We start from the raw sequence: 57,671 nt of genomic DNA on the forward strand, positions 1-57,671 counted from the left end.
ATGCTGCAGGATATCCGATCCGCGGCATCCCGGTCCGATCGATGCATGGACGCGGTATGTCCGCGTCGAGCTAACTCGATATGGTCCACCGTCCCGATTTTCATGCTGGCAATGATAACAGTGGCAGGGCCGACGATCGCTGACCCGGCCTGACCGTTAAATTGTTCTGGGCAATGCCGGTGTGACTGTATGGCCGTCACTGTTATCGGTCAGCGCCGATGCTGCGGCACTGCATGTGATCGGGCTTGCGCGAGCGAACGCCCTCGATGTCACGATCCACTACGATTGCAACGGCCTGCCGCAAACACCGGCCATTCCGATTTGAAAGGTTGCTCGACCTCCCGGGACGGTTAATCCATAGTTTGTCCAGTTCGAGCAGCGGCTCGCTCTCAGCCCCGAGAGGACAAGACAGGTCGTGAGACTTCTGGTGACTGGTGGTGCCGGCTATGTCGGTAGCCATATCGTTTGGGCGCTGAGCGACCGGGGCGACGAGGTCGTCGTCTATGACAATCTGCGCCAGGGTCATCGCGAGGCGCTGCCGCCGACCGTGCGTCTTGTCGAGGCCGAGCTCGCCGACGAGGCAGCGCTCGACGCCGTCCTGGGCGACGGGCATTGGGACGGGGTGCTTCATTTCGCCGCCCTGTCTCTGGTCGGCGAGAGCATGCAGCGGCCGTTCCACTACATGACGGAGAATGCCGGGCTGGGTATCCGCCTGATCGACGCCTGCGTCCGGCACGGCGTCGGGCGGTTCATCCTCTCCTCGACCGCGGCACTGTTCGGCAATCCCGAGACGATGCCGATCACCGAGACGACCCGGATCGATCCGGGCTCGCCCTACGGCGAGAGCAAGCTGATGATCGAGCGTGCCCTCTACTGGGCCGACCGTATCCATGGATTGCGCTACGCCTGCCTGCGGTACTTCAACGCGGCCGGTGCCGATCCGGCTGGACGGTCGGGCGAGGACCACCGGCCCGAGACCCACCTGATCCCGTTGATCATCGAGGCAGCGCTCGGCCTGCGGCCCGAAATCCTGGTGTTCGGGGACGACTACCCCACGCCGGACGGCACCTGCGTCCGCGATTACGTGCATGTGTCCGACCTGGCCCAGGCGCACCTGGCGGCGCTGGCCAGGATCGAGACCGGGAGTGCCACCTACAATCTCGGCAGCGGCACGGGGCATTCGGTCCTCGACGTCATCCGGAGCGTCGAGCGGGTGAGTGGCCGTCCGGTTCCGTTCCGCATGATGCCGCGGCGTCCGGGCGATCCGGCCGTGCTCGTTGCCGGATCGGACCTGATCCGGTCCGAAACCGGGTGGACGCCACAGTACACGGTCCTGGATGATATCGTTGCCACCGCACTCGCCTGGCGTCAGGCACACCCCAACGGCTACGGCAACGCCGCCTGAAGGATACTTGAGCGCAACCTTTTTTGAGACTTGCTGTCGGTATCCAATTATCTATATATTAACGCTACAAACCCGGCGTAGTATGCTGAGTGGATATTCCCCGGAGGGCATGATGGATGTCGGTGAGAGACTGATTGTAGCCGGCTGTCACGACATCCATGAGTATTCCGATATGATAAATGGCTGGCTTGCCTATAGCTTGGCAGAACTCAGGTCTGATTTAAGCCTATTAGGCAGACTGTCCGACCAGCACCCGTTGATCTTTTATTTTGGGAAAGGCCTACCGCAGGGCTTAAGGTTAATCTCCGGAACCAGTTGGCACGATCTAGGCGATTGCGATTGCGATTGCGATTGCGATGCGGCTTCGCTGCCTGGTTCGCGGCTAACGCTCGGCAAGCTACCTTCGATCAAGTTCGATTATCTGAACGATCAGATCGTGACGCATTCGACATGCAATGTCGCGCACGCGCAGGATGAGTATTTGACCGATGTTGTGAGCAAGCCGCCGCCGAAGTGGACAGATGAGCTACCCGACCATCTCAACGTCGCGCCGAAAAGAACAGCCTCTAGCGGTCACAATATATTCAGTCGGTTAAGCGGCTAGCTTGCCGCGGGTTGGATGACTCGACCAGTCAGATAGAGGGTCTTGGGTAAACTATACCCGGATAAGCACTGCGTCTTCCGAGACAGCTCTATTGGCCTTACGAGTCTGTACATGAAAACGCCAAAAGAATACTGAAGACAGACCTACTGTGGATTTAAGTGATGAGTCAAGTAGCCGACTACTGGCAAGATGTTGCGGTCAGTGCGTTCGAGGCGATGTCGTCCGGTTATAAGACAGCATCTCAGACTATTAATTCTCAGGCAGTGAGTGGAACTTCAGTGAGTGAAATTATTCGTCCGAGAAACGCCTTATCACTAGCTTCGGATCGACTCAGATATCAAGTAAGCGGACGTTACGTGAGTAGGGGAGCCAGAAAACTTTCGTCGTATATTTCCTATAAAAGAAAATCAACACGATAAGGTTAATATCCTTCTTAGATTGGGAACGGCTGTTTACCCGACTCTTCAATGTCGGTCTGTAAACCGTCGCTGACAGATCGGCTTATTGCAAATGACTATGACCCAAAGCCTATTGGTTCTGTTCGTAAAAAACGAGGAGGAAAATATCCTTGAATGGTTGTGCCACCATGCAGAAATAGGCTTTGACCAAATTCTGGTTCTTGATAATCAATCGGTGGATAAAACCGCTATGGTTGTCGAGAAAGCGGCTTATTTCCTTCCAGTGAGTTATATGTTGTGGAAGGACGATATGCATCTGAGCGCCGGCTTGAACAAGCAGGGCGCCGCCTATGACTACTGTATGCATAAATACCGTTCCACTATCGAGTGGTTATGCTTTCTTGATGCCGATGAATTTCTTATTCCACCACCAGGCGGTCATTTACATGAACTACTTGACCAAATGTCCTTCAGTTGGTGTTTCTCAATAAACTGGATGACCTTTGGTTCGTCAAACCTCGAAGCCGCTGGCGGACGGTTGGTAATGGAAGCCTTTACGCAACGCGGCGATCAAAACGACCCTGTCAACGGACATGTCAAAACTTTCTTCCGGCCTAGCCGAGCTCTACAAATTATAAATCCACATTATGTCGATGTCGGCGGCCCGGTGTTTAACTTAAACGGAGAGCCCATCCGGTGGACAATTGAAGGGGTTACCCATCCGGAAGACATCCTCCATACCGGATGGCGTATTCATCACTATATAATCCGCAGCCGTGAGCACTGGGTCCGGCGGATGTCTAGAAAGCAGCCCGACGGTCATGCACGGGGATGGCACACTTTTTCTGAATACGATCAGAACGATATCATAGATCTCTACGCTTACTCTTCCGCTCGAACTGTCTGGGATCGACTGACTACCCAGGGGTATACTTATTTTCCGGTCTCGCAAAATTCTGAGGACGTCATCGCAAGCATAAATCATGTGGCCAAACTCTCATCTATCATCTGTTTCATTGATGAAGTGTCAGCGAGCAGCTTACGGGGTTGGGCCCATGAACCGGGTGGGGACAAGCCAGTAACGCTGCAACTGCTCATTGACGATGTGCTGGTTACCAGTTTCACCTCAGACTTGACCCGGCGCGACGTGAAAGCTTCTGATATCAATAAGGAATTTGTCGGCTTCATATGCCGCATACCTTCGAAATATCTCGACAACGTGGAGCACCTACTGTCGTTAAGGGACGAGGACGGCAACGTCATCACATTCAAAGCGGAAGGCCATCAGAGGGAGAGTTTGGCATTTCGCCATATGTTCACGCCTCAATTAATAGGTCAGCTCGACGAGACGGAGCAGGCATCTATCCGGGGGTGGGCGGCAATCGCCCGAGACACTGAACTGCAAAACTTTGAGACCCGCTGCCATCTGCTTGTTCAGTCTGGCCATCGACCAGTCGCCAGCATTGTTGCTGACCTTCCTCGCCCCGATGTCGCGGCCGCTCATAGCATTGAAGGAAGATGCGGCTTCTCGTTCTTGATCCCACACGACTTGCGCGACGGGACTAAGCAGATTTTTCGGGTCTTCGTGATGCCAGAAATGATTGAGCTTCTCGGAAGTCCGGTAACTATCGACACTAGCTTGAATGACGATGCCGAACGAATCGTGCGTCTGGCCAAACTCGTCGACCAGATGACACGCTACATAAGCAAGACGATGGCGGACGATACCTTCCTCAAGAGCCGGATGCAGGAGGCGGCGGCTCTAGCAGAGGCGATTATCCCGAGTCGCGCGCTAAGTATCATCAACTATATTCCCTGGTTCTATCGGCACCATCAAGCGATGTCCCAAAAGGTTCGAGCTACGCGACACGGACCGCTCATCTCTGTAGTCTGTCCAGTTTACCAACCAGCCTTGCACCATTTCCGTGCTGCTATTCAGTCGGTCTTGGATCAAACTTATAAAAACTTCGAGTTGATTCTTCATGATGACGGCGGTCAAAGCCAGGAGGCGATTGATATGATGATGGCCATGGCCGCCCTGGATAATCGTATACGAGTTACCTTGACCGCCGAAAACAAGGGAATATCGGATGCTACAAATCGTTGCATAAATATAGCGCGCGGAGATTGGATTGCGTTCTTCGATCATGATGACCTTCTAGTCGATTGTGCACTTGATAGAATGATTTCTAGCATTAAACCTGACGTCTCGATCTTGTATTCGGATGAGGACAAGATTGACGATGACGGCTGTTTGTTCGATCCCGCTCTTAAGCCGGACTGGAACTACCGCTACCTATTAGGCGTCAACTATATCAATCACTTAACTATCATTCGCACGGATCTCGTTCGAAAGGTCGGCGGACTGCGCTCGGAGTTCGATGGCGCTCAAGATCACGATTTACTACTTCGCTGTGTGGAGCAGATTGAGGCGAACCGTATTGTCCATGTCCCCGAGGTCCTGTATCATTGGCGTGCCACGTCAACGTCGACTGCGGCTTCGGTGTCAACCAAGCCATACGTTGTCGCGGCTGGTGTGAAAGCTGTTTCGTCGCATCTCGGCCGGCGGAACGTCCCCGTAAGCGTGGAAAGTCACCCAGGGCACAGCCTTTACAGAGTCACGGTGACCCCGATATTCAAAGCCTCGGTCGCCGTTATTATACCTTTCCGAGATCAGATCGGGTCCACAGAGCGCTGCGTTACGCAAGTAATAAAACATACCACGAACCACAACCTTACTATTGTTCTTATCAACAACAATTCTAGTAGCGCCGAGGCCACCATATTTATTAAACAGATGCGAAGCCATAAGAATGTTATAATAATAGATTACGAACAAGAATTTAATTACTCTAAGATTAACAACCTTGCTGTAGAAACTACAGAATCAGACTATATTGTTTTCATGAATAACGATTTATTCGTGAATGATGACGATTGGTTGGACACCATGCTGCAGGAGATCCTTATCGACGATACAGTGGGCGCGGTTGGGGGCAAGTTCCTTTACCAAAACCGAACTGTGCAACACTGTGGGGTCATCATCGGTTTTGGCGGCGTCGCCGGACACGCATTTACCCATGAATCCGAGTTCTTTCCGGGCTATGGAGCAAGAGCATGGCTTGCGCATCAAGTCTCGGCCGTTACCGCAGCTTGTATGCTCGTCCGTCGCAAGGTGTTCGTGGAGACGGGGGGATTTGACGAGAAGTCCTTAGTGATCGCCTTCAACGACATAGACCTATGTCTCAAGATCACCAAGCTAGGATATAAGATTATCGTCACCCCGGATTTCGTGGCTGAGCACCACGAGTCATTAAGTCGCGGTCTGGAAGATACCCCTGAGAAGGTCTTAAGGTTCAATCGGGAAGCCTCGCTCATGAAGCGGCGCTGGGGTAATCGCCTACGGCGAGATCCGTTTTATCACCCAGCGTTTGCCCTGACGGGCAGACCTTTCTTCGATCTCGTGGCCCCGACAACAGAAGTATCGCTGCCGAACTCTCATCAGCGGAAGGAGAAGGTCCCCACCGCCATCGTTTTGCAAGAGACCCGGGCGCTCAAGCGGCCCAAGAAGGCTCTCATGACCGCAGCAGGTCCCGTTCGCTAGAAGGGATAGGTGCCGTCGCTGTTGGCTGCATTAGAAACAACGACAACAGGGGTGATACTGCCGGATGGTGCACAAGCTCTCAGCGTCCCCATTGCTCAGCCGCCGACGAATGATCCAACTCGGGTTTGTGGCGGCGGCGCACGTAACGGTGCCTATTTCTGCAGCCGTCGCCAGTAACAGCCCCCTCATCGCTTTGGGGGGCGTTCCGGGCTTCGCCGCCTTTGCCTACCCCGCGAGCACGGAAAACTTTCGCTCGGATGCAAGAGCCAAGCTCTACATTCATAATAGCGCCTGGGAGGGCCTTGATCCAAGGATACGCGTTCGCGTTCTCCGCACGTTTGCCAACAACGGCCGCGTTGATGTCGAGCTTGGCCAGTGGCCACACCCGGATGGGTGGTTCCGTGATGGTTGGTCAAAACTTTACGGACTATATGGCATCAGGCCAGGCCGAGCGCACATCAACGTGAGATCTTGGCCAGAATGGGCTGCTTTTGCTAAGGCCGCGAGGTCAGTGGGCTTCGAATCCGTATCACCGATATTCTCGCCTAATCATGGTCAATACGAATTGGGGGAATTCAGGACGTCGAACTGGGACCTAGTTAGGACGGCCGCAGCGGCCGGTGGTGGAATCACAACTGACAGCCCCGTCGATTTCTACCTTTCACAACCCGAAGCCTATAGACAGTTTCTCGCCGACGAATTGCATTGGGCTCGTGACCAAGGTCTCTGGACCGCCTTCATCGTTTCACCTGGCCACTCAGATGCCCTTTTTCTTGAAAAGCTAAAGCTTCAAATGGAAGACCTGAGATTCAGAGGAACGCACCCGCATGAGTACATTATAGAGAATTACAACTTACATCCTACGGTGTACGAGGCCGTTCTTGTGCAAACCGGTCATTTACAGGGCTCCCTTAACGAAGCAGCCACGTGGCTTATGGCTCACTCGTGACGGAACTCCTGCCGTTACCCGGCAGGCTTCCTTACTAAGCCGGCGTTGCGCTATAACGAATTGCCCAACCACTCGAGAGAAATGGGCAAAATTTGGATCACGGGACCTTTCGGCAACTATTCGCGTAAACGGATCAAACTCCGCTAAAATGCAGCCAGCCGCTGCGCTGTCTTGCGGAGCGACCTGATGATGGATTGTTGATTAGACTGTTCCCCCCCGGAACCAGACTTGCAACTTTTTGTGAAGAGGCGCGTCTCGGCCAATGGCCGGCTTGACGGGCTCGAAGCTTGGAACCAGCGCTACCGGGCGTTTTACAGGTGTTGATGCTGCATAAATTGCCACCTGATCGAAATGCATGTGGTTCCGCTTCAGCAGCGAGATCTTCACAAAACGAGCCGCAATTGGAATCTCGGGTAGAATCTGCAAAGGACCGCCTTCCAAGCCACCGAACGGCTCGTCGTCCTCGCGTCGGTAAATTTCGTGATAGAGGACGTCATCGTTGGATGCACTTACAATCAGGTGTGACGCACGCTCCTGGAGGCGATCGGAGCGATTGAAGATCCTGATCTCCTGGATATCGGTTACCTTCTCCAGATCCACCTTCCACCATGGGTCGGCGTCAAAGGAAGTGTGGAATGCAAAGCCTCCTGTGCAAAGTCCGCTGACGGCTTTGCCTGCTGTTTCGGCATTGGTCATCCTGAATGAGTGCGGGCTGGTGGAACTGGCCGAGGCAGGCTTGCCGAGGGCCACGTTAACCGTATCCGGCAAGCTTGGCGTCAATGCTTCGTCATATCCCAGCTTCAGTGGAGTGCTGGACGATCTGGAGGCTGCTACATCCATGGCGCGGAGGAGATCTTCGGCGACCTGTTCTGGGCGCTCCATATGGTAGACAGTCGCGAACTCGTTAGTCTTATGCTCGGTAACGCCAAAACGTGGGTAAAGATAGTCTGTTTGGTGGTCGCCAGCCTTGTCTACTAGGAGTTGGTTGCTTAAGACCTGACTGCGATAGGCCAGGATGAGCATCCTACGTTTTCGAGTGAAACTCGCAGTATGAAATGCGGAACCTGTCAGTCCGGCTATGCAATCCCGTTCTGAAAACAACCGGATCTGCTGTCCGAGTGTCATCTGCTCTGGGAACACCACGTCTACGCCGTGGTGGGTCATGATGTTAGCGATCACCTCCTCGTTCTCCAACAAGGCGACGCCGCCATTCAAGGCGAACTTTGCAATATATGCGGGCGTGCTGCGACCAGTAGGAAGTATCGACGCGGTGAGATTGATTCCTGTTTCAACACAAAGCTTTGAATAGGCTGCATGAACAAAATTTGTCTCCTCGAAGCTTGGGCCAGGAATGATCAAATCCTTTATCCATGTGGGTCTAGGGAAAGTAATGCAGTCAGCAGTCGAATACCCGGCTGCCTCGAGAAGTGTATTGATGTACGGGTGTTTGTCGAGGTCGGGCAGAGCGTAAGTGACAAGGCGAAACTTCTTTGATTTGAAGTGTCGTAATGCCCACAGTCGCGAGAAGGTCGCGAGGAGGAAATGGCCGTAGTGGGCATGGACCGGGCCGATATAGTAATAGTCCCCTTCCGGGGCGACATCCGCTTTCTCAGGCCAGTCTTCACCGAGTGACAGTTGCGCATTGATGACAGCAGGCGCGGGTCCTCGGAAGTAGCCGGAATTGACAATCATCTTCCTACTTTTATCGTAGACGGCCCAAATCTTTGGATAGAAAAGCGCTGTACACTTTTGGATGACGGGATCATCGAGAAAATACTCGGCATTCCCGTTTAAAAATTCGCAACGCTGGATCGAGCTTTCACGAAGTAGAACTTTTGATAGGGTCATGATTTCATTTCCGTCGGCAAGATGTGGTCTTTAGCACAGGAGGTATATCACTGGCCATAAACCCATGGAACTTTTGATCAGATGTCAATGTTTCCCCGTTGATTAGAGGAGAAATCAGATATGTCTGCTGGAGGAATGGACGAACGGCTTCAGATCGAAAAATGGAACTCCATTGAGTGCGAAATTCGGGTTGTAGAAAGGATCTGTCGTGATCTTGCCCCCCCACCGGTTGATCATGACGTTACCTTCCGTCCTGAATCGTTCGACCTTTTCGGGGGTGTCCTCGAAGCCCCGGCTTATGGACTCACGGTGCTCAGCCACAAAGTCTGGGCTCATCAGGATACGATAGCCGACGGCCGATGCGCGCATACAGAGATCGACATCATTGAAAGCGACAGCAAGGTGCTTCTCGTCGAAGCCCCCTATTTCGTGGAAGACTTTGGATCGAACCAGCATGCATGCGGCTGTTACTGCCGAGACCTCATGGGTGACGATACCTCGGGCTCCGTAACCTGATGATGTTGAAAGGGTGTGGCTGAAGGCGTGACCGGCGACGCCCCCGACGCCTAGTATGATGCCCCCATGCTGGATCGTCCGGTCTGGATAGACAAACTTCCCACCAACGATAGCAACTGTGTCATCGGCATCGGCTTCCCCAATCAAAATATCGAGCCAGTCATCTTGTTCAATAAACAGGTCGTTGTTCATGAAGACAAAAAAATCGCTACAACAGGTTTTCGCTGCAAGATTGTTGAGACGTGAGTAGTTAAACTCCTCATCGACCGACATTACTCGAACGTGTGGGTTTTTAGACACTATCGAAAGGTATTGTTGTGTATCACACGTGACGGAACGGTTGTCGACCAGAACGATCTCCAAGCCGGACAACTTCGTATGCTGAAGAATGCGTTCAACGCAAAGCTTGGTTAGATCGGCTTGGTCTTTAAACGGAATGATAATGGAAGTCCGATACTTTGGTATCACGTCCCACTGCACCCTGTATCGTGTTGTCCCGTCGATCGCGGTGACTCTCCCGTCTCGTTGGGTCCGTCTTAGATGTGCGGCGATGGCTGCAACGCCAGCTTCTGCTGCATAGGATTTTGTTGAACCGAGCAGAGCCGTCGAATTTTCAGCTTTACGCCAGTGGTAAAGCACTTCAGGGACATGAACAATTTGATCTGCTGTAAAGACTTCCGCAGCACGTAGCAGAAAATCGTGGTCTTGCGCTCCGTTGTAGTGAGTTGACAGTAATCCAATTCTGGAAAGAGCGGATCTCTTGACCATGGTTAGATGGTTAATGTAATTTACCGAAAGCAGATAACGGTAGTTCCATTGCGGCTTGAACATGGGTTCAGAGAAGAATCCATACTGGTCCACCTTATCTTCGTCGGAGTATATAATGCTTACGCGGCGCGTAGTTTCATGCGCTAACATTCTTTCTAGTGCGATGTCGACTAGGATGTCGTCATGGTCGAAGAATGCGATCCAGACGCCCTTTGCCTTCCTAAGACCAGCGTTGGTTGCTTCGGATATACCTAAGTTAGTGCCATTTTTAATCACCCTAACTCGTCGGTCTGATTGGAGATAACCGTTGATGACTTCAGTTAGGGCGAGCTGATTGCTGCCGTCATCAATGAGGATAAGTTCGAGATTCTCGTGAGTCTGTGTTAGCACGGAGTCGACCGCGATCCGAAAGTCCTCGATGGTAGGTTGGAAAACCGGGCAAATTACAGATACAAGAGGTCCGGTCTTGTGTTTTCCTTTCGAAGCCGTTTGCCTGAGATGCCGAAGGTGCTGTCTAAACCATGGATCGTATCGGTCAGTGGTGAATCCTTCTCTCGGCATTAGCTTTTCAAGAATGCTTCGAACGATGCGTAGTTCGCTTTTTACGATCTCGTAGTCCATGTTCTGGATCGTGTCGGCCAATCTCTCTACCCGTTCGATCAGGGAGATGACTTGACCAGCTTTGTCATCTCGATGCTCTATGGTTGCGATGAGTGGACTTCCAATTAACTCGATGCGCTCGGGCATCAGGAAAAATCGGAATTCTTTCGGAGCTGTACTACAGTAATCCAACGGAAGTGGCAGGTTGAAGCCACATCGGCTGTTGCACATCAGGCTCGCCGCTACGTCCGGTCGTGGGCGGTCGGCTCGGACCACGGCGATTTCCTGGTTATCAGCGACGACCATTACGTCGCAGCTTGTGATAAGATCGCCATCTAGGGATCGACGACACGTCACCCATCCCCGTAGCATGCTTTGCTGCGGAGCATCTACACAGCTATGGACTTCGGTTGTGAATCTGAACTTAAAATCTAGGTGGGTGTGGCGCGTGTCGTTGGCCAAGATGGTCACTGGAAGCCCGTTGGCATCCCGGAACGACAGCACATGATCATCATCGTCTATGTATTCGTTCGGTATCGTTATTGAAAATCCAACCTCCAGACTTTTGACAGAAGCGTTCTGAATGTCTGGTCGCGGAGTATTGCATGTAACAAAACGGCAGTGCTGATTGTCCACGAACATGTCTAACACTGTAGGGGCAACCTGATTCGGAACCATTGCCCATCCCCGTAGCTCATTGATACTGAAAGTATTGATGACGCATAGGACGGGTGATGTTAATGAAGTGCGTTCTATTGAGGTTGTCTGGTCGGGTTCTGTTAGCTGTTCGCTTGACGGGACCGAAAGATAGACTTTTCCGAGAGCAGCTAATCGCCCATGCGCCAGTCTCGCGGAGGAGAGGGCGCTCAAGTCGACGATGTCATTTCTGTCGTAGTCCTTGAACTTGTTCCACTCTCGAGCCTCTCCACCCGGCTGCCGGCGTCGAACACGTTGTTCCCAGTGAGTCTGGCTTCGAATTATGTAGTGGTGCAGGCGCCAATCACCCTGAATAACTTGGTCCGGGCGGGTTACCCCCGGTAATGACCAATCAATGACCTTTCCCCAAATATCGAGAGCAGGGCGTGTGGTTTCAACGAAATGTGGGTTGACGACCGCTTTTGCGTCGGTTGTTCGGAAGAACATTTTAACGTGCCGGTTGATATCGAAGTCATTGGGCGCACGGTGGGTAAAGGCCTCCATCACCAGTCTCGAGGCGCTTGATTTTAATCCGGAGGATCCGAAGACCTGCCAGTTGAGCGCAAAGGCCGAAGCTTCTTCAAATCGCTGCAGCAGATTTAGAATTGTATCGCCCGGTGGCGGGATTAGAAACTCATCGGCGTCGAGAAAGCACATCCAGTCGAACTCTGATCTGAAATCCGAGATACAGGCTGCATAGGCTGCTCCTTGCTTTGTCAATCCCTCAACCGAACGCTCGTGGTCGCCCCACCTGATGTGGTCGATTGGTAGATGACGCGCCAACTCGGTAACGACCACCGCAGTCTCATCTGTTGACTGGTTATCGAATACGACAATGCGATCAAACCCTAGGCCAGCGTGGTGAACAAGCCACTCGGCGATGTCCTGTTGCTCGTTTTTAACAATAAGTCCGAGCAAACTCTTGCTGCGCATGAAGTATCCGTCCCAAAACAGTTCGTTTTATATGACTTTCCGCGGTCGAAAATCATTAATTTATTTCAAGCGTAACCCGCTCTGGCCGCCTTTGCTCTAAGTCACGATAGGCGGTAACAGCCGATTACCTTTTTGAAAAATGTATCACGATCGTACATATACCCTCGCTGATACTGAAGCCAGCCATCCGTAAGCTATATATAAAACATTAAAACGTCTAAATATCTGCATCACTTAGACGTTGTGCTTCATTGCTATATCAAAGGTAGAAACGGAGTAAGGATTGGATGCACGTGTCGGCACACGGATTGAGGCGGGCTGCATGCGTTACGCCTTGTGGCCATGTCATCCTTCGGTGATAGTCTGACAGGTGTGAAGAACGGGCGTGAGGTAACAACCTTCATTCGCCCGATGGGCGGCTTAAAGCGAAGTTTGAACTGCCCCGAAACTCTAAACGGTGGGCTTCCGGACGATAGCGGATCAAGACAGCCGGCATTGTGTTGGTGCTTTAGGGCTTGTCCCTTACGGCGGCGATAATCTCGCCCAGGTCTTTGTTCCATGAAACAGATTTGAGTTTTGATTTATCCCTTTCGAAACAATCGTTAGTGGCCCGGCAGCAAGCATGATGCAGATTTCCCCGTTTATAGGAGCACCGATGACCGCCGTGACGATGAGAGGCGCAATCGACCGGCTCGATAGCGAAGGCGCTATCGGCTGGCTTTACGGGGCGGACTACACGTCACCTCCCCTGATCAGGGCGTTTTTGCATCATGATCTGATCGGCGAGGGCTTTGCAGATGTGCACAGGCCCGATCTCGAGAATGTCGGTTTCGGTGACGGCCGCTGCGGCTTCGACATCCGCTTCGACCGCCCGATCGACCCCAGCTATCTCTCCTTCATCACCGTCAAGCCGCAGAACGTCGATCTGCTATTGTCGGCACCGGTTGGTAGTGCTGCCTACCTGGACCTGGTGAACGCTGTCCTGGTCGGTTTTCCCAGCACCGGCCGCACCCGTTCCGTTCTCGGCGGCCTCTGGACCGACCGCACCGATGCGCCGCAACTGCTGGCCGGCCGCATTGCCGTCGGCGCTTGCGCGGCCGAGCTGCAATCCGTCATGCAGGAGCTGATCCTCAACGGCTACGTGGTGCTGCACAACGCCCTGTCGCCCGCCGGCGTCGGCAGCAAGGACCTCGCCAACATCAAGGTGGCCACCGCCCCGCGCTCCCGGGACGGCGAGGGCGACGGCCGCCTCAAGACCGCGCTCACCGGCCTGGCCGGGTTGCTGTTCCGCGAGCCGGTCGTGCGCCTGCTGCGTGCGGTGTTCGACGACCATCCGGTGGCCTACCGCCTGGACAGCCTGAGCGGCGACGACCGGTTCGCGCAGATGTCGGCGCTCGGTGACCTGCCGTCGCCGGGCGAGTGCGTAGGAATCTATGTCGGCCATCCGGCCGCGCCGATCCGGATCGACATGCTTCGCGACAGCCACGAACTACCCGAGTTCGGCCCGAGCGGACGCTCGCGCTGGACCGTCGGCGGTGCCGACGAGCTCGGCCACTTCGCCGCCGAGGCTGGCCTGTCGGTCGAGAGCATCAAGCTCGACGCGCAGGACATGGCCATCGTCGGCCCGGGCCTCATCCATCGCGTGGTCGCCGGCCGCGATGCACCGGCCCTGCGCGCGGTCGTCGCCCCCCGCCGCGTGACCCCGCAGCGCTTCCTGAGCGGCGAGGGCAACTGGGTGGAATCCGGGCATGTCTCCGGCGCCCGTATCCGGATATAGTCCCTAGCCTGCGGTTGTCGTAACCGGCAACGAGGAGGCCAGACCATGTCCATCAGCGCCCCGAACCAAACCGTCACCGTCGGCAAGGTGGTGTTCGGCAACGCACTGCCGTTGTCGCTCATCGCCGGTCCCTGCCAGATCGAGAGCAGGGACCACGCCTTCGAGTGCGCCCACGCCCTCAAGGAGATCACCAGCCGGCTCGGCATCGGCTTCGTGTTCAAGAGCTCGTACGACAAGGCGAATCGCACCAGCGGGTCCGGCACCCGCGGTGTTGGGCTGGCGGCGGCCGTGCAGATCTTTGCCGATATCGGCGCCGAGTTGCAGGTCCCGCTCCTGACCGACGTGCACGAGTGCCAGCACTGCGCCATCGTCGGCGAAGTGGTCGACATCCTGCAGATCCCGGCCTTCCTGTGCCGGCAGACCGACCTGCTGATCGCCGCCGCCGAGACGGGGAGGGTGGTCAACGTCAAGAAGGGCCAGTTCCTCGCCCCGTGGGACATGCGCAACGTGATCGCCAAGGTCACCGGCGCCGGCAATCCCAACGTCATGGCGACCGAGCGCGGCGCCTCGTTCGGCTACAACACCCTGGTCTCCGACTTCCGGTCCCTGCCGATCATGGCCGGCTTCGGCGCGCCGGTGATTTTCGACGCCACCCATTCCGTGCAGCAGCCCGGCGGCCAGGGCACCAGTTCCGGCGGCCAGCGTGAGTTCGTGTCCGTGCTGGCGCGCGCCGCCGTCGCGGTCGGCGTGGCCGGCCTGTTCATCGAGACCCATCCCGATCCCGACAACGCTCCGTCCGACGGCCCCAACATGATCGCGCTGCGCGATTTCGAGGCCCTGATCCGCAACCTCATGCGCTACGACCAGGTCACCAAGTCGGCCCCGAGCCTCGCATGAATCCGGTCATCGTCATCCCGGCGCGGCTGGGCTCGACCCGGCTGCCGCTGAAGCCACTGGCCCTCATCGGCGGGGAGGCGATGATCGTCCATGTCTGGCGCCGCGCGATGGAAACCGAACTCGGCCCGGTCATTGTCGCGGTCGATCATCCCGACATCGCGGAGGCGATCGGCAACGCCGGCGGCCGCGCCATCCTGACCCGGACCGACCACCCGTCCGGCACCGACCGCATCGCCGAGGCTCTTTCCCTGGCCGACCCGGACCGCCTGCATGACGTGGTGATCAACATCCAGGGCGACCTGCCCACGGTGGCGCCGCATGTCACCCGCCTGACCGCCGCCCTGCTGGACCATCCGGAGGTGATGCTGGCGACCCCGGTCGCGCTGATCACCGATCCGCATGAATTGGCCGCGCCGAGCGTCGTGAAGATGGTTGGCACGCCGATCGGCCCGGACCGGTTCCGCGCCCTCTATTTCACCCGCGCCCAGGCCCCCTGGGGCGACGGCCCGCTCTATCATCATATCGGCCTCTATGCCTGGCGCAGAAGCGCGTTCGAGCGGTTCGTCTCGCTTCCTCCGTCGGTGCTCGAACTGCGGGAAAAACTCGAGCAGTTGCGCGCCCTGGAAGCCGGCATGCGGATCGACGCCGTGCTGGTGGACGACGTGCCGCTGGGCGTGGACACGCCGGCCGATCTGGCGCGCGCGCGTTCCATCCTCGACCGGTCCGCAGCGCCGCCGGACCTGCACGCGACGGCGGTTGCATGATGTCGGTCGTGTCCAGCATTCCCAAGGCCGACCGGCCCGCCAACTCCGCTGTTGCTGCGCCGCCGGCCACTGCCGCGATCGCCGCCGCGTCTGCCAGTGTCGGCCGCACTCTCGAGATCGAGCAGCGCGGATTGGCATCCGTGCATCGGGCACTCGCCGACGGCCTCGCGGAAGCATTTGCCGGCGCGGCCGAGATCATCGAGCGCGCGACCGGCAACGTGATCGTCACCGGAATGGGCAAGTCCGGCCACGTGGGCCGCAAGATTGCCGCGACGCTGTCCTCGACCGGCACACCCAGCCACTACGTGCATCCGGTCGAGGCCAGCCACGGCGATCTCGGCGTTTTGCGCGACACCGACGTGGTGCTGGCGATCTCCTGGTCCGGCGAAACCGCCGAGCTTGCCGATATCGTGGAATACACCCGCCGCTTCGGGGTGCCGCTGGTGGCACTCACCTCCCGGCCCGACAGCGCGCTGGGGCGTGCCGCCGATATCGGGCTGTTCCTGCCGGCGTCCGAGGAGGCCTGCCCGAACGGCCTGGCGCCGACCACCTCGACCACGATGCAGCTCGCCGCCGGCGATGCGCTGGCGATCCTGCTGCTGGAACGGCGCGGCTTCACCGCGACCGACTTCAACCGCTACCACCCGGGCGGCAAGCTCGGCCAGCGCCTGATGCAGGTGCGGCGTCTCATGCACGAGGGTGCCGACATGCCGCTGGTGACGATCTCCGCCCGCCTGTCCGACGGAATCGTCGAAATGAGCTCGAAGCGCTTCGGCATCGTCGGCGTGGTGGATCTGGAAGGCTATCTGGTCGGCGTGCTGACCGACGGCGACGTCCGCCGCGCCTTCAGCGACAGCTTCACCGATCGCCCGATCGTCGAGGTGATGGGCGCCACGCCGCAGACGGTGGGCGGGGATACACTGGCGGTGACAGTCCTGGCGCGGATGAACGAGTCTCGGATCACCAGTATCTTTGTGGTTGAGGATGGCCGGCCGGCTGGGCTGGTGCACGTTCATGATCTGCTTAGGGCTAGATTAGCGTAACTCCGAATAAGTCTTTTTCAGGTGTAATACAGGTCTTTGTCTAGGCTAAGATTCGTCAGTTCGCGAACCTGAGAGGATTATGCGAGGTTTAGTTCTACCCCAAGCTTCTTCTGCAGTCGCTCATCAAACGTTACGATCCCGTTACAGATCGCGCCGGCCATGAGTTGCCCGTAGCCCGGTGCAGGCAATCGTTTCGACCGTTCGGCGAAGTTCGTCCGCGCCGGTCGAACTTGACCTGGTTGCCTGCGCTACAACGAGCGCAGGCACATCCGCCCTCTACATATGTAAGCGGGTCAGGCCGGTAACACTTCATCTCTCCACATCAAAGGCTGATCCGCGCAGCGCCACTATTAGCCTGTTCGTGGAGACGGAGCTTACCCAGAAGAGTCTCAACCGCCTTGAGGCCTTTGTCATCGCGCCATGCCAGGGTCACGTTTTTATAAAGTGCTAATGGAACGGACCTGTTCTCGATGTACGTACTGGAGGCCTGCATCTCCATTGTGGCTGGATCAAATGTGAAGCCGGAATAACTTTTCTTCCCCTCGATCAGGATAATCAACGCACCGTCATCCAGACCACTGAGCGTCACATGTCCAAGGATCATTCATAGTTATTCCGAGGTCGATCCGATATCGGATCGACAATCAGCTTCATAACAGTATCAACCCGAACTCGCTCGATGAAGTGCAACTTGTTCCTATTCGGGAAGGCATAGATGAGGATCAAGTGTCGAGGTAGGGATATCGAGCGGCCAAACCGCGTGGTCTAACGGCTCGGCAAGCCCGGCAGGCCTGTCGCAAGGGCGGGGGGCGAAATCTGCGCCTGCGGTCATGCGCGAGGGGGACTGCCTGCTGGAAGGCTGTTGCGAGACGAGCTTCCGGCGGTGATTGATAGCCTCTGGTGGATGTCACGCTGCCTGAACCGCGTCCGGATCACGTCGCGAAGCATCAGGACGCCAGGATAATCGCAATGGCCGTGCCACCTCGAATGCTAGCCTCCGCCATGTAAAGGAGGATCAAGCCTGGACACGGGGAGCAACCGCGGGAAGCAGGAGCAGCGCGAAATGCTTATTCGACGTCGGCTCGGGGTGGCCATGCAGGGGGGTGGTGGAGCTGAGCGGGATCGAACCGCTGACCTCCTCATTGCGAACGAGGCGCTCTCCCAACTGAGCTACAGCCCCGCCGTGCAGGCCGCGGATAAATAACCGAGGCTGGGGGCAAGTCAAGGCCCATCCCCCTGCACGCCGGGTGCCGCCTTGGGTGCCGTTGCATGGCCGAACCGGGACCGTTAGTTTCGGGGCTACGACACACGTTTAAGGACCATGCCGTGATCACGGCCATCTTTGCCCTGCTCTACCTCGTCATACGTATCTACGTGGCGGTGCTGCTGATTTCCTGCCTGTTCAGCCTGCTGTTCGCATTCGGGGTTCTGGACAACCGCAATCGCCTGGTCCGCACCGTCGGCGAGTTCCTGTATCGCGCCACCGAGCCCGTGCTGGCACCGGTTCGCCGTATCCTGCCGCAGTTCGGCAATGTCGATTTGAGCCCGCTGGTGGTCCTGCTGGTCGCCCAGTACCTGCTGGTGCCGCTGCTGATCGCCGTCGAGACGGCCATCCTTACCCACTCGACGCAGCAATTCTTTTCGTGACCGGGTCGCCCGGTCCGGTTGCAACCGGGCCCGGGTCCGCCCGTCCGCGCGTCGCCGTCCTGATCCCCTGCTACAACGAGGAAGTGGCGATCGGCCAGGTGGTCCGCGACTTCCGGGCCTCGCTGCCCGGCGCGACGGTCCATGTCTATGACAACAACTCCACCGACCGCACCCGCGACGTCGCCCGCGATGCCGGTGCCGTGGTCCGGCTCGAGACGCTGCAGGGCAAGGGCCACGTGGTCCGCCGCATGTTCGCCGACATCGAAGCCGACCTCTACGTGCTGGTCGACGGCGACGGCACCTACGATGCCGATGCCGCCCCGGACCTGATCCGGCTTCTGCGCAAGGATGGGTTGGACATGGTGAACGCGGCGCGGGTGACCGACCGCACTGCCGCCTACCGTCGTGGCCACGTGCTCGGCAACCAGGTGCTGACCGGGCTGGTGAACACCATCTTCGGCAAGCGCCTGTCGGACATGCTCTCCGGCTACCGGGTGTTCTCGCGCCGCTTCGTGAAGTCGTTCCCGGCCCTGTCGTCCGGCTTCGAGACGGAAACCGAGCTCACGGTGCACGCACTCGAACTGCGCATGCCGATCGCCGAACTGCCGACCCGCTATATCGAGCGCCAGGAGGGATCGGTCTCCAAGCTGCACACCTATCGCGACGGCGTGCGCATCCTGCGGACCATCGTCATCCTGATGAAGCAGGAGCGTCCGCTGGCGTTCTTCTCGGCGATCAGCGTGATCATGCTGCTGACCGGCCTGGGGCTCGGCATACCGGTGGTGCTGCAGTTCCTGGCGACCGGTACCGTGCCGAAGCTGCCGAGCGCGGTTCTCGCCCTCGGCTTCGTGCTGATCGCCTGCCTCAGCTTCGTCTGCGGCCTGATCCTCGACAGCGTCACCCGCGGCCGCCTCGAGTTCAAGCGGCTGGCCTACCTGTCGCATCCCGCCCCGGAGTTCGATCCCGGCAACGCGTCCTGAACCGGTGGGCGGACGTCGGACCTTGTTCATTTCGGACTTCGACGCTGCAGCGTAGAATGAGAATTTCACTTTACCCGTGATAGTTATGCTGCTTGCCTCACCGGCCACGGGAGATTGATGCTCCCGGAAACAGAGGAGATGCCCTTGGATCATTTGCATCCACGCCGATCGCCCTGCTGCCCATGAGCAGTTCGACGCTTCCCGATCCGGCCTCGGCGAGTATCGCCATCGTCGGTGCGGGCTTCAGCGGCACCTTGCTGGCGCTGCATCTGCTGCAGCGCAGCCCGCCGCAGACCCGCGTGATCCTGATCGAGCGCAATGCCCAGTTCGGGCGCGGCGCCGCCTACTCGACCGGCAACTCGAGCCACCTGCTGAATGTGCCCGCCGGCAAGATGAGCGCCTTCCATTCGCGTCCGCTCGACTTCCTGCACTGGCTGCAGTCGCTGTCCGAGGCCGACCTGTGCGGCATCGTGCCGGGTCCCGGCACCTTCGTGCCGCGGCGGATGTTCGGCCGCTACATCCGCCATTTGGTCAATCTCGAGATGAAGGTGCCCGAGCACGGCGACCAGCTCGAGCTGGTCCGCGGCGACGTCACCGACATCGAGCCGAACGGCGGCGGCCTGACACTCACGCTCGATCGCAACCGGACCATCACCGCCGACCGCGCCGTGCTGGCGACCGGAAACTTCCCGCCGGCAGCCCCTCCGGTCGAGGATCCGGCCTTCTACGACAGCCCCGCCTACAAGCCCGACCCCTGGGGGCCGGACACGCTGGCCGATCTCGATCCGGACATGCCGGTGCTGCTGATCGGCACCGGCCTGACCACCATCGACACCATCGTCTCGCTGCTCGACCAGGGCCATCGCGGGCCGATCACCGCCCTGTCGCGGCGCGGCCTGATGCCGCATCGGCATGCCGCAGGCGGGGCCGGTTCGGCGCCGGAGACAGACTCCTTTCCGACCAGGCTGAACGTCCTGACCCGTGCGCTCCGCAGCAGCAGCCTGCGGCAGGCGACGATCGGCGGCAGCTGGCACGCGGTGATCGACGAACTCCGCCCGATCACCACCGAGCTGTGGCAGGCGATGTGCACCGCCGACCGGCAGCGGTTCCTGCGCCATCTGCGTCCGTGGTGGGACACCCATCGTCATCGGGTGTCGGGCCCGGTCGCCGACCGGATCGAGGCGGCGCGTGCAAGCGGCCAGCTTCGGGTCCGCGCCGGACGGATCCGCAGCTACCGCCAGGATGGTCCCGATGCCGAGGTCGAGGTGGTGTTCCGGCCCCGATTCGCCGACGAACTGGACAGCGTGACGGTCGGCCGTGTCATCAACTGCGCCGGGCCGGATGCGGATTACAGCAGGATCCGTGATCCGCTGGTGCGCAGGCTGCTGGGCAAGGGGCTGGCACGCCCGGATGCGCTCTGCCTCGGCCTGGACGTGACCACCAATTGCGCGCTGCTCGGGGCGGACGGATCGATCTCCCGCCGGCTATTTGCCGTGGGCCCGGTCACCAAGGGCACGTTCTGGGAAATGACCGCGGTTCCCGACATCCGCCAGCAGGCCGAGTTCCTGGCCGGTCAGCTGGCCGCCCTGGTCCGCCCCGGGCCGGTACTGGCCTAGGTCTCTAGACCATCAGGGTCGGCAGGCCGGGCATGACCCGGCCGCCAGCCGTCAGGGCTGCGTCTGGGATCGCCCGATCGCGCCGACGGCCGGACTGATCGACGGCGCCGGAAGGCTGCCATGCCCGGTATTGCCGCTATCCGCCGGCGGAGCCTGTCCGACCGTGTTGTTGGCGTTCGGATACCAGTCCGGCACCGTCGCGCGCCGGTCGTTCCGGACCGCGTCGACATCGGTCTGCCGGATCTGGCGATAGAGCGAGCGCTGGGTGGCATAGGGGTCCAGCGCCTGCTCGTTCAGCTTCTTGAGATCGTCGATATGCGGCGCGATGCCGTCGACCGCGGCCAGCCCGGTCGAGATCGTGTTCAGGTGGTTGATGCCGTTGAACGCGACCCAGGTGTAGGGGCTGACAATGGTGTCGACGCCGCGGCCGACGCCGTCGCGTACGCCGGAGGGGCCGAACACCGGGAGATAGAGATACGGGCCGGCGGGAATGCCCCAGAGGGCCAGTGTCGTGGCGCCCTCGGCCGAATGGTCCGGGTAGCCGATCAGCTTGGCCACATCGAACACGCCGCCGATGCCGGCAGTCGAGTTGACGATGAAGCGCACGAACGTATCGCCGGCGCGGCGCGGCTTGGTTTCCAGCACATCGTTGGCGAGCTGCACCGGCGAGGCCAGGTTGTTCAGCACGTTATGGATGCCGGTCCGCACCGGAGCCGGGAATATGTAGTTGTAGCCACGCGCCACCGGGGTCAGCACGTAGGTCAGCAGCCCGTCGTTGAAGGCGTAGAACACCCGGTTGGTCGGCTCGAGCGGGTCGTTGTTCGCCTTGTAGTCTGCCAGCGCGTCAGGGTCGCTGGCCGGCGGACGCGTCGCACAGCCGCCGACCGAGAGCGACGTTATCAGCACTGCTGCCAACGAGGCGGAAAACGGGGCAGCCGAAGCCATGCCACGTCGGCCAGGCTTCGAGCCTGTCCGTGCCGCCCGGATCAACTGCCGCATCGTGCCTCCCCAGTCTTCGCCATCGTCTTCGCCATCGTCATCGTCGCCGCGCATGCGCAGAGTCTGCCGCATGAGTAGAAGCTACCGCCGCCGCCGGGAAGAGCAGCCGGGACACAGCAACCCGTGAAGCGACACGACGCCGGTAACGGACCGGATCGCTAGACCCGGAACACGTAGTTCGCGCCCGGCTTGCGCTCGATATCGGGTGGGAAGGCAGCACGCTTCTCGTCGAAGTAGCGGCGGCGATGGTCGCCCGCGTCGGCCCGGTTGTAGGTGAGGTACAGCACCCGGCGCGACCCGTCGGTCAGGTTCGGCTTGGAGGCATGCGGCACGAAGCTGTCGAAGAAGATCACGTCGCCGGGCTCGGTCGGAACCGCGACCAGCCCGAGCTCGTCCTCGGACAGCGGCGTCCATTCCGCGCCGATCAGGGCATGCGCGCGCGGAGCGGTGGCGATCTCGAGGCAGCCATTCTGGATCGTGGCCGCGTCGATGGTGACCAGGGCGGTCACGAAGATCGGTGCATACACGGTCCAGCCAGCCTGCTGGTCCTGGTGCGCCTTGAAGCCGTCCCCGCCCGGGTACTTGAAGTTGATCTTGTCCTTGAACAGCACGGTCTCGCCATCCATCAGCACCGACAGCCAGCGGCTCAGTGCGCCATGCCGGGCGACCTCGTCCATGACCGCATCGTGGCTGCAGAAATCCTCGATCCGCTGAACCACGCGCTGGCCGGACTGAAGGAGGCTGTCCTCGTGATAGACCATCTGGCCGCCGACGATTTCGGGGGCCGCCGCGATCTCGCCGGTGCGATCGATCAGCGCCCTGGTCTCGGCGGGCGAGAAGAACCCGCGCACGACGAGGTATCCGTCACGACGCATCGCCTGGATCTCGGCGACCGTCGGCATCCGCGCGCCGGCGCAGTCGATCGCCGGCCGGGGCTGGAACGCGGCGTTCATGCTGCGCCTCCGTCGAGCAGGGGCAGCAGGGCTTCGGCTTTGACCACGTCTTCCATGAAATCGATCTCCGTCCAGGGTAGCCCGCTGACGTCCTCGAACCCGAACATCGGCGAAGCCGATGCGCCGGCCCGGGAGGCGTCGTCGCGGATGAGGGCCCGAATAGGCTCCTCGTATTCGATCATGCGACCGCCGCCGGAGACGGTCGCATGCACACGCAAGGCCAGGCTGGCAGCGATATCTGCCGAGAACCGGAAGAAACCGACCGACTCGCCGTACCATAGATGGGGTGCGTCGGGCTGCTTGGCGAAATCGACGATCCGTCCGTCCGCATCGACGCAGATCCGGACCGGTTCGTCGCCGGGCTCGATCTCGCGATCCAGCAGCAGCACCGCCGGATGGGTGCTGCCGAACAGCCGCTCGATCATCGCCTGGCCGTAGAGGACGTCGGCATCCATCAGCACGACCGGGCCGCCATTCTCCACCACCGCCCGCCCGGCATCGAGGGACACGATGCTGCCCTCATGCCAGTCCGGATTGTGGATCAGGGTCACGCTGTCGCGTCGTCCCAGCCGCTCGAGTTCCGCCTCGATCAAATGGGCCTGGTAGCCCACGACCAGATGGACGGGTCCGGCGCCGGCTTGCGCCAGCCTTTCGAGATGACGCTGCAGCAGGGTCCGGCCACCGAAGGGGAGCAGGATCTTCGGGATGCCGGAAGCGGGGCCGTCGGTTCCCGAAAGGCGGCGTCCGCGTCCTGCGGCGAGGATCAGGACCGGGGGAGGAGCCCAGGCATGGGGACGTAGGCTCATCGCTTATTGTGGCCAATCCATACGGAATGATAGAAGAGTTTAGGACAATTACATGACACTCCGATGAGGATCGCGCAAATTGACGACCGGGACTGAGCCGACCCGCAACATGAAGTTGCGCGATCTCGATGGTACACGTTCCGGCGCATCAAGCCCTCAACAGTCCCAAGCCCCCGTTTCGCGCTTCTCGCGGCTTCGCGCGATGCTCGCCGGCCCGGATCTCTCCTTCCTGATGGAGGCGCATAGTGGCCTCTCCGCCAAGATCGTCGAGGAAGCGGGCTTCCAGGGCATCTGGGGCTCCGGCCTCTCGATGTCCGCGGCACTCGGGCTGCGCGACAACAACGAGGCGTCCTGGTCGCAGGTGCTCGAGCAGGTCGAATACATGGCCGATGCGACCTCGCTGCCGATCCTGCTGGACGGCGATACCGGGCACGGCAACTTCAACAATGTCCGCCGCTTCGTGCGCAAGCTGTGCGAGCGCGGCGTTGCCGGCGTCTGCATCGAGGACAAGCTGTTCCCCAAGACCAACAGCTTCATCGGCGAGGCCCAGCCGCTTGCCGACATGGAGGAGTTCTGCGGCCGCATCCGGGCCGGCAAGGACAGCCAGACCGACGATGATTTCTCGATCGTGGCCCGGATCGAGGCGCTGATCTCCGGCCATTCGATGGACGAGGCGTTGCGCCGTGCCGAGGCCTATCACCAGGCTGGTGCCGATGCGATCCTGATCCATTCCAAGAAGCGCACCGCGAACGAGATCATCGGTTTCATGGAGCGCTGGGGCAATCGCTGCCCGGTGGTGATCGTGCCCACCATGTACTACGGCACGCCCACCGACGCGTTCCGCAAGGCCGGCGTGTCGACCATCATCTGGGCCAACCACCTGGTCCGTGCCTCGATCACCGCGATGCGCACCACGGCCGCCCATATCCATGCCGACCAGAGCCTGACCCAGGTCGAGGGCCGCGTCGCCAGCGTGAAGGACATCTTCGCGCTGATGGACAACGACGAACTGGAGACCGCCGGCGACCGCTATCTGCCGGTGACCGGTGGCCCGGGCATGACCGATCCCGCGATCGCCGAAGCCACCGGTGCCGCCGGCGATCTCGCGGCAAGCGATGCGCCGGTGCGCGGCATCGTGCTGGCCGCGTCCCAGGGCGAGGCGCTCGGCCCACTCACCGCCGACCGGCCGAAATGCATGGTCGACGTGCGCGGTCGTCCGCTGCTGAGCCAGCTGCTGGACACGCTGCGCCAGAGCGGCGTGCGCGACATTGCCGTAGTCCGCGGCTTCGCGAAGGATGCGATCAGCGCCGAAACGGTGCCCTCGGCCGGCCTGACCCTGCTCGACAACGACCGGTTCGCGACCACCGGCGAAGTGGCGTCGCTGCTGCGTGCCGCCGATCGGCTGACCGGCGAGACCGTGCTGGTCTATGGCGACGTGTTGTTCCGCCGCTACATCCTGGACGCGCTGATGGGCGTGGAGGCGGACATCGTCATAGCCGTGGATGCGCTGCGCCAGCGGGCCGAGGGCCAGCGCGGCGCCCATAACCCGCACCCGCGCGACTTGGTGCTGGCCGACAAGCCGTTCTCGACCAGCTACCTCGACGACGAACCCGCGATCCTCTCGGCGATCGGCAGCGTGGCCGTTGGTGACAGCATGGGCGAGTGGATCGGCCTGATGCGGCTGAGCGCGCGTGGCGCCGGCCTGGTGCGGGCCGAGCTCGAATCGATGCAGGCCGACGGCTCGGCCGACCACGCCGATATCCCGGCTCTGCTCGCACGGGTCGCCGCAAGGCATCCGGTGGCGGTGCACTACATCACCGGGCATTGGCTCGATGTGGACACCATGACCGACCTGGCGGACGCGCGAAACTTCTCCTGATCCTGGCAGCGGGTTGGTGTCGAGCCCATCTACAGGGCCCGACACCGAACCGAGGTCGTCATGCGCCGTCTGATCCTGCTGGTCCTGCCGATCGTCACCGCATGCGCGGCCTCACCCGTCCGGGAAGCGCACGAGAGCGACGTCCACTGCATCCATCGGCTCTACGATTTCCCGAACCGTTCCAGCCCGTTCCCGACCGCCGCCAGCCAGTGCGCCGTGAACCGGACGGTCGACCTGACCGGCGACCCGTATTTCCAGGTGCTCGCCAGCAGCCTCAATGTCCCGTTCATCGACCGCAACCCGAAGCATGACAGCAGCATCGTGCTGACCGGCAGCAGGGTCGCCCAACCGACCGACCAGCCCCCACCGCCGCAGGTGTCCCTGCGCTGAGAGGGAGACTGAGAAGGGTTTTCCCCGGCATCCGATCGGTCTAAGCCGGCGACATGATCCAGGCCCAGACCTTCATCGATGCCGCCGCCGCGCGAGGCCTCGACTTCTACAGCGGCGTGCCGTGCTCGTTCCTCACGCCGATGATCAACCGGGTGATCGGTGCCGGTGGCGAAGGCGGCCGGCTGGACTATGTCGGTGCCGCCAGCGAGGGCGAGGCCGTGGCAATTGCCTCCGGCGCCTGGCTCGGCGGTCGCGGTGGCGTGGTCATCTGCCAGAACTCCGGGCTCGGCAACTGCGTCAATCCGCTCACCTCGCTGAACGTGCCGTTCCGGATTCCGCTGCTGCTGATCACCACGTGGCGTGGCCAGCCGGGCCTCGCCGACGAGCCGCAGCATGTGCTGATGGGGCAGATCACCCAGGCGATGCTCGATCTCTGCGCCGTGCCGAACCAGGCATTCCCGAAGCAGGATCATGAGATCGGTCCTGCCCTGGACGCAGCCTTTTCCCGCTTCGAGAACGACAACCTGCCGTTCGGACTGGTGATGGAGCAGGGCAGCGTCGCCGAGGAATCCCTGCCCGAAACCGCTTCGAGGCTGCCGGCTCCCGGTACATGGTCCGACCTGCGTCGCCACGCTGGCCGACCGAGCCGGGTCGCGTTGCTGGAACGGCTGCTAGCGTTGTCGCCCGACGAGGCGGCGGTCATCGCCACCACGGGCAAGAGCGGGCGCGAGTTGTTCACCCTGTCGGACCGGGAGCAGCACCTCTACCAGGTCGGCTCGATGGGCGGCGCCTCGGGCATGGCGCTGGGCGTGGCCCTCACGGTGCCGGACCGGCCAATCGTCGTGCTGGACGGGGACGGGGCCGCGCTGATGAAGCTTGGTTCGCTGGCGACCATCGGTGCAAGGCAGCCGAAAAACCTGATCCATGTGCTGCTGGATAATGGCGTTCACGACTCGACCGGCGGACAAAGTACCGTCTCGGCGTCGGTCGATTTTGCTGCGATCGCGCTGGCGTGCGGCTATCGCCTGGCCATTTCGACAGACGACGAAGCTGGATTTGCCCAAGCCGTCACAGCGGCATTGGCGAGCCCAGGTCCGGTTCTCATCCATGCCCGAATGATGCCGGGGTCTATGAAGGTGCTTGGACGACCGACGATCGCGCCGCACGATGTGGCGCGGCGCTTTCGCGGTTTCCTGAGCGAAAAACCGGTCCGGAAGGCCTGAGCCTTCCGGACCGATTCAGGCTCAGGGAACGTCGGCGCGCGGCGGCAGGGTCGTGCCCGACACGCCTGTGGTCGAGGTCGTCGTGGACGGCGTCCACGGCTCGGCAGCCTCGTCATGCTTGGTCCAGCCGCCGGCCTGGTACTCGCCGCGACGGGTCGTGGTGTCGATCGCCGTGTGACGATCGAGCACGCTCTCGACCAGTGCCGCCTGCGAGTCGTCGGCACGAACCGTGACCAGGTTGCCGCCGCGACGCACTGTCTCGGCATAAACGTGCGCGTCCTCGTGCGGGACGCCTGCGCCGGTCAGCATGCCGACCAGTCCTCCGGCACCGCCGCCGACCGCTGCGCCGACGCCGGCGCCGGTCAGTGTCGCGACCAGCCAGCCGGCGGCGATGACCGGGCCGACGCCCGGGATCGCCAGCGAGCCGATGCCGGCCAGGAGCCCGACGCCACCGCCGAGAATGGTGCCGATCGAGGCGCCGGTTCCGGCGCCCTGCTCGGCATCTTCGGCCTTTTCCTCATGCGCAAGGGTGTGGTCGGTGGTGCCGCCCGTCTTGCCTTCGTTGCCGATCAGGCTGATGTCGCTGTGCGGAATGCCGGCATCTTCGAGCGCGGTGACAACGCTGCGCGCATCGGCATAGCTGTCGTAGGCGCGCGTGATGGTGCGCTGTGCCATGGAAAGACTCCTGTGATTATAACCAAGTTTCGTTTATTCGAACGCGCGTCCGATTACTCGGTGCCGACGCTGCCCTTGTAGTCTTCCCAGACCTTGACGGCCGCGCCGTCATGCATGGCGGTGCCGTGCCAGACCCCGTTATCGTCCTTGGTCAGGTCCTTCACCTGGGTGAAGCCGTGCTTCATGATGCGGTGGCCAGCCTGCTTCTTGGTGAAGCTGTTGGCGCCCTTCGCCGGCATCGCGGTGCTGGCGCCGGTGGTCGCGACCGCCTGGTTGTGGTCGGTCATATTGTTGCTCATGCCGGATGCCGGGGCGTCGGTCGCCGCGGTGCCGGTGGTCGCATCTGTTCCGGCAGCGCCGTTCGTCGTCGCGCCGGTCGCGGTGGTTCCGGTCGTGTTGGTCCCGGCACCCGCGGTCTGTGCATTGGCGGTCTGTGCATACGTTCCGCCGACCAGTGCCGTGAAGGCGATGGCGGCGAAGAAGGTCGCGGACTTCATGTGACGTTCCTCATTGTCTTGCTGCAGGGTGCAGTACGCGTGACAACGACGGTGCGTGCGGATCGTTTCAAGGCGGTTTCAAGGCACGCTTACGCGCCTGATTCAGGGCGTACGGAGCATCATTCCGCCGACATGCCGGCCGGCCGGATCGGGATGCTCTGCCGACGCGACAACAAACTCTAGCGAAGCGACCGCTGCGCCGCTGTCAGGGTGTTGCGCAGCAGGCAGGCGATCGTCATCGGCCCGACGCCGCCCGGCACGGGGGTAAGCCGGCCCGCGCGACCCATCGCTTCATCGAACACCACGTCGCCGACCAGCCGGGTACGGCCTTCCGGCGTCGTCACGCGATTGATCCCGACATCGATGACCGTCGCACCCGGCTTGATCCACTCCCGCCGGACCAGTCCCTTGTGCCCGGTCGCCACCACCAGGATATCCGCCAGGCATGCCAGCGCGCCCACGTCCGCGGTCGCGACATGGCAGACGGTGACCGTGCATTCCTCCTGCAGCAGGAGTTGCGCCATCGGCCGCCCGACCAGGTTGGACTTGCCGACCACCACCGCATGCAGGCCCTTGAGGCTGCCGAGTTCGCCCCGCAGCAGCAGCAGGCAGCCGAGCGGGGTGCAGGGGACCAGCCCGGGCAGGCCGAGCGTGGTCAGGCCGACATTCATCGGGCCCAGCCCATCGACATCCTTGGCCGGGTCGATGGCGCTGGTGATCAGGGCGGCATCGATCCCGCGAGGAAGCGGCAACTGTACGAGGACGCCGTGGATGGTCGGGTCCGCATTGAGATCTGCGACCAGCGACAGCAGCTCCTGCTGCGTGGTCGAACCGGGCAGTATGTGCGCGATCGAGCGCATGCCGACCTGTTCGGTATGCGCGATCTTGGAGCGGACATAGACCTCGCTGGCCGGGTTGTTGCCGACAAGCACCACCGCCAGTCCGGGCACGATGCCGTGTTTCTCGGCGAGCTGGGCCACCTCGAGCTCGATTTCCGCGGTCAGGCGGGCGGCATGCGCCTTCCCGTCGATGAGACGCGTCTGGATCTGCCCCGCCTGCATCGGTATTGCCGGCACCGGGATGATGTTGGAGCGTGTCATGGGCGCCTCTCTCGGTGCAGTCGATGCAGTGCCGGCCAGGACAGCGACTGGAAACCCGATGTCGATGCAGGCAGGATGCGGCCGATGAAGCCCATACGAAAGAACTTCGGCAGCGACAATGTCGGTCCTGTCAGTCCAGCCATCCTGAATGCCATGATCGAGGCGAACGAGGGGGCGGTGCCATCCTACGGCGCCGACGCCTGGACTGCACGGCTGCAAACGGTCGTGCGCGATGTCTTTGAAACCGAGGTCGATGTGTTCGCGGTCGCCACCGGCACCGCAGCGAACGCCCTCGCCTTGTCGGCGATGGTGCCGACCTATGGCGCAGTCTATTGCGACGCCTCAGCGCATATCGATACCGACGAGTGCGGTGCGCCGGAATTCTTTACCGGCGGCGCCAAGCTGCTCGGCCTGCCGAGCCGCGATGGCCGTCTCTCGCCCGCAGCGCTCACCGCGCATCTCGAGGCCGGGCGCGGCATCGGCGTGCATAAAAGCCGTCCCACCGCGCTCAGCATCACCCAGGCGACCGAGTGGGGAACCATCTACGGTGTCAAGGACGTGCAGGCGATCGGCGAGACCGCACGCGGGCTCGGACTTTCGCTGCACATGGACGGCGCCCGCTTCGCCAATGCATTGGCGACGCTCGGTTGTTCGCCTGCCGATATCACCTGGAAGGCCGGCATCGACGTCCTGTCGCTCGGCGCTACCAAGAACGGTGCCATGGCGGCCGAAGCGGTGGTCTTCTTCAGGCGCGACCTGGCAGAGGAATTCTCGCGCCGTCGCAAGCGGGCGGGTCATCTCTGGTCGAAGTCGCGATACCTGAGCGCCCAGCTCGTCGCCTACCTGACCGACGATCTCTGGCTCCGGAACGCGCGCCAGGCTAACGCTATGGCAACACGCCTCGCCCGGGGACTGCTCGAGCTCGATGGGGTCGGCCTGCTGCACGAGGTGCAGTCGAACGAAGTGTTCGCGGTGCTGCCCGAGCCGGTGATCGGCCGGCTGGAGGCGGCCGGCTTCACCTTCTATCGCTGGTATCTGCCGGCCGGGGACACCCCGGTTCCCGGCACCGCGCCGGTTCGCCTGGTGACCGGTCTTGATACCGAGGCAGCCGATGTCGACGCGCTACTGGTGGAGGCAAGGGGCTGATCACAGCCCCGGGCCCACGTCAGATGGAGGCGAGAGCGTAGAGCACGCGCACCCAGGAGCGGGTGCCGCGATGGAAGCTCGACAGGTCGTATTTCTCGTTCGGCGAGTGGATGCGGTTATCGGCGCGGGCGAAGCCGATCAGCAGGCTGTCCATGCCGAGCGACTCCTGCAGGTCGCGCACCACCGGGATCGAGCCGCCGCTGCCGACCACGGCCGCCTCGGTGCCCCACTCCTCGGTCAGCGCCGCCAGCGCTGCCCGCAGGGATGGGCCCTCGATCGGCAGGCTGCTTGCGGTCGATCCGCCATGCGACCGGAAGGCGACGCTGCAGTCGGGGGGGATATGAGCCTGGACATGCGCCCGGAAGGCGGCCCGGATCGTTTCGGGGTCCTGGCCCGATACCATCCGGAACGAGACCTTGGCCGAGGCCTTGCCCGGCAGGACCGTCTTGAAGCCTTCGCCGCCGTAGCCGCCGGTGATGCCGTTGATCTCGTAGGTCGGCCGCGCCCAGGTCTGTTCCAGCGCCGAGAAACCGGGCTCGCCGGCCGGGATCGACAGGCCGACCGGGCCGAGCAGTTCGGCATCGGAAAAGCCGATCCGGTCCCAGCTTTCCTTCACCGTTGCCGGCAACGGCGAGACCCCGTCATAGAAGCCGGGCAGGGTGACGCGCCCCTCGGCATCGCGCAGCGAGGACAGGATCTCGACCAGCAGGTGCAGCGGGTTGCGCGCCGCATTGCCGTAGAGGCCGGAGTGCAGGTCGCGATCGGCGCAGGTGATGGTGATCTCCTCGCCGACCATCCCGCGCAGCATCGTGGTGATCGCGGGAACGTCGTCGCCCAGCATGTCGGTGTCGCAGATCAGCGCGAAGTCGGCCTTCAGCTCGTCCGCATGCGCGTCCAGGAAAGGCCGCAGGTTCGCGCCGCCGCTTTCCTCCTCGCCTTCCAGCAATACTGAAATCCGCAACGGGTAGCTGCCGTCCGCTGCCCGGATCGCCCGCAACGCCTCCAGGAACGTCATGACCTGGCCCTTGTCGTCTGACGCGCCGCGCGCGGTGATCCAGCGATCGGCCGCTTGACCGTCGCGTGCCGGCGCATCCACCAGGATCGGGTCGAACGGGTCGCGCGTCCAGAGCTCGATCGGGTCCACCGGCTGCACGTCGTAATGCCCATAGAACAGGACATGCGGCGCATTCAGTGCGGCAGCCCCCGGCGAACGGTCGTGTGCCACCACGATCGGCAGGCCCGGCGTATCCCGCACGCTCGCCTGGAACCCGAGCGAGGCCAGGTCGTCGCGCAGCCATTCGGCGGCGCGGCGACAATCCGGCGCATGGTCCGGCTGGGTGGATATGCTCGGAATGCGCAGGAGGGCAAACAGCCGCTCGAGGCTGGCATCGAGCTGGCGATCGACGTGATCGAGCGCCGGGCCCGGGTTGGAGCCGGCGGTGCGGGGGAAGGGTGCGTTCATCGGGCCAGCTTGCACCCGCCGCCGCCGGTTGTCAGCCGGGCGCCTGGATCAGGTTTGCGCGAAACAGCGTCTCAGGAGGGTGCCGCGGCTCCTGTATCCTGCTCCGGCTGGCTGTCCGGTGCGGGAGCGGTGGTGCCCTGGGCCAGCTTGCGCGTCTGCAGCATGGCGACGAAGTCGATCGGCTGGAGCATGACCGGCGGAAACCCAGCCTCGCGGGTGATGTCGGCGAGCACGCTTCGGGCGAATGGGAACAGCAGCCTCGGGCATTCCGCCAGCAGCAGCGGCTCGACCGCCGCCTGCATCACGTTCTGCAGGGTGAAGATGCCGCAATAGGCCAGTTCCAGCAGGAACGCGGTCTGCGGTGGTTCCTGGCCCTCGGCCGGCCGATGCGTGGTCGCACTGCACTTGATCAGCAGGGCGACCTCGAACACCGGATGATTTTCCTGCGCCTGGCGCGCCTGCACATCGAGCTGCACCGTCACGTGCGGCTGCAACGGCTGCATCGCATAGACCCCGGGCGCGCCCGGAACGCGGAAGCTGAGGTCGCGCACATACTGCGTCGAAAGTACCAGCGGCGGCAGGACCGGCTCGGGGGTCGTGGGACCGCCACCCAGGCTCGGCATGGTCTGTGCGATAGCGGAGGCAAGAGTGTCTGACATGATGATCGGTCGAGGCTCCGTTCTGTAACAAAGACTTACAGGAACCGCGCCAGCCGGGCGAGACCTGCCCGAACGCGGCGCGATGATACCGATCATTGCGATTTCGATGCATCCGAAACCCCATGGCGATCGTTTTAAACATTCACTGGTTGGAAGCGACCATCGTGTCGATCATGGACGACCCGGCAAGCCTCTCACGACGTTTCACCGAAGCCTGCGACGATACCGTCCCTGCGGGAAACCTGCTGGAGAGCTCCACCACCGTCAGGCTCGATCTGCCGCACCGCCTTGCCCTGTCGGACGCGCTCCTGCCGCTCGAAGGCACGGTCGATGCGTTCTGCCGGCTGCAGACACGGGTACGAGCAGCGTCGTTCGGAGATCGCCTGATCCGCGCCGAAAGCCGGTTCGACGCCCTGGCCCTGGGAACACCCGCCAGCAGCGCGGACGACCTTCTGCGCCTGCTGGTCCTGGAGGCTTCGGAGGAACAGCCAGGGCCACGTGCGATGCGCCAGGCGGCGAACGCCGTCGAGGCGCTCGAGCATGGCCTTCTCACGGTTCATGAGAACGGCGCCTCCGCGCTCACCCTCGGCCTGCTGCGGGATATGCACGACCGGCTCTGCGCTGGCCTGGACGAACCGGTAGCTCTCGACGAGACCAGGCAATCCACCCTGGTGGCCGACCCGATGCTGCGGGACCTCGAACGGTTCCTTGCCTGTTCGCCGGCCCTGCCGCTGCCGGTCCGGGTCGCGATCGTGGTGGCGCTGGTCGAGTGCGCCCAGCCGTTCGGGTCGGGCAATCGCCAGCTGGCTTGGCTGCTGCCGCCGATGATGATGGCAGCGGAAGGCCGGCTGCCGCTGTTCCTTGGACAGACCCTTGCAGCAGTCCTGGCGGATTACGAGACGGCCCTGGACGCACTGCGGGTCCGTCACGATTGGGAGGCCTGGATCTGCTTCTTCCTGAACAGGATGACACACGCCGCCGAGGTCGCGATCGACCGGCTGGAGCGCCTGGTGAGCTTGCAGCAGGCTCGCGAGCTCGAGCTCCTGCCACTGCGCTCGGATTCCACCGCGCGCCGGCTTGCCGAACTGGTGCTCGGCGTGCCGGTGCTGACGGTAGGCACGGCACAGGCCATGCTCGGCGTGTCGTTCCAGACGGCCAATGCAGCGGTCGCGACCCTGCAGAAGCTCGGTATCGTGACGCCCTATTCGAGCAATCGGCGCAACCGGGTGTTCATCGTCGAAGGAACTTTGGCGATGCTGGCAGGTGCCGGCCAGGCCTGACGCCGGCTCCGGGTAGGCGCTTCAGCTCAGGCGGCTGCGCAGGAAGCCCAGTGCCGGCAGAGGGGTCCAGCTCTTTGGCAGGTCGGTGCGGCGGATCGGTGCCACGCTGTAGCGCGGGATTGGCTGGCGCGTGCTGCGCAGGAAGTGCGCGTAGGCCTTCACCTGCTGCTCGCGCCAGGCCCGGTCGGCCAGTGCCGCATCCCGGTTCGGAAATATCTCGGCAATGCGGCTGGTGCGGCCGGCTTCCGCCATCACCGCCCACAGGCCGTCTTCTCCCGACCTGCCGTCGCGAACGCGCTGGAAAGGGACGACGTCACTCATGCTGCGGTAACCCATGCATCGAGGTGGACCGTGCCATCAACGATGACGAGACCATGACGTTCGCTTGCTGTGCAAGAGCGTCATCGATGCCGGCCGGAACCTCCGGCCATCCGCCCCCGTTTCGATAGCGCGTCGAGAAGCGGCTCGCGCCGGAGGCCTCCCGTGTGCCTGAGCTTGCGGGACAGGCGGCCGACCGCTAGGAGCCAATCATGCTGCGCCTGATCATTGCACTTCCCTTCCTGATCCTCCTGGTCGTCTTCGTTCTGTTCAACGAGACGCCGCAGGCCATGGTATTGCCCGGCTATTCCTGGCAATCGTCTCCGGGCGTCGTGGCTCTGATCGCCGCGGTGCTGTTCTTCCTGGTCGGTGCCCTGGTGGTCTGGTTCTCCGAACTGCAACAGCGCCGGCGGGCTCGTCGTGCCGAACAGCAGGTGCGTGCTTTGGAGATCCAGGTCACCGAACTGCGTGCGCAACTGGCCCAGTCGGTCGCCCAGCACGTAACCCACCAGGGCAGCATCCCGTCCCTCGCCACCGGCACTTCGACGGGCCTTCCGCCGGCTGCCTACTGAAGCCCCGATGTCCGGTCGACGAAACGGTCCGACCCGGCTGATCCTGGCGGTCGACACGACCGACCCGATACAGGCCGCAAGCTGGCTCGAAGCGGCTGGCTCGTCCTGCGACGCGATCAAGCTGGGGCTGGAATTCACCTACGCGAATGGCTTCGACGCTGTGAAGCGGCTGGCCACAGACCGCCCGTTGTTCCTCGATCTCAAGCTGCACGACATTCCCAACACCGTGGCCGCCGCCATACGGGCCCTGGCCCCGGTCCGGCCGGCGATGCTGACCATCCATGCCGCCGGCGGGGCCGCCATGATCGAGGCCGCGCGTGACGCGATCGAGACCAGCTTCCCGCCCGACGAGCATCCGATCCTGCTGGCGGTGACCGTGCTGACCAGCCTGGACGCCGAGGCGCTGCACTCGACCGGTGTCGCCGGTGGCCCGCGCCAGCAGGTGCTTCGGCTCGGCCGGCTGGCGCTTGCGGCCGGCGCGCATGGCCTGGTCTGTAGTCCGCACGAGGTGGCACCGCTGCGCGACGCGCTCGGCGCCGATCCCTGCCTGGTGGTGCCCGGCATCCGCCCGGCCGGCGCCGCGACCGACGACCAGAAGCGCATCATGACCCCTGCCGAGGCGCACCGCGCCGGTGCGGACTGGATCGTGGTCGGCCGGCCGATCACCCGCGCGGCCGATCCCGGCGCGATGGCCGCTGCCATCGCCGCCGAACTGGCCGATACCATCCTGGAATGAGCGAAGATCGCGCCAGCCGGATCAAGGTGAAGATCTGCGGCATCCGGGACGAGGCCGCGCTGGACGCGGCGGTCGATGCCGGAGCGGACTGGATCGGCTTCGTGTTCTTCCCGCGCTCGCCCCGCTTCATCACTGCGCCGGAAGCAGCGGTGCTGCACCGGCGGCTGGACGGCAAGGCATCCGCCGTCGGGCTGTTCGTCGAGCCGGAAGAGGGCGACATCGAACGCGTCCTGCAGCAGGTGCCGCTTGACATCCTGCAGCTCTACACCGCCCCGGAGCGCGCCCGGTATCTCCGTGAGAGGTTCCGGCGACCGGTCTGGCTGGCGCATGGCGTGAGCCGCCGGGACCAGTTGCCGGCCGCGCATGGCCTGGATGGCCTGGTCATCGAGTCGCGGCCGCCGGACGATGCATCCCGTCCGGGCGGCAACGGCCTAGCTTTCGACTGGTCGATCCTGCGAGGCTGGCAGGCGCCTACCCCCTGGCTGCTCGCGGGCGGCCTGACGCCGGCAAATGTCCGCGAGGCGATTGAGCTGAGCGGCACATCGGCCGTGGACGTCTCCTCGGGCGTTGAAAGCAGCCCCGGATGCAAGGATCCGGCGCTGATCCATCGGTTCGTCAGGTCCGCACGCGCCGACTGAGCCAGGTCTCGAAGAGCATGTGCGGCAGTGTCAGCGCGGCCAGCCCCTGGATCGTCAGGCACAGCAGGCGCTGGTCGGCTGGGCCGTGATAGAGCGGCCATAATGCCGCGCCGATCAGCAGCGTCAGGGCGGTGACCGGCAGTGCCAGCAGCGCGGCACTCCTGACGTCCCGGATGCGCGGGGCACGGAAATTGTCCCGGATCAGGCCCTGCATGTGGGCAGGGGCATGAATGCAGACGAAGTAGATAGCGAATGCCGTGACCGGTGGTGCGACGATAAATACGCAGGCCAGCAGTCCGGGCAGCATCAGCCGCGATTCCTGACCCGTCTGCAGGCGCCTGACCAACCACGTGGCGGCGCAGGCCAGCCATATCAGCGATGCGGCCCACAACCAGGCAGGCGGCTGCACCATGACAGTCCGCGAGACTGTGCCGAGCACAAGGCCGGTCGCCCCTGGATGTGCCAGCACCGCCATCGCGATCGGGAGTCCACCATGGACCACCACGTCCAGCCGACCGGCGCTGTCGCGATCCTCGGTGCCAAAGTGCAGCACAGATGCGATGAGGAAGAGGACCAGGGTTGGCAGTGGCGCAAGATGCCACGCGAGCAGCACGCCGGCTGCCAGTGCGAGATAAGGCGCGGCGAAGATCAGGAACCAGACTCTTGGAAACCGGCTTCGGAGCAACGAGCGGGCCAATTCGCCGTCGAGAGCACCATGCGGCACTCCCAGGACGATGACGGTCAGTAAAGCCGAGATGGTGGCTGGCCCACTCGGTAGCCAACCACTTGCAGCGATGCCCGCCCCTATGAGCAGGAGCGGGCTAACCCTGGTCAGGGCGCGTGTCGTTGCCGCCGGAACGGCAATGGCGCCCTGATGCATCAGACTACCGGGCAGCGCGGCCGGCGACAGGCGCGGTATAGACCTCTGACAGGTCACGGTCGGTAATCTTGGTGTCGGACGCGATCGACATGAACCCGTAGACCACCTTCGCAGCGACATCGAGGATCAGGATGAACACGATCGCCGCAGTGTCGCTGACCACATAGAGCCCGTCCGGTGATACGAGCAACACCAGCGGGTAGATGAGCCAGATGACCGACAGGATCATCGCGTTGCGACGATAGACCGTCTGCACGTCATCACGCTCTTCGTGGTTCGCCTGCATCAGTGAGACCCAGATCACGTAATACACGCCGATGAAGGCAACGCACGAGATCAGGAACCAGATCCACTTCAGGGACGGGATTTCGGACGCACCGAAAAAGAACGATGTCACGATCATGACGACGTCGGCCAGCACGATCCCGACGATAGCACCGGTCCGCTTAGAGCCGGCATGCATTGCCGTGTACGCGAGAGACACCAGGAGCAACGGCGTGGTGAACGCCCAGTCGATGTATCGTGCGAAATAGAAGATGCGCGTTCCGTCGATTGGCGCTGCCGCCGTATGGAACGGCAGAATGACCGCACCCTGTCCGGTCGCCATGGCGAAATAGGAGCAGGCGGCAATGATCGGCACGATACCATGAAGTACCGTCTGCAATTCTTCCGCTTTAGTCCGTCGCTTGCCGGTAAGGAGAATGCCGAGACCGCCGATAAGCATGATGGCAGTCGTCAGCCAGAGCCAGCCTGAAGCACTCATGATGTTAACCCATCCTTTTGTCCAGTCGACTGACAAGGATGGAGCACTATTAGAGTTTCAAACTATTGCTCGCGGATAATAGATTCCGCGCGCCTGTCACATGTTTGCCCTCGCCCGGGTGTCCGGGCGAGGGCAGATTATCAATAGCCGTAGTAGCCGTAAGCCGGTGCTGCATAGACCACCGTGCCCGGAGCATATCCATAGGCAGGATACACCGGCTGCGGATACGCGTAACGCGGATAGCCGCCATAACCGTATCCGCCGTAGGGTGCCGCGACAGCCGCGCCAAGCGCCGCACCGGCCAGCAGGCCAACGCCAAGGCCCAGTCCACCACGCCCGTAGCCGCCACGATATCCATAGCCGCCGCCACGATAGCCGTAGCCACCATGATAGCCGCCGTAACCACCGTGATAACCACCATAGCCGCCGCCCCAGCGAGCCTCGGCCGGATGGGTCGTGGCTATCGCGCCGACCAGTCCGAGTGCCGCGGTCGCAATTATCAGGGGTCTACGCATCGTCGCCTCCTTGGCAATTCGCTGACGCCTAGAAGATAGGGAGGATCGGGTCGAAACAAAGGCGCCGCTGTGACCGGTTCATGTCGGTGTCGGATATCAGCCCTGCGGATTCGGATGGATCCTTCGCGCCACCCGCTCGATGGTCAGTCCCTGGACGATGATGCTGAACACCACGACGCCATAACACACCGCCAGAAGCGATGGCCGCAGGGCGGTCGCCGGCAGTTCCAGCGCCAGCGCCACCGAGATGCCGCCACGCAGGCCGCCCCAGGTCAGCAGGACCAGGGTGCCGCCACGATCCGTCCGGCGCAGATGCAGCGGAATGGCAGCCAGGAACACGCTGAGCGCCCGCACCAGGATCGATAGCGGGATCGCTACCAGCACCGCGGCCAGGTGCGACAGATGAAATGCGAGTGCCAGCACCTCGAAGCCGATCAGCAGGAACAGCAGCGCGTTCAATACCTCGTCGACAAGCGACCAGAACGCCATCAACTCGCCATGTCCGTGGTCCGATATCGCCGACCGGGTACGGCGGCTGCCCATGGTCAGGCCGGCGACGACGACCGCGATCGGGCCCGACATGTGCAGCGCGCTGGCGAGGCTGTAGGTCCCGGTGGCCAATGCCAGCGAGACGATCAACTCCAGATGCGGATCGCGGGCCGCTCGCATGAACAGCATGGACACGAAGCCCAACACCAGGCCCAGCAGGCTGCCGCCGACCGCCTCGAGGCCGAACCGGGTCAGGACTTCGCTCGCCGTCACCATCGGACCGCCGCCGACGGCGATGCCAAGCGCCAGCCCGAATACAACGACGCCGACCCCGTCATTGAACAAGCTCTCGCCGACGAACAGGGCTTGCAGCGGCGCGGGCAGGCCCACGCGGCGCAGCATGCCGACGACCGATACCGGATCGGTGGGAGCCAGGATCGCCCCCAGCACGATGCACCAGATCAACGGCACCGGCATGTCCACGAGTGGGAAGACCAGCCACATGCCGACGCCGAACAACGCGACCGCCAGGAGTGTCCCGACCACCGCCAGGGCGGTCACCGGGAGCCACTGCGACCGCAGATGGCCCAGATCGACCTGCAACGCGCCGGCGAACAACAGGAACGACAAAGCGCCGCCGAGCAGCGCCTGCGGCAGGTCGATCGTACTCAGGAGATTCCGCGACAGCGCGTGCAAGTCGTAGCTGCTGATCAGCGGATCGATCGCCAGCACCACCAGCGAGATCACGAGCGATATCACCAGCACGCCGATTGTCATCGGCAGCCTCAGGGTGCGGTCGTTGATGACCCCGAATATCGCCGCAAGCGTCAGGAGCAGCGCGAACAGGCCAAGCGGCGTCATGGGCGCCGGTATCCGGCAGGGAGTAAGGCTATGGCCGGCGAAGAGGATCTGGAAAGAAGGACCTGCATGACCCGGGTCTATCACGATCCGGCCGCAACCGCGGGAACGGCTGACAGGAAAGGTCGGGCGGCTCCCGGAGAGCCGCCCGGAGATCCTACTTCTTCAGCGTGAAGGCCGAGACGTAGTCGCCCACATTGGCCTTGGTGATGAGAACGCAGTTGAACAGCTGCTTCTCCTTGGCGACGCCGGTCTTGCCGGTTTTCAGGAAGGAATCCGCCTCGTCCACGGCTTTCGCGGAGAACACGGCCACCGGCTGCAGCACGGTGTATTGCAGTTCGCCGGCCTTGATCGCCGCGACCGCGTCGGGCGATCCGTCGAAGCCGCCGACCTTGATGCTGGACAGCTTTCCGGCCTCTTTCAACGCCGAGATCGCGCCAAGCGCCATCTCGTCGTTGCCGGCGATCACGCCGTTGATGTCGGGGTGGGCCTGGAGCAGGTTCTGCATCTTGTCGTGGCCCTGCGTCCGGTCCCAGTTGGCGACCTGCGAGCCGACCTTGACCAGTCCGGTATACTGGCTGAGCACCGTCTCGTAGCCGTTCGAGCGGGTCGCGGCATTGTTGTCCGAGGGTGAGCCGAGCAGCTCGACGTAGTTCGCCTTCTGGCCGACATCCTTCACCCAGCGCTGCGCTCCGAGGGCCGCACCCTGCGCGTTGTTGGACACGAGCTGCGCCTTGGCGAGGCCGGCCTGGTTGATCTCGGCATTGACCAGGAACACCGGGATGTTCGCGGCGATCGCCTTCTTCACCGCGCCGATCGAGCCGCTGGCATTGGCCGGATCCAGAATGATCGCCACGGACCGGTTGGTGATCGCGGTGTCGATCAGGTTGCTCTCGGTGTTGGTATCGCCCTTCGACGCGCCGACGGTGGCGGTATATCCGAGCTTCTGTGCCTCGGCGGCGGCCACCTTGCCCTCGGTAAGCCAGTACGGGTTCGAGGGGTCGTTCACTATGATCGACATCAGCCCGCCCTTCGAGGGTGCGGCCAGTGCCGGTGCCATGGATGCCGCGATCGCCGGGGCCGCCAACGTCAGGGCGGTCATGGTCAGGAATGTTTTTCTTTTGGACATGGTATTTCCTTTTTTTGGTAGGCGAAACTGTTCGACCGACGTCAGCCCGGCTGCAGTGCCGGTGTTGGGGAGCCGGGTGTGCCGGCCTGGCGCTTGGGCCGGCGGCGGTACTGCACCGCGTTGAGCAACACGGCCAAAACGATCACGGCACCGGTGAAGACCGTCTGCCAGTAGGACGAGATCCCGATGATGACGAGCCCATCTGACAGGAAGCCGATAACGAAGGCGCCGAGCAACGTCCCGCGGATGTTGCCGCGACCGCCGGTCAGTGCGGCACCGCCGATGACCACCGCGGCGATTGCGGTCAATTCATAGGACAAGCCCGCCGTCGGCCCGGCCGAGGTGAGCTGCGACGACAGGATCAGGCCGGCCAGGGCGGCACACACGCCGGACAGCACATAGACCGTGACCTGCACCTGCTTGACCGGGACGCCGGAAAGCTCTGCCGCGCGCTCGTTGCCGCCGGATGCATACAGCCAGCGCCCGAACGCGGTTCGGCTCAGAACGAGATTTCCGAAGAAGGCGACCACGATCAGGACCAGCACGCCGATCGGCATGCCGAACAGATGGTTGAACCCGAGCCAGTTGAAACCGGTATTCCCGAGTTTCGGACTGCCACCAAGGCTGTTGTACGTCAGGCCGTTGGTGATCAGCAGTGCCGCACCGCGCGCCACGTACATCACGCCGAGGGTGGCCACGAAGGCAGGCACCTTGAAGCGTGCGATCAGCACGCCGTTGACCAGCCCGACCAGCCCGCCCAGCAGGCAGGTCAGGATCACCACCACCCAGACCGGCGGAAACAAGGTGATGCCGAGGCTGGTGACCGTCACGCCCTGCATCAGGAAGCCGGCAATCACCCCGGACAATCCGAGCGTCGATCCCACCGACAGGTCGATCCCGCCGTTGAGGATGACCAGCAGCATGCCGATCGCCAGGATGCCGAAAATGGCGACGTGGGAGGACATCGTCAGGAAATTGCCGAGAGAGAAATAATACGGTGACAAGGCCGAGAACACGGCGATGATCAGGATCAGTGCAAAGAAGGCGCGGCCCTCCAGCAGCAGTCTGCCAAGTTCGATGTCGCGGAGCCGGTCCAGGCCGGTCCGTCCGGAAGATGGGTTTGTATCGCTCATGATCAGAAGACTCTGCTAATCGTGTTGTCAGCCAACGACGGCTTCACCGGAGGCCGCCATGATGTCCTCCTTCAGGACGTCCGGACCGAACTCCGCCGAAATCCGGCCCCTGCGCATCACGACGATCCGGTGCGCGATGCTCAGGCACTCCTGAACCTCCGACGTCGAGTAGATCACCGCGAGCCCCTGCGCCGCCTTCTCCCCAAGCAGCCTGAAGACCTCCGCCTTGGCGCCGACATCGATGCCGCGACTGGGCTCGTCGAGCAGGATTACCCTGGGATTGGTTGCCAACATCTTACCGATGACGACCTTCTGCTGGTTGCCGCCCGACAACGAACCGATCGGTGCGCTGCCTCCCGCCGTCTTGATGTGGACGTTGCGGATCGACGCATCGACCAGCGCCTGCTCCCGTGGGCGCGAGGTCAGCACCCGCCTGATGAACGCACCGATGCTGGCAAGGGACAGGTTTTCACCCACCGACATCGTCTGGACCAGACCGTCGCGCTGGCGATCCTCAGGGACCAGGACCAGGCCCTTGGCGATCCGGCCGGCGATGCTCAGTCCGGCAAGCGGCTGGTTTTCGAGCAGAACCCGGCCGCTGGCCATCGGCACGCGGCCGGCGATCGACTCCAGCAGTTCCGTACGTCCCGCCCCCATCAGCCCATAGATGCAGACGATCTCGCCGGCCCTAACGTCGAGCGACAGATGGTCCACGACCAGATTGCCCGACTTGGTGGTATCCTCGACGCAGACATCGTCGATCGACAGGGCGATCTCGCCGAATTCGTAACCGGTCGGCGGGGACCCGCGATCGAAATGGTCGCCGACCATGTTCTGCACGATCCATTGCAGGTCGATGTTCTTCGCCTCGGCCGTCGCGGTGATCGCACCATCGCGCAGGACCACCGCATAATCGGTGATCTGCAGGGCTTCCTCGAGATGATGCGAGATATAGACGATCGACACGCCACGGCTGGTCAGGTCGCGGATCACCTTGAACAGCACCTCGACCTCGGTGGCGCTCAGCGCCGAGGTCGGCTCGTCCATGATCAGGATGCGCGCATCGACCGAGAGCGCACGCGCGATCTCGACGATCTGCTGCTGGCCGAGGCGCAGATCCTCGACCAGGGTCATCGGCTCGATGTCTTCCTCGAGCTCCGTCATCAGGGCGCGGGTCTGGCGCGCCTCTTCTGCAAAGTCGACGCCGGACGCGTGATGCAGCTCCCGTCCGAGAAAGATGTTGTCCCGCACGCTCAGGTTGGGTGCCAGGCTCAGTTCCTGATGGATGATCGAGATACCGTGGTTCCGCGCATCCACCGTCGACGAGAAGGCGATGCGATGGCCGTCGAGTTCGATCTCGCCGGACGTCGGTGTCGTAACCCCGGACAGGATCTTCATGAGCGTCGACTTGCCCGCACCGTTCTCGCCGAACAGTGTGGTGACTTTTCCACGGTGGATATTGAAGTTCACGCCCTTGAGGGCATGCGTGTTGCCATAGGTCTTGACGATGTTGAACGCCGACAACACCGGTGCTGCGATAACCGGGTCCGTAGCCGATGACATGCTCACTGGATGTCCAGCTTCACTGGAGCGACGATCCAGGCAGTCGGATCGGTCAGCTGGAACACACCCACGACCGAGATCGTCTTGCCGGTCAGGTCTGTCGTGCCGATTTTCGACAGCACCTGTTTCTTCATTTCCTTGTTCAGCGCCGAGCCGGCATTCTGGTACTCGATCTGGTTTCTGAACTGTCCGAAACTGATCAGGCCGGTGCCATCGCGCAGATCGGTGCCGATGATCGCTGGCCCCGTCTGCACGCTGATATGGATCGCGTCGGGAACGCCAGGGACAACGACATCGTAGATGCCGGAATCCTGCTTCCCGACCTTGCCGGTGAACTTGACCGGAAACTCGGCACCCGCGTCCGCGGCGATGCCGTATTTCGTCTCCGCTGCCGTCTGGTCCGCAGTGATCGCGGCCGCCAGGGTGGCGGCATCGGTGGCATGGCTTTCCACGGCGGCAACCACTTTCGGGAACTCCAATGCGCCGTACTTTTCGGGCGAGAACACGTTAGACGGGACATCGGCTTTCGAGCCGATTTTCACCACCTTCGTATCGAGCGCCATGGCTGCAAGCAGGACGAAAGCGGCACTCGAAGCCATGACGACCCGGACAAGTGGTGTAATGCGTGTAGTTGTCATTGTGCCGCCAGATCGAGAACATGAGTCGTCATGCGCGTGTTGCCGCTTCGCCAAGCCTTATTTTTCGGTGAACGCTTACTCGGGGATCAGGATGATCTTGATCGAGCCTTCGCCCTTCTTCATCAGATCGAAGCCCTTCGCGAACTCGGACAGCGGCAGCTTGTGCGTGACCACGCCCTCGGTCGGCAGGCGTCCGTCGGCGATCGCGGCGATCGCCAGCGGGTAGCAGTACGGCCCGAGATGCGCGCCGTACAGGTCGAGCTGCTTGCGGTCGCTGATGATCGACCAGTCCGCGGTGACCTCGTGTCCGAACACCGAGAACTCGACGAAGCGCCCGAGCTTGCGGATCATGTTCAGACCCTGGGTGACGCTGGATTCGTGCCCGGTCGCCTCGATATACACGTCACAGCCATAACCGTCGGTCAGGTCCTTGACCGCGGTGACCACGTCCATCTCGAGCGGGTTCATCACGATATCCGCCCCGAACTTCTTGGCGAGGTCCAGCCGGTCCTGCTTGGTATCGAGCACGATCAGCTTCGACGGGTTCTTCAGCCGCGCGGCGCCGACCATGCCGAGACCGAGCGGCCCGGCGCCTGACAGCACCACCACGTCATCGAGCTGGATCAAGCCGCGATTGACCGCATGGATCGAGCAGGCATACGGCTCGACCAGCACGGCCTTCTCCAGCGGAACGCCATCGGGGACGTGATACGTGCGGCTCTCTTTCGGGAACCGCATGTACTTGGCCATGCCGCCATTGACGTTGTTCTGGAAGCCATAGACGTCGTGCTTCTCGCACATCCAGTATTCGCCACGCGTGCAGTAGCGGCACGTCTCGCACGGCACGATCTGCTCGGAAATCAGCCGGTCACCGACCTTGAACTTGCCGGCGCGGGCGATGTTCTCGCCAACCTCGACGGCGCGGCCGAGGAACTCGTGGCCGGGGATCATCGGCGCCTTGACGTAGCGGGCCTGTCCCTTGTTGTCGCCCCAGAAGGACGGCGCGCCCTGGAACGTCTTGATGTCGCTTGCGCAGATGCCGCAGGCTTCGACCTCGATGATGATGTCGTCCGGTCCGGCACGCGGTACGTCGACCTGCTCGAGCCGGTAGTCGCCCGGCTCGTAGGCAACTACGGCCAGCATCTTCTCGGGTAGCTCGACGGAGGACGGAAGGCGGCTGGTGTTCAGCGTGTCCATGAAACGCTTCCTCTGGCTTGCGGCATGCGCCGGCTGGTGGTTCCCGGCATGTGCCGGATGGCGGTTAGGAAAGACGCTCGCTCAGCCCGTTGGCGAGTGTGCGCAGGATAAGTTCGCAGGAGGCGGCACCCGCATCGAGCACGCCACGCGACCGCTCACCGAGCCGGGCGGCACGGCCACGCTTGGCAACCAGGTCGCGGGTCGATTCGAGGCCGGTGGCAGCCGCGTCGCGAAGTGCCGCGAGGGTAGCCGATAGGTCCTTCCCGGAACCCGCCGCCTGTTCCACAGCGATCCGTGACGGCGTCAGCACGTCGATCAATGTCTTGTCGCCGACCTTGGCCTCGCCGAGATCGACGATCGCCGCTTCGCCGGCCTTCAGCATCGCAGCCAGCGTCGCCGGATCGATCTCGGTCTTGCCGTCGAGCGCATCGGCCATCTCGGTGAAGAACGACCCGTACAACGGTCCCATCGAGCCGCCGATATCGGACAGCAGCGTGTCGCCGATGGTGGCGAAGCCCTCGCGGATATCGAAATCCTTGCCGTCGAGACGCTCCACGACCAGGCGGAAGCCCTTGGCCATGTTGACGCCATGGTCGCCATCTCCGGTTGCGCCGTCGATTTCGGACAGATGGTCGCGCGCCTCGATCACCGCACGGGCGATCTCGATCGTGACCGGGGCGGCGTCGCCGAGTGAGATGGTGCCGGCCATGCTCAGCTCCCCAGCACGGTGAGGCCGATGGACCGGGCCGGCGCACGCAGCAGCCGGTCGAGCTCGCCATCGAGCCTGGTCAGGGTCAGGGAGACGCCCATCATTTCGAGCGAGGTAAAGTAGTTGCCGACGAAGCGGTGCGTGGGCGTGATGTTGCGCGCACGCAGCATCTCGTCGACATGGCCGTAGAGCAGATACAGCTCCATCAGCGGTGTGGCGCCAAGACCCGAGACCAGAACAGCGACGTTCTCGCCGCCGAACTCCATGTCGGCCAGGATTTTCTCGAGCATGATCGCGGCCATCTCGCGAGCCGGCGCCACAGGCAGCACCGCGATACCGTGCTCGCCATGATGGCCGATGCCGACTTCCATGGTGCCGGCTTCGATCGTGAAGTTCGGCTTGCCATTGGCCGGGATGGTGCAGGCGGACAAGCCGATGCCGATCGAACGGGTGCTGTCGATCGCCTTGCGCGATACGGCGATCACCTGCTCCAGGTCGGCGCCTTCTGCGGAGAGCGCGCCGCCGGCCTTCCACATCATGATCTCGCCGGCGACGCCGCGGCGGTTCTCCGGCTGATCGGGCGGTGCCGACGCGCAATCGTCATTGGCGACCACGGTCTCGACGCGGATCCCGTCCTTGGCGGCCAGCTTGACCGCCATCTTGACGTTCATGTTGTCGCCGGCATAGTTGCCGTACAGGCATGCGACGCCGCGGCCCTGGTCGGCCTCGCGGAATGCCGCATGGAAACTTTTTGCGGTCGGGGATGCGAACACCTCGCCGATCGCGACCGCGTCGCACAGGCCGGGCCCGACATAGCCGAGAAACGCCGGCTCATGACCCGATCCGCCGCCTGTCACCACGCCGACGCGCGGCGTGCCACCCATGTCGGCGCGACGCAGCACACGAGGATGTTCGGTTGCAGCCAGCAGATCGGGGTGTGCGGCTAGTACGCCGGCAAGGCTGTCTTCGGTGACCCGGTCCGGGTCGTTGATCACGCGGTTCATGGCCGCTCCTCTGCTCGAACAATCCCGGCGGCATAAGCAGATGCCGTGCGCGCTGGCGACCGGACACTGCCCTCGTCTCTGCACGAATGTCAAACCTGAGATCACTTGCGCACATGATGCGGACGTATTTTACTGTGTGTCGGCATCGAACGCCTAAACCCGCCATCCTGGCTGTGAGATTTTGTTCACTAGCTTGGATATTGTGCGGTGCAAAATAGGAACTCGTTATGACGATTGCGATCAGCCGCGGTCGGGCTGCATCGGACGTGGGGAGGGTCGTCACACGAGCCCTGCCCGTGCCCGGGGCCCAGAGCACCAAGGTGGCCCCGGCTAGTGGGGGCAGCGAGTGCTCCGTGGCGTGACGCAAGACCGGCTGGCCCCGCGTTACCAGGAGCGTGGCGACGTCAGGATCGAGACCCTGATCGAGATCGCCACTCTATACTACTACGAGGACGTCACCCAGGAGGACCTCTCGCGCCGGTTCTCACTGTCGCGTGCCAAGATCAGCCGGCTGCTGCAACGCGCTCGTACCGACGGACTGGTCGAGATCCGGGTGCATCAGTCGAGCTCGGTGGGTGCCGAGCTGGAAAAGAACTTCATCGATCGGTTCGGGATCGACCGATTGCTGGTCTCGATCGACATTCGCGATCCGGATGCGCAGCGCAATGCGGTGGCCCGGCTGGTCGCGGCCCACCTGGAAAAAACCCTATCCCCGGGCAAGACCGTCGCGGTCGGCATGGGTCGTAACGTCGCGGCGGTCGCCGATGCGCTGGTGACGCCGCCCTGTGGCGGAGTCACCTTCGTCTGCGCGATTGGTGGGTCGTTGCGCGCCGGCGAGCACATGAACCCGGATCACATCTGCCGCAGGCTGGCAGCCCGGTTCGGCGGGGAGAGTGAGACGCTCTACGCGCCGGCACTGGTGACCGACGTGGCGGTTCGGGACGAGCTTTATCGCAACGACACCGTCAAGCTGACGCTCGATCGGGCGCGCCGGGCGGATATCGCACTGATTGGCATCGGCGATCTGTCGGAGGACAGCAACATGGTGCGGATGGGCTGGTTCTCGCCGCAGGAGATCGCAGAGGCCAGGCTCGGCGGCACCATCGGCGACACGATGGGCTACGATTTCATCGACATCCACGGCCGTCCGGCGATCACCAGTATGCAGGGCAGGGTCATCGGGCTGTCACGCGAGGATCTGGATCGTATCCCGGACGTGATCGCGATCGCGTCCGAAAATACCAAGGCACCGGCGATCCTCGGCGCATTGCGAACCGGCGCGATCGACACGCTGGCTACGTCGTTCGCCAACGCCCACACCATCCTGAGCCTCGACGAAGCGACGAGGCTCAGGCCGACTTCCTCGTGAAGAACGCCGGCCAGATCGGCCGGCGCGCTTCCTCAAGGGTCAGTAGCGATACAGCTCGTGCTTGAACGGGCCGGTGGTCTCGATGCCGATATACTCTGCCTGCTTGCCGGACAGCTTGGTCAGCTCGGCGCCGACCTTGGCGAGATGCAGCATGGCCACCTTCTCGTCGAGATGCTTCGGCAAAGTATAGACCTGCGCCTCGTACTTGCCCGGAGGCGCCGTCCACAGCTCGATCTGTGCCAGCGTCTGGTTGGTGAACGACGCCGACATCACGAAGGACGGATGCCCGGTCGCGTTGCCGAGATTGACCAGGCGGCCTTCCGACAACAGGATCAGCCGCTTGCCGTCCGGGAACACGACCTCGTCGACCTGCGGCTTGACGTTGTCCCACACGTAGTTGCGCAGCGCCTCGATCTGGATCTCGCTGTCGAAGTGGCCGATGTTGCAGACGATGGCGCGATGCTTCATCTCGCGCATGTGCTCGATGGTGATGACGTCGATGTTGCCCGTGCAGGTCACGAAGATGTCGCCGCGCGATGCGGCCTTCTCCATCGTCACGACCTCGTAGCCTTCCATCGCCGCCTGCAGCGCGCAGATCGGATCGGCCTCGGTCACCAGCACGCGGCAGCCGGCATTGCGCAGCGACGCCGACGAGCCCTTGCCGACATCGCCGTAGCCGGCGACGACTGCGACCTTGCCGGCCATCATGACGTCGGTGCCACGACGGATCGCGTCGACCAGGCTCTCGCGGCAGCCATAGAGATTGTCGAACTTCGACTTGGTCACGCTGTCGTTGACGTTGATGGCGGGGACCTTGAGCGTGCCCTTCTTCGCCATTTCCCAAAGGCGATGCACGCCGGTGGTGGTCTCCTCGGAGATGCCGCGTACGCCCTCGAGCAGGTCCGGATACTTGTCGTGCATCAGCACGGTCAGGTCGCCGCCGTCATCGAGGATCATGTTCGGAACCCATCCGTCGGGTCCGCGCACGGTCTGCTCGATGCACCACCAGAACTCCTCCTCGTCGAGGCCCTTCCAGGCGAACACCGGAACGCCGGCCGCGGCCACCGCCGCCGCTGCCTGGTCCTGGGTCGAGAAGATGTTGCAGGACGACCAGCGCACCGTGGCACCGAGCGCGATCAGGGTCTCGATCAGCACGGCGGTCTGGATGGTCATGTGTAGGCATCCGGCGATCCGGGCACCCTTCAGGATCTGGCCAGGGCCGAACTCGTCACGTAGCGCCATCAGGCCGGGCATCTCGCCTTCGGCGATCGAGATTTCTTTCCGGCCCCAGCCGGCGAGGCTGATATCCTTGACCTTGTAGTCCTGGCTCATGGTCTGTCCTTACGTGCAGCGAGAATATGGAGTTGCGGAGCGATATATCCCTTGCCGCCGGAAAGCGGAAATCACGACCGGGACTTTGCCGATGGCGGAGTTTTGTTCGAATCCGCACAGTCTTACAGACGTCAGGTACCCATGCGGGTTTCCGCATCACGACAGGGAACTGCTTTCATGATGGCTATGACGCGGCACTCATCCGACCGCGCGGCGAAGGCGCTGGGCTGGTTCAGCATAGGCCTCGGCGTCAGCCAGTTTATCGGCGCCGATCGCCTGCGCTGTATGTTCGGTGGCAGGCGGACCGGCATCGGCATCGCATTACCGACCGCCTCGGATCCGACCCCCTGGGTCTGGGCGCGTGTTGCCGGCGACGGGCTGGACCTCGGCAGTCTCGCCGGCGGCTTCAGGACCGGTTCGCCCAGCAAGGGCAACCGGCTGCTGGCCCTGCTGGTCGTGGCTGCCACCGGCGCGGTCGATGTGGCGTGCGCACGTCGCATCCAGCCGCGGACACCGCTTGCCGGCATCTAGACGACCCGGCGGCAGCTCCTGCCGCCGCCGGACATGACTTCAGGACAGAAGCGTTGCGTCTAGGGTGATCTCGGCGTTCAGCAGCTTCGAGACCGGGCAGCCGGCCTTGGCCTTGGCCGAAAGCTCCTCGAACTTCGCCTGATCGATCCCGGGGATCTTCGCGGTCAGGGTCAGGTGCGACTTGGTGATCGCGAAACCGCCCTCGACCTTGTCCAGCGTGACATCGGCCCTGGTTTCCATGTGCTCCGCGGTCAGGTTCTCCTCGCCGAGGATCAGCGAGAACGCCATGGTGAAGCAGCCGGCATGTGCCGCGCCGATCAGTTCCTCCGGATTGCTGCCGGCCTTGCCCTCGAAGCGCGCCGCAAACCCATACGGATAGTCGGACAATGCGCCGCTCTTGGTCGAGAGCAGGCCCTTGCCGTCCTTGAGTCCGCCTTCCCAGGCAGCCGAACCATGGGTGATCATGATGGACACTCCTCGAGTTGCGCCGCCGCGGGTGACGGACGTCGGTCGTCAACGTTGCCGGCCATCGTTTGTTAGCACGGCCGACCCTGCCATGATCGCTCCCGGGGCAATAGGGACAGGATCATGACGGCATGCCGCTTCTCCCTGCTCCGGCTCACGATGGAAGGCACGGGCGCCAGTGCGGTGTCGGAACCGGTGCCCGCAGCCGAAAAGACCATGCGTCTGGACCGGGTGTTCTGGAGCCATTTCTCGCCCAATCTCGGACCCGGCGGATGGGTGACCGGCGTGCTGCTGGTGCATCTGGGGCTCGATTTCCGTTGGGGCCTCGCCGCCATCCTGATCGGCAACCTGGTCGGCGCGCTTCCGGTGGCGCTGGCCGCCGCGATCGGGCCGAAGACCGGCCTGCCGCAGATGGAGTCCTCGCGCCGCGCGCTGGGCCGCAAGGGGCTGCGGCTCCCCGCGTTCCTGAACTGGATCTACTGCATCGGCTGGGACGCGGTGAACAACGTGCCGGCGGCCGCGGCCCTGATCGCCCTGGTGGCCACGGTCGGGCCGGCACCGCCGTTCTGGCTGGCGCTCGGCGTGCTGGCATCGATCCAGATGGTCGCCAGCATCTATGGCCACCACGTGGTCCAGGCCCTGCAAAAGTACCTGGGCGGGCTGTTGCTGGTGGTGCTCGGCGCGGTCGGGCTGCTGGTAGTGAGTCGGGCAGGGGGCGTGCCGACCGCGCCTCACCCGCCATCCGCCGCCATCTTCATCCTGGCAACCGCGATCCTGGCCAGCTTCAACCTGTCTTGGGCCTCTTATTCCTCGGACTACACCCGCTACCTGCCGGCGGACGCCTCGCCGAAACGCGTGGTCTGGCTGGCACTGGCAGGGCTGCTCGGCTCGGCGATCCCGTTCCAGTTGCTCGGGCTGCTGACGGCCGGCGCCATCGGCGAGGCATCGCCGGTCGCGGTGATCGCCAGCTTGCAGCAAGCGGCCGGGCTGCTCGGGCCGGTGGTGCTGGCCGCCATCGCGTTGTCGTCGATCACCGGCAACTCGTTCAACGACAACACCGCGAGCTACAGCCTGATCTCCGCTGGCATTCAGGTCCCGCGCGTGCTCGCGGCGATCGTCACCGCCAGCCTGGGCTACGTGCTGGCTGTCGCCGGTGCCGGCCGCTACGCCGATCTCTACACCAGCTACCTGGTCGTCACGCTGTACTGGATCGCGCCCTGGATCGGCATCGTGCTTGCGGACTGGTACCTCGTGGGCAGTGCGGCACCCCGTGATCCGCCCGGCTGGACCATCGGCGCCACCATCTTCGTGGTCACGTCCGTGCTGACCATCATTCTGTTCTCGACCAGCGACCTCTATACCGGACCGGTCGCCCGACTGCTGGGTGGCGCCGATATCGGCTACTATGTCGGCTTCTTCGCCGCCGGGCTGTGGTATGCCGCCGCCGCCCGGACCCAGCGGCTCAAACTCGCGACCGGAATTGCCCCATGAGCTCGACCCTCCCCGACCAATCCACCCTGCCCGACAGGCTGGCGATCAACCCGAAGAGCCCGCACTTCAACGAGGCCCTGCTCGCACGCGGCATCGGCATCCGCTTCAACGGCGCCGAAAAGACCAACGTCGAGGAATACTGCGTCAGCGAAGGCTGGATCCGCGTCGCTGTCGGCAAGACAGTCGGCCGTGACGGCAGCCCGATGACCATGAAGATGCAGGGCAAGGTCGAGCCATACCTGCGCGACCAGCCCGCCGAAGAAACGACGTCGGCTTAGAAAGCGCCGTATCAGGCTATAAAGCGGACCGTGGCCGGAACGATGGTCGAAGTCGTTTCGGCAACCGTCGGTGCCGGCTGGGCCTGCAACGGAGCGCGTCGATATCGGTGCGTCCGGCGGCGCGGTTGCGGACGCTCAGGAAGCTGACGGCTCATGTCTTCCATTGCAGGAAAATCTTAGCTGTCTGATCCGGAGGCGAGCATCGCGTCCAAACGCGACTCGTTCGTGGAGCGCAGCGCGCAGACCTTGATCTGTCCATCCGACCGCAGTGGATTAATAATTGCCGCAATGAAGGTTGTGCAATAATAAATGACACGATATAACGCCGTTAGTTAGGCGGGTGGAGTGGTCTCGCCAGGTCGATCGACCGGCCGCGCCACCATGTCGCGGCGTCTCGTTTCGGAAGGCGCTCATGTCAATTCTCCGGCTTTGGCGCTTTGCGCTTCTCGTTCTCCTCGTTCCACCGATGGCTGGCGCACATGCCGACGATGCGTCGTCCGGAGCCAAGCCGACGGCTCTGGTGGACGTCGATGCAGGTCATCACCCATCCCGCTCCGGCCTGGCCCAGGCAGCCGCGTCTCATCGACCGCAACAGCCTGCCGACAGCCGCAAGCCGCAAACGGTCACGAAGCGCGCACCGGTTGGACACAGACAGGCCGTCGTGCCGCAGGCGTCCGAGGTGGTCGATGTGACCGGCCAGCGTCGCGATCCGGTGGTCGCGGGCGGCGCGCTCGGTAGTCGGCGCGATCTCGACACCCCATTCTCCACCCGCACCGTGACCGCCGCCGAGATCCAGGACCGGCAGGTGAAGTCGCTCGCTCGGGTGTTCTCCGAGGACGCGTCCTTCGTTCCCAACGGCAACACCTATTCCTACAATTCCTATTCCGTAACGGTCCGCGGCGTGCCGCTCGACGATTTTAATGGCTACAAGATCAACGGCGCGCCGTTCTACATGACCACCGTGGAGCTACCGCTTGAATCCTTCGAACAGGTGCAGCTGCTGAAGGGCGCGTCCGGCTTCCTCTACGGCTTCAATGCACCAGGCGGCCTGATCGATTACGAGACCAAGAAGCCCACCGACCGCACCTTCGTCGCGGCCGATGTCGGCTACAGTTCGGACTCGGTTGTTTCGCAGCACATCGACCTCGGTGGACGTTTCGCGCGAAGCATGCTCGGCTACCGTGTCAATCTGGAGCACGAGCAAGGCCGCACCTATAACGGTTCCAATGTCCGCCGCTATTCCGGCTCGATCGGCCTCGACGCCCGCATCGCCCCGTCGCTGCTCTGGACGGCCGACGCGATCTACCAGGATCGCCGCGTCTATGGCGGCATCCAGGGCATCATCCTGAACCAGAACGGGATCGACTATTCCGGCAGCCGGCTGCCGACCCCGGTCGGCGGCGATACCAACCTGTCAGCGGTGCCAAGCACCTTTTTCAATTCGGAGGTGCTCTATCTGGCCAGCGGCCTGCGCTGGGACCTGAACGATCACTGGACCGGGCGCGTGAACTACAGCCACAGCTACGATTGGCGCCGCTACGGTGGCGAATGGCCACGGCTCGAGAATGAGAGTGGCGATTTCCAGGACTTCCTGACCGCAAGCCAGGGTGTCGCGATCTACGACCAGGTCACGGCGCTGGTCGAGGGGCATTTCGTGACCGGCCCGTTCCACCATCAGCTTACCTTTGGCGGTTCCTGGCAGGGGCTGACCCGGTTGACGGCGCGAAACTCCATGAACCAGGCGATCGGCTCCACCGAGAACCTGTACCAGCCGTTGACCACGATCCTGATTCCGCATGATTTCTCGTTCCCGCAATACCGGAGCCTGCGTTCCGACCAGACGTCCGCCTTCGCCAGCGACACGATCGATTTCGGTCGGAAATGGTCGCTTATCGCGGGTGTGCGCTTCACCGATTATCGGCAGATGAACTACGCGGCGGCTGGCGGCCCGGCATCCGTCGATACCGAGACCCCGCTGACCCCGGTCGCCGCCCTGCTGTTCCATCCCTGGCGCGACACCACGCTCTATGTCTCGTACGTGCAGGCGCTCGAGGATGGCGGCACGGTCGGCGACAGCTACGCCAACGCCTACCAGTCCTTGTTGCCGATCCGCAGTGACCAGGTCGAGGTCGGCGCCAAGATCGACCGGCCGGGCTGGTCGGCCTCGGCGGCGCTGTATCGCATCAACCGCGGCGCGCAGTATGCCGATGCCGCCAACGTCTTCGTATCGAACGGCAACGAGCGTCTGCAAGGCCTCGAGGCGAATAACCGCATCGATCTTCCCTGGGGCTTCGTGTTCACCAACAGCTTTGGCTGGGAGGAAGCGGTCTACCAGCAGACCGAGGCCGACCTGATCGGAAATCGTGTCGAGGGCGTACCGCGGTTTCAGGATTCCGTGCAGCTCACCAACCATGTTCCCTGGGTGAAGAATCTTTCGGCAACTGCGGAAGCCCGTTATGTGGACAGCATCGTCGGTGACTCCCCCAACACCTTCAACCTGCCGCACTACGTGCTGGTCAACCTTCGTGCGAGCTACACCACGAAGCTCTATGGCAAGACGCTCACCCTGCGCGCCGAAGTCGACAACGTTGCCAACAAGCATTTTTGGGGATTCCAGGCCTCAGACTATATCTACGTCGGCGAGCCGCGTACCGCTTACCTGAATGCCCGCATCCAGTTCTGATGACCGACGCCGGCCAGAGCGATGATTCGTTCCGAATCATCGCTGGTAGGTGCGCCGGGAATTGCCGGCAAGCGGCCGGTGTCAGCACCTTGATCATGCCACGCAAACCATCTGCCGGACTTATCACAGCTTATCGGGCAGTTCGAAAACCGCCTTCCGCTCGCTGTAGCGATCGACCAGGTAGTCGGCCCGGTCGCGCAGCAGCCAGGTGAAGCGCACCAGTTCCTCCATGACGTCCACTACGCGGTCATAGTTGGCGGAGGGCTTCATGCGTCCGGCCTCGTCGAACTGCTCGTAGGCCCGAGGCACGCTGGACTGGTTCGGGATGGTGAACATCCGCATCCAGCGCCCGAGCAGACGCAGCGTGTTCACCGCGTTGAAGGATTGCGAGCCGCCAGACACCTGCATCACCGCCAGGGTTCGGCCCTGGGTCGGCCTTTTGGAGCCGATTTCCAGCGGGATCCAGTCGATCTGGTTCTTGAACACGCTGGTGATGGCGCCGTGCCGCTCCGGACTGCACCACACCTGTCCTTCGGACCAGAGCGACAACGCACGGAGCTCGACAACCTTCGGATGGTCTGCCGGAACGATATCCGTCATCGGCAGGTCGATCGGGTCGAACACGCGGGTCTCGGCACCAAGCAACTGCAGGATGCGTTCGGCCTCCAATGTCAGCAGCCGGCTGTAGGAGCGCACCCGGAGGGAGCCATAGAGCAGCAGGATCCGAGGAGGATGAGACGCCCGGACTCCTGGTTCCAGCCGATCCAGATCCGTCGGCGCGAGCAGATCCGCCTGCAACGCGGGAAGGTCGGCTGCCGTGCCTATGGTCATGACGGTCTCCTTGATGTCGTGTATTTCGTCGTCGCCTACTCAGCCAGCCGAAACGACCGGCAACCAGAATGCCAGCGCGAGCAGCGTCACGAGCAGCACCGGTGGCGTGATCACGAGGCCGACGCGCATGTACTCGCCCCAGGTGATCCGGACACCCTTGTTGCCCAGCACGTGCAGCCAGAGCAGCGTCGCCAGGCTGCCGATCGGGGTGAATTTTGGGCCCAGGTCGCAGCCGATGACGTTGGCGTAGGTCATCAACTCGCGCGTTGCCGCAGGAAGGGCGTGCGCTTGGTCGATAGATATCGCGCCGACCAGCACGCCCGGCATGTTGTTCATGACCGACGACAGGATTGCCGCGCCGAAGCCGGTGCCGACCGCGGCAACCCACGGACTGTATCCAGCCAGCCAGACCAGCGCAGTGGACAGATAGCCGGTCAGGCCTGCGTTGCGCAGCCCATAGACCACCAGGTACATGCCCAGGCTGAACAGCACGATCTGCCAGGGTGCGCCGCGCAGCACCTTGGAAATCGGGATTACGCAGCCCCGGCCGACGCGGTACCAGCGCCCAGCCAACGCGAGCAGCACCAGAGCCGCCGCGCCGGTGAGGGCGGATACGGGAACGCCGAAAGTCGCCAGCACGAAATAGGCGACCAGCAGCAGGGCCAGGAGCGGAAAGGCTGCCCGGAATACGACCGTGTCGCGTATGGCGGTGGCAGGGAGTTCCAGGCCGGACATTGGATAGCTCCGCGGAAGCTGGCGGCCGTAATAGAGCCAGAGCACCGCGAGCGTTGCTGCCAGCGATACGAGATCGACCGGCACCATCGTCGCCGCGTATCGGCCGAAACGGATGCCGAAGAAGTTCGCGCTGACAATGTTGACCAGGTTCGATATTACCAGCGGCAGACTCGTGCTGTCGGCGACGAAACCGGTTGCGATGATGAAAGCCAGCGCAGCAGCAGGCGGAAACTCGAGCCGAGCCAGGATCGCCACCACGATCGGGGTCAGCAACAGGGCTGCACCGTCATTGGCGAACACAGCGGCGATCACCGCGCCGAGGATCACGATCAGCGGGAACAACCTGTGTCCGTTGCCGCCGCCCCAGCGGGCGACGTGAAGCGCCGACCAGTGGAAAAACCCTGCCTCGTCCAGCAGCAATGAAATGATGATCAGCGCGACGAAGGTGAAGGTCGCATCCCACACGATGTGCCAGACGACCGGCACGTCATGGAGATGGATGACGCCGAGAGCGAGTGCCGCGATGGCACCACCCATGGCACTCCAGCCAATACCGAGGCCACGCGGCTGCCAGATGACGAAGACCAGGGTGACGACGAAGATCAGCAGGGCCAGCATGAATTCTCAGTCAGGAGGGTGCGCGGCATTGGCTGCCCTGGAAAAGGACGCCGTCGACCGATTGCTGGAGGAAGCAACGACG

Annotated in this window: 51 protein-coding genes and 1 tRNA gene; 24 read left to right on the plus strand and 28 right to left on the minus strand. The window is 62.7% G+C overall.

Annotation, left to right across the window (positions count from 1 at the left end; all coding sequences use genetic code 11):
* The first annotated feature begins 415 nt into the window (after positions 1–415).
* From galE to HN018_RS01465, 4 genes are all read left to right on the plus strand, one after another.
* Positions 416–1,405, plus strand: coding sequence for a UDP-glucose 4-epimerase GalE (galE, locus tag HN018_RS01450; protein WP_171836177.1), 990 nt, complete (start codon positions 416–418; stop codon positions 1,403–1,405).
* A gap of 109 nt (positions 1,406–1,514) precedes the next feature.
* A complete protein-coding gene (locus tag HN018_RS01455; RefSeq protein WP_171836176.1) occupies positions 1,515–2,009 on the plus strand; it encodes a hypothetical protein in 495 nt (164 codons plus the stop codon).
* Positions 2,010–2,525: 516 nt separating this feature from the next.
* Positions 2,526–6,011 carry a glycosyltransferase gene (locus tag HN018_RS01460; protein ID WP_171836175.1) on the plus strand — a complete coding sequence of 1,162 codons (3,486 nt, stop codon included), beginning with the start codon at positions 2,526–2,528 and terminating at the stop codon, positions 6,009–6,011.
* 64 nt (positions 6,012–6,075) lie between these two features.
* Positions 6,076–6,960: a hypothetical protein gene (locus tag HN018_RS01465; RefSeq protein WP_171836174.1), complete on the plus strand. Its 885-nt coding sequence runs from the start codon at positions 6,076–6,078 to the stop codon at positions 6,958–6,960.
* A gap of 201 nt (positions 6,961–7,161) precedes the next feature.
* On the opposite strand, the gene HN018_RS01470 is transcribed toward HN018_RS01465, so the two are convergent.
* Positions 7,162–8,808 (minus strand): glycosyltransferase 61 family protein, encoded by a 1,647-nt coding sequence (locus tag HN018_RS01470; protein WP_171836173.1) that lies wholly within the window; start codon positions 8,806–8,808, stop codon positions 7,162–7,164.
* A gap of 114 nt (positions 8,809–8,922) precedes the next feature.
* Positions 8,923–12,321, minus strand: coding sequence for a glycosyltransferase family 2 protein (locus HN018_RS01475; RefSeq protein WP_171836172.1), 3,399 nt, complete (start codon positions 12,319–12,321; stop codon positions 8,923–8,925).
* A 655-nt stretch (positions 12,322–12,976) separates the two neighbouring features.
* Between HN018_RS01475 and HN018_RS01480 the strand changes: the two genes are divergently transcribed.
* From HN018_RS01480 to HN018_RS01495, 4 genes are read left to right on the plus strand one after another with little or no spacing between them, the layout of a single operon-like run.
* Positions 12,977–14,098, plus strand: coding sequence for a hypothetical protein (locus HN018_RS01480; protein WP_171836171.1), 1,122 nt, complete (start codon positions 12,977–12,979; stop codon positions 14,096–14,098).
* Between the two features lie 45 nt (positions 14,099–14,143).
* Positions 14,144–14,995, plus strand: coding sequence for a 3-deoxy-8-phosphooctulonate synthase (gene kdsA, locus HN018_RS01485; RefSeq protein ID WP_171836170.1), 852 nt, complete (start codon positions 14,144–14,146; stop codon positions 14,993–14,995).
* Positions 14,992–15,759, plus strand: coding sequence for a 3-deoxy-manno-octulosonate cytidylyltransferase (locus HN018_RS01490; RefSeq protein ID WP_171836169.1), 768 nt, complete (start codon positions 14,992–14,994; stop codon positions 15,757–15,759). Before kdsA ends, HN018_RS01490 begins: the two co-directional genes overlap by 4 nt.
* An 8-nt stretch (positions 15,760–15,767) precedes the next feature.
* Positions 15,768–16,802, plus strand: a complete 1,035-nt coding sequence (locus HN018_RS01495; RefSeq protein WP_239478923.1) for a KpsF/GutQ family sugar-phosphate isomerase — start codon at positions 15,768–15,770, stop codon at positions 16,800–16,802.
* Between the two features lie 322 nt (positions 16,803–17,124).
* Here the strand turns inward: HN018_RS01495 and HN018_RS01500 are convergent, their stop codons facing one another.
* Both HN018_RS01500 and HN018_RS01505 read right to left on the minus strand, forming a co-directional pair.
* Entirely contained in the window at positions 17,125–17,406 is a 282-nt protein-coding gene (locus tag HN018_RS01500; protein WP_171836168.1) for a hypothetical protein, read from the minus strand.
* 500 nt (positions 17,407–17,906) lie between these two features.
* Positions 17,907–17,982 (minus strand) — tRNA-Ala (locus tag HN018_RS01505).
* A gap of 146 nt (positions 17,983–18,128) precedes the next feature.
* Here HN018_RS01505 and HN018_RS01510 point away from each other — a divergent pair.
* The 3 genes from HN018_RS01510 to HN018_RS01520 all read left to right on the plus strand — a co-directional run bounded on the left by HN018_RS01510 (position 18,129) and on the right by HN018_RS01520 (position 21,045).
* Positions 18,129–18,449 carry a YggT family protein gene (locus tag HN018_RS01510; RefSeq protein ID WP_239478925.1) on the plus strand — a complete coding sequence of 107 codons (321 nt, stop codon included), beginning with the start codon at positions 18,129–18,131 and terminating at the stop codon, positions 18,447–18,449.
* Positions 18,446–19,429 (plus strand): glycosyltransferase, encoded by a 984-nt coding sequence (locus HN018_RS01515; protein WP_171836166.1) that lies wholly within the window; start codon positions 18,446–18,448, stop codon positions 19,427–19,429. The genes HN018_RS01510 and HN018_RS01515 overlap by 4 nt, the downstream gene beginning before the upstream one ends.
* Positions 19,430–19,611: 182 nt before the next feature.
* On the plus strand, positions 19,612–21,045 hold the full coding sequence (locus tag HN018_RS01520; RefSeq protein ID WP_171836165.1) for an FAD/NAD(P)-binding protein: 1,434 nt from the start codon (positions 19,612–19,614) through the stop codon (positions 21,043–21,045).
* Positions 21,046–21,096: 51 nt separating this feature from the next.
* On the opposite strand, the gene HN018_RS01525 is transcribed toward HN018_RS01520, so the two are convergent.
* From HN018_RS01525 to HN018_RS01535, 3 genes are all read right to left on the minus strand, one after another.
* Positions 21,097–22,116 (minus strand): MlaA family lipoprotein, encoded by a 1,020-nt coding sequence (locus tag HN018_RS01525; protein WP_171836164.1) that lies wholly within the window; start codon positions 22,114–22,116, stop codon positions 21,097–21,099.
* A gap of 86 nt (positions 22,117–22,202) precedes the next feature.
* On the minus strand, positions 22,203–22,997 hold the full coding sequence (locus HN018_RS01530) for a phytanoyl-CoA dioxygenase family protein (protein WP_239478926.1): 795 nt from the start codon (positions 22,995–22,997) through the stop codon (positions 22,203–22,205).
* Positions 22,994–23,803 carry a phosphocholine cytidylyltransferase family protein gene (locus HN018_RS01535; RefSeq protein WP_171836163.1) on the minus strand — a complete coding sequence of 270 codons (810 nt, stop codon included), beginning with the start codon at positions 23,801–23,803 and terminating at the stop codon, positions 22,994–22,996. The genes HN018_RS01530 and HN018_RS01535 overlap by 4 nt, the downstream gene beginning before the upstream one ends.
* A gap of 202 nt (positions 23,804–24,005) precedes the next feature.
* On the opposite strand from HN018_RS01535, the gene aepX reads away from it, so the two are divergent.
* Genes aepX through aepY form a run of 3 tightly spaced genes read left to right on the plus strand, consistent with a single transcriptional unit; the run spans position 24,006 to position 27,295 of the window.
* On the plus strand, positions 24,006–25,682 hold the full coding sequence (aepX, locus tag HN018_RS01540) for a phosphoenolpyruvate mutase (protein WP_239478930.1): 1,677 nt from the start codon (positions 24,006–24,008) through the stop codon (positions 25,680–25,682).
* 60 nt (positions 25,683–25,742) lie between these two features.
* Complete coding sequence (locus HN018_RS01545) at positions 25,743–26,072, plus strand: hypothetical protein (RefSeq protein ID WP_171836162.1); 330 nt, start codon at positions 25,743–25,745, stop codon at positions 26,070–26,072.
* 53 nt (positions 26,073–26,125) lie between these two features.
* Positions 26,126–27,295: a phosphonopyruvate decarboxylase gene (gene aepY / locus HN018_RS01550; RefSeq protein ID WP_171836161.1), complete on the plus strand. Its 1,170-nt coding sequence runs from the start codon at positions 26,126–26,128 to the stop codon at positions 27,293–27,295.
* 21 nt (positions 27,296–27,316) lie between these two features.
* On the opposite strand, the gene HN018_RS01555 is transcribed toward aepY, so the two are convergent.
* From HN018_RS01555 to HN018_RS01565, 3 genes are all read right to left on the minus strand, one after another.
* Entirely contained in the window at positions 27,317–27,970 is a 654-nt protein-coding gene (locus HN018_RS01555; RefSeq protein WP_204259634.1) for a hypothetical protein, read from the minus strand.
* Between the two features lie 53 nt (positions 27,971–28,023).
* Positions 28,024–28,467 carry a hypothetical protein gene (locus HN018_RS01560; protein ID WP_171836160.1) on the minus strand — a complete coding sequence of 148 codons (444 nt, stop codon included), beginning with the start codon at positions 28,465–28,467 and terminating at the stop codon, positions 28,024–28,026.
* Positions 28,468–28,646: 179 nt separating this feature from the next.
* Entirely contained in the window at positions 28,647–29,567 is a 921-nt protein-coding gene (locus tag HN018_RS01565; protein WP_171836159.1) for a bifunctional 5,10-methylenetetrahydrofolate dehydrogenase/5,10-methenyltetrahydrofolate cyclohydrolase, read from the minus strand.
* 84 nt (positions 29,568–29,651) lie between these two features.
* Here HN018_RS01565 and HN018_RS01570 point away from each other — a divergent pair, with 84 nt between their 5' ends.
* Positions 29,652–30,713: a threonine aldolase family protein gene (locus HN018_RS01570; RefSeq protein ID WP_171836158.1), complete on the plus strand. Its 1,062-nt coding sequence runs from the start codon at positions 29,652–29,654 to the stop codon at positions 30,711–30,713.
* A gap of 19 nt (positions 30,714–30,732) precedes the next feature.
* On the opposite strand, the gene HN018_RS01575 is transcribed toward HN018_RS01570, so the two are convergent.
* Both HN018_RS01575 and secB read right to left on the minus strand, forming a co-directional pair.
* Positions 30,733–32,175, minus strand: a complete 1,443-nt coding sequence (locus tag HN018_RS01575) for a M20/M25/M40 family metallo-hydrolase (RefSeq protein ID WP_171836157.1) — start codon at positions 32,173–32,175, stop codon at positions 30,733–30,735.
* 71 nt (positions 32,176–32,246) lie between these two features.
* Complete coding sequence (secB, locus tag HN018_RS01580) at positions 32,247–32,834, minus strand: protein-export chaperone SecB (RefSeq protein ID WP_239478932.1); 588 nt, start codon at positions 32,832–32,834, stop codon at positions 32,247–32,249.
* A gap of 122 nt (positions 32,835–32,956) precedes the next feature.
* Here secB and HN018_RS01585 point away from each other — a divergent pair, with 122 nt between their 5' ends.
* Entirely contained in the window at positions 32,957–34,114 is a 1,158-nt protein-coding gene (locus HN018_RS01585) for a Fic family protein (protein WP_171836156.1), read from the plus strand.
* Between the two features lie 21 nt (positions 34,115–34,135).
* On the opposite strand, the gene HN018_RS01590 is transcribed toward HN018_RS01585, so the two are convergent.
* Positions 34,136–34,435, minus strand: a complete 300-nt coding sequence (locus tag HN018_RS01590) for a hypothetical protein (protein ID WP_171836155.1) — start codon at positions 34,433–34,435, stop codon at positions 34,136–34,138.
* Between the two features lie 209 nt (positions 34,436–34,644).
* On the opposite strand from HN018_RS01590, the gene HN018_RS01595 reads away from it, so the two are divergent.
* The 3 genes from HN018_RS01595 to HN018_RS01605 are packed head-to-tail and all read left to right on the plus strand — an operon-like array spanning position 34,645 to position 36,378.
* Positions 34,645–35,004, plus strand: coding sequence for a lipopolysaccharide assembly protein LapA domain-containing protein (locus HN018_RS01595; RefSeq protein WP_171836154.1), 360 nt, complete (start codon positions 34,645–34,647; stop codon positions 35,002–35,004).
* A gap of 7 nt (positions 35,005–35,011) precedes the next feature.
* Positions 35,012–35,740: an orotidine-5'-phosphate decarboxylase gene (gene pyrF, locus HN018_RS01600; RefSeq protein ID WP_171836153.1), complete on the plus strand. Its 729-nt coding sequence runs from the start codon at positions 35,012–35,014 to the stop codon at positions 35,738–35,740.
* Positions 35,737–36,378: a phosphoribosylanthranilate isomerase gene (locus tag HN018_RS01605; RefSeq protein WP_171836152.1), complete on the plus strand. Its 642-nt coding sequence runs from the start codon at positions 35,737–35,739 to the stop codon at positions 36,376–36,378. Before pyrF ends, HN018_RS01605 begins: the two co-directional genes overlap by 4 nt.
* Here the strand turns inward: HN018_RS01605 and HN018_RS01610 are convergent.
* The 11 genes from HN018_RS01610 to HN018_RS01660 form a co-directional block, all read right to left on the minus strand.
* Positions 36,356–37,258, minus strand: a complete 903-nt coding sequence (locus HN018_RS01610; RefSeq protein WP_204259635.1) for a Brp/Blh family beta-carotene 15,15'-dioxygenase — start codon at positions 37,256–37,258, stop codon at positions 36,356–36,358. The two genes, HN018_RS01605 and HN018_RS01610, sit on opposite strands and share 23 nt — an antisense overlap.
* Positions 37,259–37,262: 4 nt before the next feature.
* The gene (locus HN018_RS01615; protein ID WP_171836151.1) at positions 37,263–38,021 is read right to left on the minus strand and encodes a bacteriorhodopsin; all 759 of its coding nucleotides are present in this window, start codon (positions 38,019–38,021) and stop codon (positions 37,263–37,265) included.
* 140 nt (positions 38,022–38,161) lie between these two features.
* Positions 38,162–38,536, minus strand: coding sequence for a hypothetical protein (locus HN018_RS01620; RefSeq protein WP_171836150.1), 375 nt, complete (start codon positions 38,534–38,536; stop codon positions 38,162–38,164).
* A 96-nt stretch (positions 38,537–38,632) separates the two neighbouring features.
* Positions 38,633–39,886 carry a cation:proton antiporter gene (locus HN018_RS01625; RefSeq protein WP_171836149.1) on the minus strand — a complete coding sequence of 418 codons (1,254 nt, stop codon included), beginning with the start codon at positions 39,884–39,886 and terminating at the stop codon, positions 38,633–38,635.
* Between the two features lie 154 nt (positions 39,887–40,040).
* Entirely contained in the window at positions 40,041–41,012 is a 972-nt protein-coding gene (locus HN018_RS01630) for a D-ribose ABC transporter substrate-binding protein (RefSeq protein ID WP_204259636.1), read from the minus strand.
* Between the two features lie 41 nt (positions 41,013–41,053).
* On the minus strand, positions 41,054–42,145 hold the full coding sequence (locus HN018_RS01635) for an ABC transporter permease (protein WP_171836148.1): 1,092 nt from the start codon (positions 42,143–42,145) through the stop codon (positions 41,054–41,056).
* Between the two features lie 27 nt (positions 42,146–42,172).
* Entirely contained in the window at positions 42,173–43,708 is a 1,536-nt protein-coding gene (locus HN018_RS01640; protein WP_171836147.1) for a sugar ABC transporter ATP-binding protein, read from the minus strand.
* Positions 43,709–43,710: 2 nt separating this feature from the next.
* The gene (locus tag HN018_RS01645) at positions 43,711–44,400 is read right to left on the minus strand and encodes a DUF2291 domain-containing protein (RefSeq protein ID WP_204259637.1); all 690 of its coding nucleotides are present in this window, start codon (positions 44,398–44,400) and stop codon (positions 43,711–43,713) included.
* 21 nt (positions 44,401–44,421) lie between these two features.
* Entirely contained in the window at positions 44,422–45,543 is a 1,122-nt protein-coding gene (locus tag HN018_RS01650; protein ID WP_171836145.1) for an MDR/zinc-dependent alcohol dehydrogenase-like family protein, read from the minus strand.
* A 64-nt stretch (positions 45,544–45,607) separates the two neighbouring features.
* Entirely contained in the window at positions 45,608–46,252 is a 645-nt protein-coding gene (gene dhaL / locus HN018_RS01655) for a dihydroxyacetone kinase subunit DhaL (protein ID WP_171836144.1), read from the minus strand.
* A 2-nt stretch (positions 46,253–46,254) separates the two neighbouring features.
* Positions 46,255–47,256, minus strand: a complete 1,002-nt coding sequence (locus HN018_RS01660; RefSeq protein ID WP_171836143.1) for a dihydroxyacetone kinase subunit DhaK — start codon at positions 47,254–47,256, stop codon at positions 46,255–46,257.
* A 358-nt stretch (positions 47,257–47,614) separates the two neighbouring features.
* Here HN018_RS01660 and HN018_RS01665 point away from each other — a divergent pair, with 358 nt between their 5' ends.
* Complete coding sequence (locus HN018_RS01665) at positions 47,615–48,625, plus strand: sugar-binding transcriptional regulator (RefSeq protein ID WP_239478934.1); 1,011 nt, start codon at positions 47,615–47,617, stop codon at positions 48,623–48,625.
* Between the two features lie 39 nt (positions 48,626–48,664).
* Here the strand turns inward: HN018_RS01665 and ahcY are convergent, their stop codons facing one another.
* The gene (gene ahcY / locus HN018_RS01670) at positions 48,665–49,957 is read right to left on the minus strand and encodes an adenosylhomocysteinase (protein WP_171836142.1); all 1,293 of its coding nucleotides are present in this window, start codon (positions 49,955–49,957) and stop codon (positions 48,665–48,667) included.
* A gap of 177 nt (positions 49,958–50,134) precedes the next feature.
* Between ahcY and HN018_RS01675 the strand changes: the two genes are divergently transcribed.
* A complete protein-coding gene (locus HN018_RS01675) occupies positions 50,135–50,488 on the plus strand; it encodes a hypothetical protein (protein WP_171836141.1) in 354 nt (117 codons plus the stop codon).
* A gap of 39 nt (positions 50,489–50,527) precedes the next feature.
* On the opposite strand, the gene HN018_RS01680 is transcribed toward HN018_RS01675, so the two are convergent.
* Positions 50,528–50,953, minus strand: coding sequence for an OsmC family protein (locus HN018_RS01680; protein WP_171836140.1), 426 nt, complete (start codon positions 50,951–50,953; stop codon positions 50,528–50,530).
* A gap of 123 nt (positions 50,954–51,076) precedes the next feature.
* On the opposite strand from HN018_RS01680, the gene HN018_RS01685 reads away from it, so the two are divergent.
* The 3 genes from HN018_RS01685 to HN018_RS01695 all read left to right on the plus strand — a co-directional run bounded on the left by HN018_RS01685 (position 51,077) and on the right by HN018_RS01695 (position 55,405).
* Positions 51,077–52,444, plus strand: a complete 1,368-nt coding sequence (locus tag HN018_RS01685) for a purine-cytosine permease family protein (RefSeq protein ID WP_239478936.1) — start codon at positions 51,077–51,079, stop codon at positions 52,442–52,444.
* Positions 52,441–52,722, plus strand: coding sequence for a DUF3297 family protein (locus tag HN018_RS01690; RefSeq protein ID WP_171836139.1), 282 nt, complete (start codon positions 52,441–52,443; stop codon positions 52,720–52,722). The genes HN018_RS01685 and HN018_RS01690 overlap by 4 nt, the downstream gene beginning before the upstream one ends.
* 466 nt (positions 52,723–53,188) lie before the next feature.
* Positions 53,189–55,405: a TonB-dependent siderophore receptor gene (locus HN018_RS01695; RefSeq protein ID WP_171836138.1), complete on the plus strand. Its 2,217-nt coding sequence runs from the start codon at positions 53,189–53,191 to the stop codon at positions 55,403–55,405.
* 123 nt (positions 55,406–55,528) lie between these two features.
* On the opposite strand, the gene arsH is transcribed toward HN018_RS01695, so the two are convergent.
* Both arsH and HN018_RS01705 read right to left on the minus strand, forming a co-directional pair.
* On the minus strand, positions 55,529–56,236 hold the full coding sequence (gene arsH / locus HN018_RS01700; protein ID WP_171836137.1) for an arsenical resistance protein ArsH: 708 nt from the start codon (positions 56,234–56,236) through the stop codon (positions 55,529–55,531).
* A 39-nt stretch (positions 56,237–56,275) separates the two neighbouring features.
* On the minus strand, positions 56,276–57,589 hold the full coding sequence (locus tag HN018_RS01705) for an arsenic transporter (protein WP_171836136.1): 1,314 nt from the start codon (positions 57,587–57,589) through the stop codon (positions 56,276–56,278).
* Between the last annotated feature and the right edge of the window lie 82 nt (positions 57,590–57,671).

It is taken from the genome of Lichenicola cladoniae (genome assembly GCF_013201075.1).
Taxonomy (GTDB): domain Bacteria; phylum Pseudomonadota; class Alphaproteobacteria; order Acetobacterales; family Acetobacteraceae; genus Lichenicola; species Lichenicola cladoniae.

Coding starts and splice junctions, on each gene's coding strand:
- HN018_RS01680 (WP_171836140.1), bottom strand. CDS start 50,953: ATGATCACCCATGGTTCGGCTGCCTGGGAAGGCGGACTCAAGGACGGC.
- HN018_RS01490 (WP_171836169.1), top strand. CDS start 14,992: ATGAATCCGGTCATCGTCATCCCGGCGCGGCTGGGCTCGACCCGGCTG.
- secB (WP_239478932.1), bottom strand. CDS start 32,834: ATGTCAGACACTCTTGCCTCCGCTATCGCACAGACCATGCCGAGCCTG.
- kdsA (WP_171836170.1), top strand. CDS start 14,144: ATGTCCATCAGCGCCCCGAACCAAACCGTCACCGTCGGCAAGGTGGTG.
- HN018_RS01520 (WP_171836165.1), top strand. CDS start 19,612: ATGAGCAGTTCGACGCTTCCCGATCCGGCCTCGGCGAGTATCGCCATC.
- HN018_RS01635 (WP_171836148.1), bottom strand. CDS start 42,145: ATGAGCGATACAAACCCATCTTCCGGACGGACCGGCCTGGACCGGCTC.
- HN018_RS01560 (WP_171836160.1), bottom strand. CDS start 28,467: ATGAAGTCCGCGACCTTCTTCGCCGCCATCGCCTTCACGGCACTGGTC.
- pyrF (WP_171836153.1), top strand. CDS start 35,012: ATGTCCGGTCGACGAAACGGTCCGACCCGGCTGATCCTGGCGGTCGAC.
- HN018_RS01465 (WP_171836174.1), top strand. CDS start 6,076: ATGGTGCACAAGCTCTCAGCGTCCCCATTGCTCAGCCGCCGACGAATG.
- HN018_RS01615 (WP_171836151.1), bottom strand. CDS start 38,021: ATGAGTGCTTCAGGCTGGCTCTGGCTGACGACTGCCATCATGCTTATC.
- HN018_RS01625 (WP_171836149.1), bottom strand. CDS start 39,886: ATGACGCCGCTTGGCCTGTTCGCGCTGCTCCTGACGCTTGCGGCGATA.
- HN018_RS01545 (WP_171836162.1), top strand. CDS start 25,743: ATGCGCCGTCTGATCCTGCTGGTCCTGCCGATCGTCACCGCATGCGCG.
- HN018_RS01480 (WP_171836171.1), top strand. CDS start 12,977: ATGACCGCCGTGACGATGAGAGGCGCAATCGACCGGCTCGATAGCGAA.
- dhaL (WP_171836144.1), bottom strand. CDS start 46,252: ATGGCCGGCACCATCTCACTCGGCGACGCCGCCCCGGTCACGATCGAG.
- HN018_RS01565 (WP_171836159.1), bottom strand. CDS start 29,567: ATGACACGCTCCAACATCATCCCGGTGCCGGCAATACCGATGCAGGCG.
- HN018_RS01685 (WP_239478936.1), top strand. CDS start 51,077: ATGACGGCATGCCGCTTCTCCCTGCTCCGGCTCACGATGGAAGGCACG.
- HN018_RS01570 (WP_171836158.1), top strand. CDS start 29,652: ATGAAGCCCATACGAAAGAACTTCGGCAGCGACAATGTCGGTCCTGTC.
- HN018_RS01535 (WP_171836163.1), bottom strand. CDS start 23,803: ATGAGCCTACGTCCCCATGCCTGGGCTCCTCCCCCGGTCCTGATCCTC.
- aepX (WP_239478930.1), top strand. CDS start 24,006: ATGCTCGCCGGCCCGGATCTCTCCTTCCTGATGGAGGCGCATAGTGGC.
- HN018_RS01705 (WP_171836136.1), bottom strand. CDS start 57,589: ATGCTGGCCCTGCTGATCTTCGTCGTCACCCTGGTCTTCGTCATCTGG.
- aepY (WP_171836161.1), top strand. CDS start 26,126: ATGATCCAGGCCCAGACCTTCATCGATGCCGCCGCCGCGCGAGGCCTC.
- HN018_RS01695 (WP_171836138.1), top strand. CDS start 53,189: ATGGCTGGCGCACATGCCGACGATGCGTCGTCCGGAGCCAAGCCGACG.
- ahcY (WP_171836142.1), bottom strand. CDS start 49,957: ATGAGCCAGGACTACAAGGTCAAGGATATCAGCCTCGCCGGCTGGGGC.
- HN018_RS01640 (WP_171836147.1), bottom strand. CDS start 43,708: ATGTCATCGGCTACGGACCCGGTTATCGCAGCACCGGTGTTGTCGGCG.
- HN018_RS01575 (WP_171836157.1), bottom strand. CDS start 32,175: ATGAACGCACCCTTCCCCCGCACCGCCGGCTCCAACCCGGGCCCGGCG.
- HN018_RS01620 (WP_171836150.1), bottom strand. CDS start 38,536: ATGCGTAGACCCCTGATAATTGCGACCGCGGCACTCGGACTGGTCGGC.
- HN018_RS01605 (WP_171836152.1), top strand. CDS start 35,737: ATGAGCGAAGATCGCGCCAGCCGGATCAAGGTGAAGATCTGCGGCATC.
- arsH (WP_171836137.1), bottom strand. CDS start 56,236: ATGACCATAGGCACGGCAGCCGACCTTCCCGCGTTGCAGGCGGATCTG.
- HN018_RS01595 (WP_171836154.1), top strand. CDS start 34,645: ATGCTGCGCCTGATCATTGCACTTCCCTTCCTGATCCTCCTGGTCGTC.
- HN018_RS01690 (WP_171836139.1), top strand. CDS start 52,441: ATGAGCTCGACCCTCCCCGACCAATCCACCCTGCCCGACAGGCTGGCG.
- HN018_RS01610 (WP_204259635.1), bottom strand. CDS start 37,258: ATGCATCAGGGCGCCATTGCCGTTCCGGCGGCAACGACACGCGCCCTG.
- HN018_RS01650 (WP_171836145.1), bottom strand. CDS start 45,543: ATGGACACGCTGAACACCAGCCGCCTTCCGTCCTCCGTCGAGCTACCC.
- HN018_RS01460 (WP_171836175.1), top strand. CDS start 2,526: ATGACCCAAAGCCTATTGGTTCTGTTCGTAAAAAACGAGGAGGAAAAT.
- HN018_RS01590 (WP_171836155.1), bottom strand. CDS start 34,435: ATGAGTGACGTCGTCCCTTTCCAGCGCGTTCGCGACGGCAGGTCGGGA.
- HN018_RS01470 (WP_171836173.1), bottom strand. CDS start 8,808: ATGACCCTATCAAAAGTTCTACTTCGTGAAAGCTCGATCCAGCGTTGC.
- HN018_RS01555 (WP_204259634.1), bottom strand. CDS start 27,970: ATGGCACAGCGCACCATCACGCGCGCCTACGACAGCTATGCCGATGCG.
- HN018_RS01585 (WP_171836156.1), top strand. CDS start 32,957: ATGGCGATCGTTTTAAACATTCACTGGTTGGAAGCGACCATCGTGTCG.
- HN018_RS01630 (WP_204259636.1), bottom strand. CDS start 41,012: ATGTCCAAAAGAAAAACATTCCTGACCATGACCGCCCTGACGTTGGCG.
- HN018_RS01455 (WP_171836176.1), top strand. CDS start 1,515: ATGATGGATGTCGGTGAGAGACTGATTGTAGCCGGCTGTCACGACATC.
- HN018_RS01475 (WP_171836172.1), bottom strand. CDS start 12,321: ATGCGCAGCAAGAGTTTGCTCGGACTTATTGTTAAAAACGAGCAACAG.
- HN018_RS01530 (WP_239478926.1), bottom strand. CDS start 22,997: ATGAACGCCGCGTTCCAGCCCCGGCCGGCGATCGACTGCGCCGGCGCG.
- HN018_RS01660 (WP_171836143.1), bottom strand. CDS start 47,256: ATGAACCGCGTGATCAACGACCCGGACCGGGTCACCGAAGACAGCCTT.
- HN018_RS01525 (WP_171836164.1), bottom strand. CDS start 22,116: ATGCGGCAGACTCTGCGCATGCGCGGCGACGATGACGATGGCGAAGAC.
- HN018_RS01675 (WP_171836141.1), top strand. CDS start 50,135: ATGATGGCTATGACGCGGCACTCATCCGACCGCGCGGCGAAGGCGCTG.
- HN018_RS01500 (WP_171836168.1), bottom strand. CDS start 17,406: ATGATCCTTGGACATGTGACGCTCAGTGGTCTGGATGACGGTGCGTTG.